The sequence below is a fragment of the Frankia alni ACN14a genome, from assembly GCF_000058485.1.
Lineage (GTDB): Bacteria > Actinomycetota > Actinomycetes > Frankiales > Frankiaceae > Frankia > Frankia alni.
Window position 1 is genome coordinate 5,281,494 of record NC_008278.1, and the last position, 57,671, is coordinate 5,339,164.

43 protein-coding genes and 1 riboswitch (1 of these 44 only partly in view) are annotated in these 57,671 nt (G+C 71.4%); of the genes, 19 read left to right on the plus strand and 24 right to left on the minus strand.

Annotated elements, in window-relative coordinates:
- Positions 1–119, minus strand: the 5' end (the start) of a protein-coding gene (locus FRAAL_RS21285; RefSeq protein ID WP_041939585.1) for an amidohydrolase family protein. 1,009 nt of this gene lie to the left of the window's left edge; 119 of the gene's 1,128 nt are visible here — the first part of the coding sequence; it begins with the start codon at positions 117–119; its stop codon lies off the left edge, out of view.
- A gap of 384 nt (positions 120–503) precedes the next feature.
- Between FRAAL_RS21285 and FRAAL_RS21290 the strand changes: the two genes are divergently transcribed.
- On the plus strand, positions 504–2,126 hold the full coding sequence (locus FRAAL_RS21290; protein ID WP_231861156.1) for a class I adenylate-forming enzyme family protein: 1,623 nt from the start codon (positions 504–506) through the stop codon (positions 2,124–2,126).
- Positions 2,127–2,170: 44 nt separating this feature from the next.
- Here the strand turns inward: FRAAL_RS21290 and FRAAL_RS21295 are convergent, their stop codons facing one another.
- Positions 2,171–2,782, minus strand: a complete 612-nt coding sequence (locus FRAAL_RS21295) for a TetR/AcrR family transcriptional regulator (RefSeq protein ID WP_011605995.1) — start codon at positions 2,780–2,782, stop codon at positions 2,171–2,173.
- A gap of 210 nt (positions 2,783–2,992) precedes the next feature.
- On the opposite strand from FRAAL_RS21295, the gene FRAAL_RS21300 reads away from it, so the two are divergent.
- Both FRAAL_RS21300 and FRAAL_RS21305 read left to right on the plus strand, forming a co-directional pair.
- Complete coding sequence (locus FRAAL_RS21300) at positions 2,993–4,207, plus strand: acyl-CoA dehydrogenase family protein (RefSeq protein ID WP_011605996.1); 1,215 nt, start codon at positions 2,993–2,995, stop codon at positions 4,205–4,207.
- Positions 4,204–5,313, plus strand: coding sequence for a phosphotransferase family protein (locus tag FRAAL_RS21305; protein WP_011605997.1), 1,110 nt, complete (start codon positions 4,204–4,206; stop codon positions 5,311–5,313). The genes FRAAL_RS21300 and FRAAL_RS21305 overlap by 4 nt, the downstream gene beginning before the upstream one ends.
- A gap of 154 nt (positions 5,314–5,467) precedes the next feature.
- Here FRAAL_RS21305 and FRAAL_RS21310 read toward each other — a convergent pair whose 3' ends face one another.
- Entirely contained in the window at positions 5,468–6,814 is a 1,347-nt protein-coding gene (locus tag FRAAL_RS21310; RefSeq protein ID WP_011605998.1) for an NtaA/DmoA family FMN-dependent monooxygenase, read from the minus strand.
- A gap of 90 nt (positions 6,815–6,904) precedes the next feature.
- Complete coding sequence (locus FRAAL_RS21315) at positions 6,905–8,134, minus strand: LLM class flavin-dependent oxidoreductase (protein ID WP_050997207.1); 1,230 nt, start codon at positions 8,132–8,134, stop codon at positions 6,905–6,907.
- Positions 8,135–8,618: 484 nt separating this feature from the next.
- Between FRAAL_RS21315 and FRAAL_RS21320 the strand changes: the two genes are divergently transcribed.
- Both FRAAL_RS21320 and FRAAL_RS21325 read left to right on the plus strand, forming a co-directional pair.
- Entirely contained in the window at positions 8,619–9,398 is a 780-nt protein-coding gene (locus FRAAL_RS21320) for a dienelactone hydrolase family protein (protein WP_041940836.1), read from the plus strand.
- Positions 9,399–9,977: 579 nt separating this feature from the next.
- Positions 9,978–10,469 carry a beta-class carbonic anhydrase gene (locus FRAAL_RS21325; RefSeq protein ID WP_011606003.1) on the plus strand — a complete coding sequence of 164 codons (492 nt, stop codon included), beginning with the start codon at positions 9,978–9,980 and terminating at the stop codon, positions 10,467–10,469.
- 99 nt (positions 10,470–10,568) lie between these two features.
- On the opposite strand, the gene FRAAL_RS21330 is transcribed toward FRAAL_RS21325, so the two are convergent.
- The gene (locus tag FRAAL_RS21330; protein WP_011606004.1) at positions 10,569–11,060 is read right to left on the minus strand and encodes a winged helix-turn-helix transcriptional regulator; all 492 of its coding nucleotides are present in this window, start codon (positions 11,058–11,060) and stop codon (positions 10,569–10,571) included.
- A gap of 121 nt (positions 11,061–11,181) precedes the next feature.
- Between FRAAL_RS21330 and FRAAL_RS21335 the strand changes: the two genes are divergently transcribed.
- Complete coding sequence (locus FRAAL_RS21335; protein WP_011606005.1) at positions 11,182–12,114, plus strand: NADP-dependent oxidoreductase; 933 nt, start codon at positions 11,182–11,184, stop codon at positions 12,112–12,114.
- A 117-nt stretch (positions 12,115–12,231) separates the two neighbouring features.
- Positions 12,232–12,921 (plus strand): class I SAM-dependent methyltransferase, encoded by a 690-nt coding sequence (locus FRAAL_RS21340; RefSeq protein WP_011606006.1) that lies wholly within the window; start codon positions 12,232–12,234, stop codon positions 12,919–12,921.
- 150 nt (positions 12,922–13,071) lie between these two features.
- Here the strand turns inward: FRAAL_RS21340 and FRAAL_RS21345 are convergent, their stop codons facing one another.
- The gene (locus FRAAL_RS21345; protein ID WP_011606007.1) at positions 13,072–14,097 is read right to left on the minus strand and encodes a peptidoglycan recognition protein family protein; all 1,026 of its coding nucleotides are present in this window, start codon (positions 14,095–14,097) and stop codon (positions 13,072–13,074) included.
- Positions 14,098–14,834: 737 nt separating this feature from the next.
- Here FRAAL_RS21345 and FRAAL_RS21350 point away from each other — a divergent pair.
- Positions 14,835–15,287: a ChaB family protein gene (locus FRAAL_RS21350; RefSeq protein ID WP_011606009.1), complete on the plus strand. Its 453-nt coding sequence runs from the start codon at positions 14,835–14,837 to the stop codon at positions 15,285–15,287.
- A 151-nt stretch (positions 15,288–15,438) separates the two neighbouring features.
- Here FRAAL_RS21350 and FRAAL_RS21355 read toward each other — a convergent pair whose 3' ends face one another.
- Positions 15,439–18,279 (minus strand): MMPL family transporter, encoded by a 2,841-nt coding sequence (locus FRAAL_RS21355; RefSeq protein WP_231861157.1) that lies wholly within the window; start codon positions 18,277–18,279, stop codon positions 15,439–15,441.
- A 700-nt stretch (positions 18,280–18,979) separates the two neighbouring features.
- On the opposite strand from FRAAL_RS21355, the gene FRAAL_RS21360 reads away from it, so the two are divergent.
- The gene (locus FRAAL_RS21360) at positions 18,980–19,648 is read left to right on the plus strand and encodes a lysophospholipid acyltransferase family protein (protein WP_011606011.1); all 669 of its coding nucleotides are present in this window, start codon (positions 18,980–18,982) and stop codon (positions 19,646–19,648) included.
- A 1,046-nt stretch (positions 19,649–20,694) separates the two neighbouring features.
- Here the strand turns inward: FRAAL_RS21360 and FRAAL_RS21365 are convergent.
- Both FRAAL_RS21365 and FRAAL_RS21370 read right to left on the minus strand, forming a co-directional pair.
- Positions 20,695–21,591 carry a helix-turn-helix transcriptional regulator gene (locus tag FRAAL_RS21365; protein WP_041939587.1) on the minus strand — a complete coding sequence of 299 codons (897 nt, stop codon included), beginning with the start codon at positions 21,589–21,591 and terminating at the stop codon, positions 20,695–20,697.
- Between the two features lie 155 nt (positions 21,592–21,746).
- The gene (locus FRAAL_RS21370) at positions 21,747–25,760 is read right to left on the minus strand and encodes a TM0106 family RecB-like putative nuclease (protein ID WP_050997208.1); all 4,014 of its coding nucleotides are present in this window, start codon (positions 25,758–25,760) and stop codon (positions 21,747–21,749) included.
- A 476-nt stretch (positions 25,761–26,236) separates the two neighbouring features.
- Between FRAAL_RS21370 and FRAAL_RS21375 the strand changes: the two genes are divergently transcribed.
- From FRAAL_RS21375 to nhaA, 3 genes are all read left to right on the plus strand, one after another.
- Positions 26,237–28,930, plus strand: coding sequence for a bifunctional acetate--CoA ligase family protein/GNAT family N-acetyltransferase (locus tag FRAAL_RS21375; RefSeq protein ID WP_231861160.1), 2,694 nt, complete (start codon positions 26,237–26,239; stop codon positions 28,928–28,930).
- 20 nt (positions 28,931–28,950) lie between these two features.
- Positions 28,951–29,817 carry a prephenate dehydratase gene (locus FRAAL_RS21380; RefSeq protein WP_011606015.1) on the plus strand — a complete coding sequence of 289 codons (867 nt, stop codon included), beginning with the start codon at positions 28,951–28,953 and terminating at the stop codon, positions 29,815–29,817.
- A 256-nt stretch (positions 29,818–30,073) separates the two neighbouring features.
- Positions 30,074–31,465, plus strand: a complete 1,392-nt coding sequence (nhaA, locus tag FRAAL_RS21385) for a Na+/H+ antiporter NhaA (protein ID WP_011606016.1) — start codon at positions 30,074–30,076, stop codon at positions 31,463–31,465.
- Here the strand turns inward: nhaA and FRAAL_RS21390 are convergent.
- Positions 31,424–31,960: a DsbA family protein gene (locus tag FRAAL_RS21390; protein ID WP_256788762.1), complete on the minus strand. Its 537-nt coding sequence runs from the start codon at positions 31,958–31,960 to the stop codon at positions 31,424–31,426. The genes nhaA and FRAAL_RS21390 overlap by 42 nt on opposite strands.
- 401 nt (positions 31,961–32,361) lie before the next feature.
- On the opposite strand from FRAAL_RS21390, the gene FRAAL_RS21395 reads away from it, so the two are divergent.
- Positions 32,362–34,632, plus strand: coding sequence for a vitamin B12-dependent ribonucleotide reductase (locus tag FRAAL_RS21395; protein ID WP_050997209.1), 2,271 nt, complete (start codon positions 32,362–32,364; stop codon positions 34,630–34,632).
- 22 nt (positions 34,633–34,654) lie between these two features.
- Here the strand turns inward: FRAAL_RS21395 and FRAAL_RS21400 are convergent, their stop codons facing one another.
- The gene (locus tag FRAAL_RS21400; RefSeq protein ID WP_011606019.1) at positions 34,655–36,124 is read right to left on the minus strand and encodes a DUF222 domain-containing protein; all 1,470 of its coding nucleotides are present in this window, start codon (positions 36,122–36,124) and stop codon (positions 34,655–34,657) included.
- A 466-nt stretch (positions 36,125–36,590) separates the two neighbouring features.
- Between FRAAL_RS21400 and FRAAL_RS21405 the strand changes: the two genes are divergently transcribed.
- From FRAAL_RS21405 to FRAAL_RS21415, 3 genes are read left to right on the plus strand one after another with little or no spacing between them, the layout of a single operon-like run.
- The gene (locus FRAAL_RS21405) at positions 36,591–37,487 is read left to right on the plus strand and encodes a LamB/YcsF family protein (RefSeq protein ID WP_231861163.1); all 897 of its coding nucleotides are present in this window, start codon (positions 36,591–36,593) and stop codon (positions 37,485–37,487) included.
- A 10-nt stretch (positions 37,488–37,497) separates the two neighbouring features.
- Positions 37,498–38,304: a 5-oxoprolinase subunit B family protein gene (locus tag FRAAL_RS21410; protein ID WP_011606021.1), complete on the plus strand. Its 807-nt coding sequence runs from the start codon at positions 37,498–37,500 to the stop codon at positions 38,302–38,304.
- Complete coding sequence (locus tag FRAAL_RS21415; protein ID WP_083867032.1) at positions 38,301–39,206, plus strand: 5-oxoprolinase subunit C family protein; 906 nt, start codon at positions 38,301–38,303, stop codon at positions 39,204–39,206. Before FRAAL_RS21410 ends, FRAAL_RS21415 begins: the two co-directional genes overlap by 4 nt.
- Before the next feature lie 55 nt (positions 39,207–39,261).
- Here the strand turns inward: FRAAL_RS21415 and FRAAL_RS21420 are convergent, their stop codons facing one another.
- From FRAAL_RS21420 to FRAAL_RS21440, 5 genes are all read right to left on the minus strand, one after another.
- The gene (locus FRAAL_RS21420; protein ID WP_231861166.1) at positions 39,262–39,900 is read right to left on the minus strand and encodes an NUDIX hydrolase; all 639 of its coding nucleotides are present in this window, start codon (positions 39,898–39,900) and stop codon (positions 39,262–39,264) included.
- Between the two features lie 85 nt (positions 39,901–39,985).
- Positions 39,986–40,696: a hypothetical protein gene (locus tag FRAAL_RS21425; protein ID WP_011606024.1), complete on the minus strand. Its 711-nt coding sequence runs from the start codon at positions 40,694–40,696 to the stop codon at positions 39,986–39,988.
- A 119-nt stretch (positions 40,697–40,815) separates the two neighbouring features.
- The gene (locus tag FRAAL_RS21430) at positions 40,816–41,757 is read right to left on the minus strand and encodes a polysaccharide deacetylase family protein (RefSeq protein WP_231861168.1); all 942 of its coding nucleotides are present in this window, start codon (positions 41,755–41,757) and stop codon (positions 40,816–40,818) included.
- Between the two features lie 307 nt (positions 41,758–42,064).
- Complete coding sequence (locus tag FRAAL_RS21435; RefSeq protein WP_011606027.1) at positions 42,065–42,841, minus strand: ferredoxin reductase; 777 nt, start codon at positions 42,839–42,841, stop codon at positions 42,065–42,067.
- A 125-nt stretch (positions 42,842–42,966) separates the two neighbouring features.
- Entirely contained in the window at positions 42,967–43,566 is a 600-nt protein-coding gene (locus FRAAL_RS21440) for a sulfite oxidase-like oxidoreductase (RefSeq protein WP_041939589.1), read from the minus strand.
- 415 nt (positions 43,567–43,981) lie between these two features.
- Between FRAAL_RS21440 and FRAAL_RS21445 the strand changes: the two genes are divergently transcribed.
- Positions 43,982–44,788, plus strand: a complete 807-nt coding sequence (locus FRAAL_RS21445) for a FadR/GntR family transcriptional regulator (protein WP_231861171.1) — start codon at positions 43,982–43,984, stop codon at positions 44,786–44,788.
- On the opposite strand, the gene FRAAL_RS21450 is transcribed toward FRAAL_RS21445, so the two are convergent.
- A complete protein-coding gene (locus FRAAL_RS21450; protein ID WP_050997210.1) occupies positions 44,789–46,273 on the minus strand; it encodes a bifunctional cobalt-precorrin-7 (C(5))-methyltransferase/cobalt-precorrin-6B (C(15))-methyltransferase in 1,485 nt (494 codons plus the stop codon).
- A gap of 50 nt (positions 46,274–46,323) precedes the next feature.
- On the opposite strand from FRAAL_RS21450, the gene FRAAL_RS35165 reads away from it, so the two are divergent.
- Both FRAAL_RS35165 and FRAAL_RS21460 read left to right on the plus strand, forming a co-directional pair.
- Positions 46,324–46,524 carry a hypothetical protein gene (locus tag FRAAL_RS35165; RefSeq protein ID WP_157734037.1) on the plus strand — a complete coding sequence of 67 codons (201 nt, stop codon included), beginning with the start codon at positions 46,324–46,326 and terminating at the stop codon, positions 46,522–46,524.
- Positions 46,525–46,771: 247 nt separating this feature from the next.
- Positions 46,772–48,250, plus strand: a complete 1,479-nt coding sequence (locus FRAAL_RS21460; protein WP_011606032.1) for an acyl-CoA synthetase — start codon at positions 46,772–46,774, stop codon at positions 48,248–48,250.
- A 61-nt stretch (positions 48,251–48,311) separates the two neighbouring features.
- Here FRAAL_RS21460 and FRAAL_RS21465 read toward each other — a convergent pair whose 3' ends face one another.
- From FRAAL_RS21465 to FRAAL_RS21495, 7 genes are all read right to left on the minus strand, one after another.
- Entirely contained in the window at positions 48,312–50,342 is a 2,031-nt protein-coding gene (locus FRAAL_RS21465; RefSeq protein WP_050997211.1) for an ABC transporter ATP-binding protein, read from the minus strand.
- On the minus strand, positions 50,336–50,770 hold the full coding sequence (locus FRAAL_RS21470) for a lasso peptide biosynthesis B2 protein (protein WP_041940848.1): 435 nt from the start codon (positions 50,768–50,770) through the stop codon (positions 50,336–50,338). The genes FRAAL_RS21465 and FRAAL_RS21470 overlap by 7 nt, the downstream gene beginning before the upstream one ends.
- Positions 50,767–51,099: a lasso peptide biosynthesis PqqD family chaperone gene (locus FRAAL_RS21475; protein WP_041940849.1), complete on the minus strand. Its 333-nt coding sequence runs from the start codon at positions 51,097–51,099 to the stop codon at positions 50,767–50,769. The genes FRAAL_RS21470 and FRAAL_RS21475 overlap by 4 nt, the downstream gene beginning before the upstream one ends.
- Positions 51,100–51,185: 86 nt before the next feature.
- Positions 51,186–52,874 (minus strand): asparagine synthase-related protein, encoded by a 1,689-nt coding sequence (locus FRAAL_RS21480; RefSeq protein ID WP_231861173.1) that lies wholly within the window; start codon positions 52,872–52,874, stop codon positions 51,186–51,188.
- 507 nt (positions 52,875–53,381) lie between these two features.
- Positions 53,382–54,236, minus strand: a complete 855-nt coding sequence (locus FRAAL_RS21485; protein WP_231861174.1) for an AfsR/SARP family transcriptional regulator — start codon at positions 54,234–54,236, stop codon at positions 53,382–53,384.
- Between the two features lie 597 nt (positions 54,237–54,833).
- A complete protein-coding gene (locus FRAAL_RS21490; RefSeq protein ID WP_041939590.1) occupies positions 54,834–55,574 on the minus strand; it encodes a peptidoglycan-binding protein in 741 nt (246 codons plus the stop codon).
- Positions 55,575–56,038: 464 nt separating this feature from the next.
- Positions 56,039–56,190, minus strand: a riboswitch (cyclic di-AMP (ydaO/yuaA leader).
- Positions 56,191–56,831: 641 nt separating this feature from the next.
- Positions 56,832–57,371, minus strand: coding sequence for an alpha/beta hydrolase (locus FRAAL_RS21495; RefSeq protein WP_011606040.1), 540 nt, complete (start codon positions 57,369–57,371; stop codon positions 56,832–56,834).
- Positions 57,372–57,671 lie beyond the last annotated feature (300 nt).

Below are 57,671 nucleotides of genomic sequence, written 5' to 3' on the forward strand. Positions count from 1 at the left end.
TCGGGGTCCTTCACCGCCCTCGGCACGAGCTCGGCCAGTCGCGGCGGCAGGTTCGACCGCCACAGGTCGTCGGGCTCCAGGAAGTGTGAGTCGCCGGAGTTCGCCCAGATCTTTGCCATGTCGTCCTGCCTCCGCATGGGTTGCGCCGCGCAGCCGGTCGCCTGCTGCTCGGACCGCGTGCCGTCGCCGGACTCGATGACACGGAACTCGATGGCATCGATGGCGACTCAGTTGACATGGTTACTTTAGATACCTGAAAGAACCGCAGGCAAGTGCCAGCCGCCCGGAGCCCCGACTCCACGGATCCGGTCACCGGATCATGGGCATCGGGCCGGCGCAGGCCGCGCGCCACACCACGACGCCGAGCTGCTCCCGCGACAGCCACCCACTCCTAGTGAACTAGGTATATCTTCCTCGGTGTGGCGGCCGCCATACTCCTGCCGACCCTAGGAGCGCCGGTGAACCTGGAGAACGCGGGACCTGCCCACCCGCCGGTCCGGCCAGTGCCCGAGACTGCGCCGCTTTCGCTCGCCGCGCTGCTGCACCAGGGCGCGGCGGACCAGCCGGGTACCCGGCTGGTCTTCCGCAGTCCGGTTGACACCCTCACCACGGATCTGGCCACGCTGTACGAGCGGGCCGCGCGGGTCGCCGGCGGCCTCGCCGCGCGCGGGATCGGCCCGGCGGACGTCGTCGCGCTCCAGCTGACCAGCCGCGTGGAGAGCGCGATCGCGCACGCCGCGGTGCTGCTACGGGGGGCGGTGCTGCTACCGATCGTGCCCATCTACGGGATCCGCGAGGTCGCCTTCATCCTGCGACAGTCGGGTGCGAGCGCGATCATCCTGCCCGCAGCGCGGGCGGCGGAGATCGCCAACCTGCGCGGGGCACCAGGCGGGCTGCCGGCACTGCGCCACATCGTCACCGTCACCGACAGCACCGACAGCACCGACAGCGGCACGCCACCGGCCGACGCCGTGCCCTGGCAGGAGCTCGAACTGGCCCCGCCGCTGACGCCGTGCGCCCGCCCGCTCGACGAGGTCGCCGTGCTCGTCTACACCTCGGGGACGACTGCGGCACCCAAGGGTGTCACCCACACCCACCGCTCCGTCGCCGCGGAGGTCGCCTCGATGCGCAGCCTGCGCGCGGGCCAACCCGACTTCGGCTACCTCGACCTCTTCCCGCCCGGCCACATCGCCGGGCTGAGCGTGCTGCTACGAACCCTCGTCGACGGGCTGCCGACCGTCTTCCTCGAACGGTTCGACGCGGCGGAGGCGATCGAACTCGTCCACGCGCACGGCGTGACCGCGTCCGCGGGGGTGCCGTTTCACCTGAGCGCGCTACTCGATGCGGCACAGCGCGACGGCCGCGGCCTCGGCCCGCTGCGCGACTTCCTCGTCGGCGGGGCGAGCGTGTCTCCCACGCTCGTCGAGCGAGCCGATCGTGCCGGCGTCAGCGCCTACCGCGCCTACGGTTCCAGCGAACATCCGACGATCAGCTCGGGCAGCGCGGCCGACCCGCTCGACCGGCGGGCCGCCACGGACGGCCGGGTGATGCCGGGCAGCGAGGTACGCATCCTCGACCCCGCCGGCCACGACCTCGGCCCCGGCGAGGAGGGCGAGATCGTCACGCGCGGCCCGGAGCAGTTCGCCGGCTACCGCGATCCGGCGCTCAACGCGACCGCGTTCACCGCCGACGGCTGGCTGCGCACCGGCGACATCGGCCGGGTCGACGGCAACGGCTACCTGACGATCACGGATCGCATCAAGGACATCATCGTCCGCAACGGGGAGAACGTCTCCTCCAAGGAGGTCGAGGACCTGCTCATGACCCACCCGGCCGTGGCGGAGGCGGCCGCCGTGGCCGAACCGGACGACCGCACCGGCGAGCGCGTCTGCGTCTTCGTCCTGCCGCGGCCGGGATCGGTCCTCGACCTTGACGAGGTGCGGGCGCACTTCGCCGCCGCCGGCGCCGCGAGACAGAAGACCCCGGAACGACTCGTGCTCGTCACCGATCTGCCGCGGACCGCGGCGGGCAAGGTCCGCAAGCACGAGCTGCGCGCCGGCCTGCATGCCGGCGGGTCCCACCACCTCGCCGGAACGGGCGGTCCAGACGGATCGGCGGGCGGCTGACGCGTCGCTGGTCGAGCGCCGCGGTCGCCCCCGCGTCGTGGCGGTCAGCCGGCCACGCCGACGAGGGTGAGCGCGAACCGACCGTAGGTGTAGACGATCTCGTCCTCGCTCAGGTCGCCGTCCTCGCGGTACCAGGCGGCGACACCCATCCCGAGGTCGAGCAGAGCGTAGGAGGCGAGCTTGACCGAGGCCACGTGGAATCGGGAGGCGGCGACACCCTCCTCGATCAGCCCTCGGATGAGCCGCTCGTAGCTGCTGCGCCGGGCGACGACCACCGCCCGGTTGGCCTCGTCGAGACTGCGGATCTCCCGGTTGCCGACGAAGGCCTCCAGGCGGTGGCGGGTGTGGAAACGCACGTGGGCCTCCACGGCGCGACGCAGCCGGTCCGCGACGTCGTCGACACCGGCGACGGCGAGGGCGTGGACGTCGTGCAGGGTGTCCATCGCGTCCAGCATGATCGCGGCGAGCAGGTCCTGCTTGGAGCTCACGTGCTTGTACAGGCTCGGACCCCGGATGCCGACCGCCGCGCCGATCTCGGTCGTGGTGGTCGCCTCGTAGCCGCGTTCGGCGAACAGCTTCAGCGCCGCGTCGCGGATCGCCCGCCCGCGCGGGGTGAGCTGCGGTCGCGCCAGCACCGCTCGGTCCGATCCACTCATGCATCCCCGCCCACGACACTCGTCGCGGCTAGGAAACGGTAGCCGCGCGCATGCGGACGACTCCCCGCACCATGTGCATGGTAGCAGGGAGGATTTTCTCTCAACGCTGGCGGATCGCCGCCACCCCTGCTATCAAGGCTACTGAGCATTAGCCCTTCCAGCCGACCCGCCCCCGCGGGGGCCGGCGCTCGCACCGAGGCGGGAGATCGCATGGCCATTGACTTTTCACAGCCGCCAGAGGTCGTCGACCTCGTCGAACGCACGGCTGCCTTCGTCCGCGACGTCGTGATCCCGGAGGAGGAGCGGTACGCCGGCGTGGTCTCCGCCGGTGGAGAGGCGCTGCGCGCGCGGCTGCAGGCGGCGGCCCGCGACGCCGGGCTGTTCGCCCCGCACGTCTCCCAGGAGTACGGCGGCCTCGGGCTCGGCATGACGGCGCGGGCGCCCGTGTTCGAGGCCGCCGGCTACTCCCTGTTCGGGCCGCTGGCGCTGAACCTCTCCGCGCCCGACGAGGGCAACATGCACATGCTCGAGATCATCGCGACCGACGAGCAGAAGGAGCGGTATCTGCGTCCGCTCGCCAGCGGCGAGGTCCGGTCGTTCTTCGCGATGACGGAGCCGGCGCCCGGGGCCGGCTCGGATCCGGCGGCGCTGTCGACGACCGCCGTCCGGGTCGACGACGGCTGGCGCATCGACGGCCACAAGTGGTTCTCCACCGGCGCGGACGGCGCGGCCTACGCGATCTGCTTCGCCCGGACCTCCGGCACGGTCGGCACTGTCGGTGGCGCCACCATGTTCCTCGTCGACGCCGACAATCCCGGGCTGAAGGTCGTCCGGCACATCGACACCCTCGACCAGGCCATGATCGGCGGCCACTGCGAGGTGATCTTCGACAACTGCGTGGTGCCGGACTCGGCGATCCTCGGCGAGCTCGACCAGGGCTTCGCCTACGCACAGGTGCGCCTCGGCCCGGCCCGGATGACGCACTGCATGCGCTGGCTCGGCATCGCCCGCCGCGCCCAGGACATCGCCATCGACCGGATCGCCGAGCGCCGGCTGTTCGGCTCCAAGCTCACCGAGCTCGGCATGGCGCAGCAGATGATTGCCGACTCGGAGATCGACATCGCCGCCTCCCGCAGCCTCATCCTGCAGGCCTGCTGGGAGCTCGACCAGGGACAGCGCGCGGCGCAGTCCACCGCGATGACCAAGACGTTCGTCGCCGAGGCGGTCTGGCGGGTGGTCGACCGGGCCATCCAGCTCTGTGGCGCCGCCGGCGTCTCCGGCGAGCTGCTGCTGGGCCGCTACCTCAACGAGGTCCGCGCCTTCCGCATCTACGACGGAGCGTCGGAGACCCACCGCTGGGCGCTCGCCCGGCGCGCGGTCAAGGAGCGGCTGAAGGCGACCGGCGCCCTGGAGTCGGCATCATGACCCCGCTCGACCCGCCGCCCGCCGCCGTCCCCGGGCCGGTCACGGCCGCCACACCGACCGACGCCGGCGCCGGCGCCGGGCAGGAGGGGCTGGTCTCCCCGCCAGGCCTGGACCTGGCCGCGCTGTCCGCCTTCCTCGATGCCACCGTCCCCGGCCGAGCCGGGCCGCTGCGCGCCACTCTGCTCAGCGGCGGCCGGTCGAACCTGACCTACCGCGTGTGGGATGACGCCGCGCACTGGGCGTTGCGCCGGCCCCCGTTGGGCAACCTGACGCCCTCGGCGCACGACATGCAACGCGAGTACCGGGTGGTGGCCGCGCTGCGTGAGACCCCGATCCCCGTGGCCGAGGCGGTCGCCTACTGCGACGACCTCGCCGTGCTTGGGGTGCCGTTCGCGATGGTCTCCCTGGTCGACGGGGTGGTCCTGCGCAGCCGGGCGGACCTGGCCCCCTACTCCGACGCCGACGTGCGCCGCTGTGCCGAGAACCTGCTGCGCACCCTTGCCCGGCTGCACGCCGTGGACTACCGCGCCGTCGGGCTGGAGCGGTTCGGCCGGCCCGCGGGCTACCTGCGCCGTCAGGTCGACCGCTGGTGGGGTCAGTGGGAGCGGGTGCGGACCCGGTCGCTGCCCGACCTCGACGCGCTGCACGCCCGGCTGGACGCCGCGGTACCGGCGGAGAGTGACGCGTCGATCGTGCACGGCGACGCCCGCATCGACAACTTCGTGTTGGACCCGGACGACATCGGTGCCGTGCGGGCCCTGCTGGACTGGGAGATGGCGACCCTCGGCGACCCGCTGGCCGACCTGGGGCTCACCGTCGTCTACCGCGACCCGGACTTCGATCCCGTCCTCGGCGGCTCGGCGGCCGCGGCCAGCGACCGGATGCCCGGCGGGGACGAGATGATCGAGATCTACGCGCGGGAGTCCGGCCGTGACATCGTGAACATGGACTTCTACCTGGCGCTCGGCTACTTCAAGCTGGTGGTGATCGCCGAGGGCATCCACGCCCGGCATCTCGCCGGCAACACCGTCGGTGAGGGTTTCGACCTTGTCGGCCAGGCCGTGCCAGCGCTCGCCGCGGGCGGGCTGCGCGTACTCGCCGGCTGATCCGATCCGGGCCCGGGGCCGGCCCGGCCCGGGGCTGGCGCGGGTGGGTGCCGGCGCGGGTGGGTGCCGGCGCGGGTGGGTGCCGGCGCGGGTGGGTGCCGGCCCGACCGGAACGGCTTCACCGGAGCCGGTGCTTTCACCGCCCCTCGCCGGCTCAGCCGGGCAGCTCCAGGCCGAGATGCTCGCGCAGGGTCGTGCCGGTGTACTCGGAGCGGAAGACGCCTCGCTCCTGCAGCAGCGGCACGACCTGGTCGGCGAACTCGTCCAGGCCGCCCGGGACGATGTGCGGGACGAGGATGAAGCCGTCGCTGGCGTCCTCCTGGACGAAGTGATTGATGGTTTCGGCGACCGTGGCCGCCGAGCCGATGAAGGACTGCCGCCCGGTGACCTCGATGACCACCTCGCGCAGCGACAGCTTCTTCGCCTCGCCCAGCTCGCGCCAGCGACGCGCCGTGGCCAGCCGGTCGTCGAACATCCGCACGCTGGCGCGCCCCTTGGAGATCGTGTTCTCCCCGGGCAGCGGGTCGACGTCGGGGACCGGCCCGTCCGGGTCGTAGGCCGACAGGTCGCGGTTCCACAACTGCTCGGCGAACAGGATCGCCGTCGCCCCGCTGACCTGCTGGTGGCGGATCAACTCGGCCCGCTCGCGCGCCTCGGCGTCGGTGTCGCCGAGGACGAACGTCGCCGCCGGCAGGACCACCAACTGCTCGGGCCGACGGCCGAACTTGGCGAGCCGGCCCTTGATGTCGGCGTAGAACGCCTGGCCATCCTCGAACGTGCTGTGCCGACTGAAGATCGCATCCGCCGAGGAGGCGGCGAACTCCCGGCCGGCCTCGGAGTCGCCGGCCTGGAAGATCACCGGTCGGCCCTGCGGGCTGCGCGGGACGTTGAACTGTCCGCTGATGTCGAAGAAGTCGTCGTGGTGGGCGAACGTTCCCGGCCGTGGCTCACGCAGGAACTGCCCGGTGTCCTTGTCCGCGACGATCTCGTCGCCGCGCCAGGAGTCGAACAGCTCCCAGGCCGTGTGCAGGAAGCGTCGGGCCCGCTCGTAGCGATCCTGCTCTGCGAGGTAGCCGCCGCGGCGGAAGTTCTCCCCGGTGAAGGCGTCCCAGGACGTGACGACGTTCCACGCGGCCCGCCCCGCGGAGAGGTGGTCGAGGCTGGCGAACTGCCGGGCGACCTCGTAAGGCTCGTTGAAGGTGGAGTTGATGGTGCCGGCGAGCCCCAGACGGTCGGTGACCGCCGCGATCGCGGCCAGCACGGTGAACGTGTCGGGCCGCCCGACGACGTCCAGGTCGTGGATGCGGCCGTTCTGTTCGCGCAGGCGCAGGCCCTCGGCCAGAAAGAAGAAGTCGAACTTGGCGCGCTCGGCCGCTCGGGCGAGGTGGGCGAACGAGCTGAACTCGATCTGGCTGCCCGCCGCGGGGTCGCTCCACACCGTCGTGTTGTTCACCCCGGGGAAGTGCGCCGCCAGGTGGATCTGCTTGGTCGGCCTGCTCATGGAGGTCCTCCGCTGGTGTGTGCAGGGCTGCCGGCTGCCGGCTCTGCCGGCGGCGAACTGGACGGCGGCGGGCTGGACGGCTGCGTCGGGCTAGACGGCGGCGGTGGGGGTGCTGGCGGCGGCCGCGGCGTAGCGGTTGGCGGGTCGGGGCAGGCCGAGCAGGCCCCGCAGCGTGGCGGCCTCGTAGGCGGTGCGGAACGCCCCACGGGACTGGAGCTCGCCGACGAGCCCCCGGGTGATGCCTTCCAGGTCGTGCGGGATGGCCGCCGGACGCAGCCGGAAGCCCGACAGGCCGGCCGGCTGCCAGTCGAGCAGGAGATCGGCGAGTTCGGCGGGGGTACCGGCGACGATGAGCGCATCGCTGCCCTGGGGTGCGCCGGCCCACTCGTCGAGCCGGGCACGGTTGTCGGCGGCCTGCGCCGCCGAGTCGGCGAGGTGGACGACCAGATCGGCGAACACGTGCACGGTCTCGTCGCCCCGGCCGGCCGCGTCCTGCTCGGCCCGGATCTCCTCGACGATCCGGCGGGCGTCGTCGGCGTCGCGAGGCGTCACGTAGACGACGTCGCCCTGGCGCGCTCCGAGCCGGTAGGGCACCGTGGCGTGGCCGAGGACGGTCACCGGCGGCTGGCCCTGCGGCGGGCGGGGCACGATCGAGGGCCCGCGCACGCTGAACCAGCGTCCCTCGAAGTCGATGTAGTGCAGCTTGTCCCGGTCGACGAACCGACCGGTGGCGACATCCCGGATCTCGGCGTCGTCCTCCCAGCTGTCCCACAGCCGGCGCACGACCTCGACATAGTCGGCCGCCTCGTCGAACAGCTCGGTGATCAGCTCGACGACCTCGGGCCGCTCCAGCTCCGTCAGCGCGATCCCGGGAATCGCTCGCCGGCCGAACAGGGCGGCCTCGGCCCCGCCGGTACCGGCCCGCACCCGGACCCCGCCCCGCCCGGAGCTGACGTAGTCCAGCGTCGCGATCGCCTTGGAGATGTGGAAGGGCTCGGTGTGCCCGGCAACGATCGAGGGGACAAGGCCGATCCGAGAGGTCAGAGGAGCGACACGAGCCGCGATGAGCACGGCGTCGAGGCGGCCGCGAACCCGATCGGTCCGGGCGTCCGGACCGTCGAACCGGTCCGACTGCAGGCCGAGGGAGTCCTCGATCGTGACGAAGTCGAGCAGGCCACGCTCGGCCTCCTGGACCAGATCGGTCCAGTACCGGGCATCCAGCAGCTCCGCGGTCCGCGCGCGCGGCTCCCGCCAGGCGGCCGGATGCCAGCCAGCCCCGTCCAGCGCGAGGGCGAGGTGCAGCGGCGGGCGGGGGGTCATCGGGCGCAATCCTGCACGAGACGCAACGGGCACTCCTCGACGATCGAAACCGGCTGGCGAACGGCGGGCGCAGGGCTTTCGAGCTGCAGGCGCAGAACTATCGCGGCGGTCATGGGGCCTCGGACGCCGTCGCTGGGCCCCGGCGGGGTGCCGAGGATCCCGGCCACCCGCACGGACGGATCCCGGTCACGGCGGAACGCCGGTTACCCCCGCATCAACGACAGCGGCTGGATTCGGCGCGTCCAAAATCGATGCAGCGGCGGCACGTCAACAACAGCGAGGTGCGCACCCTTTTCACTCTGAGTAGGTCGGCTTTCCTCGGTCAAGAGCACATACTGTGACGTGCAGCACAGCATGTTCAAGCAGGCGCTCGCCGGGCGATGCGCTTCCGCCGCGACGGCCGGGCCGGGACGACGGACTCCACGCGCGCCGCGCAGCGCGCGACCGTGTCGCCCGCGCGACCGGCGGATGAGGGGTGGGCATCGTGACCACGGTCAATTTGTCCGGATTCGCTGACGTTCTGGATATCTCCCCGGGCCTCAGCGCATACCTGGCCCGACCGACCGCCGTCGGCCCGACCCCGCCCCCCGGTGACGGGCCGTCGGCCAGGGGTCTCCCGCGTCCCGGCGTGATCGTGCTGCACGAGGCGTGGGGTCTGGACGAGACCATCCGCGCGATCGCCGACCGCCTTGCTGGCCTCGGATATCTTGCCCTCGCCCCGGACCTGTTCAGCGCGGGCGGCGCCCGGCGCTGCCTGGTGGCCACGGTGCGGGCGATGTCCTCCGGGCGCGGGCGGGCGTTCGACGACATCGAGGCGGCGCGACGGTGGCTGACCGCCCTGCCGGCGTGCAACGGACGGGTGGGCGTGATCGGCTTCTGCCTCGGCGGCGGCCTCGCCCTGCTCAGCGCGGGCCGAGGCTTCGAGGTCGCGGCGGTCAACTACGGTCCACTGCCCCGTGAGCTCGATGCCTCGTTGCGGGCGGCGTGCCCGGTGGTGGCGAGCTACGGCGGCCGGGACCGCACCCTGCGCGGGGCCGCCGGCCGCCTCTCCGCGGCGTTGGGCCGGGCCGGCGTTCCACACGACGTCAAGGAGTACCCGACGGCCGGGCACGCGTTCCTCAGCGCCCGGCCGGACGGCACTCCAAGCGGCCCGCGCGTCCTGCACCCGGTGCTGCGAGCTGCCGGTATCGGTCCAGAGCCCCTCGCCGCCGCCGATGCCTGGGTCCGGATCGAACGATTCCTGACGGAACATCTCGGCGCCTGACGCCGCGACCGACCGCGAGTTGACTCGCCGCCGACCACTCGGAGGTCAGGACCGGCGAGTTTGTTCAGCTTCGCCATAGAGATGTGACATGCGTCACTGATCCTCACGGTTGGCGGAGCGGTCTCCCCCGTGTTTCGGTTCGTAGATGCCGACGCCGCCTCCGCTGGTGCACAGACGGCACATCGACCTGCTGCTCGTCTCCTCTGCCATCTGTCCCGCCGGCGGGCGCGCCGCGTTCACGGGGCCTTTCGCGCGGACCTCCGCGCTGGGCCGCACTCCGCGCAGAGCCACCTTTTCCGCCGAGTTGACCTTCGCGCGGAGCTGACCTTCACGCAGCGTGGATCCACCGGGACGGTGCAGAGCACATGCGCAGGGGAACGGTCCACTGCGACGGGTGAGCGTCCACGGCCCTGTTCCCGCCGCCGCGATTCCCGTCGTCACCCGGCCGCCGACGCGCCGACCCCCGGCACGCGTCGACGCCTCGGGCCCGGACACGTGCTCCACGCAATCTCGCCCGCCCCCGTCGCGGCTGTCGCATGCCATGCGGCAGGCCGCCCGAACTCCGTCTGGAGCAACGAGATGACCGTCACCGACGACCTACTCGGTAACGCCGTCCAGTACGCCCGCGACTTCACCGCCGGAGAGCTGCCACTGCCCCCGAAGCTGAAGGTTGCGGTCGTGGCGTGCATGGACGCCCGACTGAACGTCTACGGGGTGCTGGGCCTGACCGAGGGTGACGCCCACGTGATCCGCAATGCGGGTGGGGCGGTCACCGACGACGAGATCAGGTCTCTCGCCATCAGTCAGCGGCTGCTGGGAACCCGAGAGATCATCCTCATCCACCACACCGACTGCGGCATGCTCACTTTCACCGACGAGGCGTTCAAGGCTCAGATCACCGCCGAGACGGGCATTCGCCCGCCGTGGGCCGTCGAGACCTTCACGAGCCTGGACGACGACGTCCGGCAGTCGATCGCCCGCATCACGGCCAGCCCCTTCATCCCGCACAAGGACTCGGTCCGCGGGTTCGTCTACTCGGTCGAGAAGGGCACGCTCACCGAAGTGCGCTGAGCGCACCGTCCGCACATCGCGCCGCCCGGCCGCGCGGGCCGAACCCGCCGACCGGGCGGCGCGGTGGGAGGCGCCGGCCTGGACCCGCCGCCCCGGCCGTCACTGCCGAGCCGCCGTCACCCCCATCGCCGCCGTCACCCCGATTACGGCCGACGCACCCGTGGCGGCCGACGCACCCGTCGGCTCCCGCGCGAAGGTACGCAGGTCGTAGGCCTGCTCTGCCGCGCGGATCGCGTCCACGTTCGCCTCGGCCCAGGCCTTGAGGGGCGTGATCAGGGGATAGAGGTCACGGCCCAGCGGCGTCAGCTCGTAGTCGACCCGCACCGGAACCGACGCGGTGACCGTCCGGTCGACCAGCCCGCTGCGCTCCAACGTCCGCAGGGTCTGGGTGAGCATCTTCGGGCTGACCCCGGCGATCTCCGCCTTCAGCTCGCCGTAGCGGCGCGGTCCCGCCGAAACCGCGGCCAGCACCAGGCCGACCCACTTGTCGCTGAGCATCTCGAACACCTTGCGTGACGGGCAGGCCGCCATGAAGGCGTCATAGGCCACCTTCGCCTCGGCCCGCCGCTGCGCGGCCGTCCGGGTAGTCACGAAGCTTCCTCCAGGATACTAGGGAACTCTTGGGTAACTACTACCTAGAAGATACTCACCCCCGTAGCGTTCGGACCACCGCCGCGGCACCCGCCGCGGCACCGGAAGCGGAGGACAACCGATGCGAGCGCTCACGATCCCGGCCTATGGCGAGACCAGCCCGCTGATCCTGACGGAGTTGGCAACGCCGGAGCCCGGCCCGGGGGAGGTCCGGGTCCGGGTCGAGGCCGCAGGAGTGAACCCGGTCGACCCCTTCATCCGCGCAGGCGGCTTCGCCGCACTTGCCACCCAGCAGCCACCCCAGGTGGTGGCCGGATGGGAGCTCGCCGGTGTCGTCGACGCGCTCGGTGCAGGGGTGACGGAATGGCCGGTAGGTACGGCGGTCGTCGCCCTCATCGACTGGATCGGCGCACGGAGCGGGGCCCATGCCGAGCAGGTCGTGCTTCCGGCCGACCACCTTGCCGCCCGCCCGGACGCCGTGGCTTCCACACTGGCTTCGACCGTCCCACTCAACGCACTCACGGCGCACCAGGCTGTAGCGGAGCTGCACCTGGCCGCGGGTGCCACCGTCCTCGTCACCGGGGCGGCGGGGGCCGTGGGTGGCTTCGCCGTCCAGTTCGCCGCCGGCACCGGCGCCCGCGTCGCGGCGCTCGCCGGACCCGAGGACGAGCAGGCGGTCCGTCAGCTGGGCGCGGAGATCTTCGTCGGCCGCACCGAGGAGTCTGCCGCCACTCTGCGTGCGGCGCTTCCCGACGGGGTGGACGGCATCATCGACGCCGCCCTGCTCGGCGAGTCGATCATCGATCTCATCCGGCCCGGCGGGGCCTTCGTCGGGCTCACCCCGCCCTCGACCCCGTCGCCGCGGGTCGGAGTGAGGACCCATGCACTGAACGTGCACGCGGACGGTCGGGCGCTCGCCACGATCATGGACGCGATTGCGCGAGGGGAGGTCACGATCCGCGAGGTGGAGACCTATCCGGCCGCCGAGGGAGCGGCCGCGTACGCCCGCCTGGCCAAGAGCGGCCGGCGAACGGGCATCAGCCTCCTGTTCTGAGCACCGGGCGGCCCTCGCCCGCCGGCACCGGCGCGTGCGCCGGGGCCGGTGAGGGCAGGCACGGTGCCCGCGGAAAACCTGCTGCGGGCGGGTCGGGTCAAGTCGTACGCTTGTCCAATGAGTGAGACAGCAATCTCATATTCCGAGATACCCATCTGGGATCCTGCCACCTACGACGCGGAGCGCCACCGCCTCGTCCCCTCGTTCGATCTGCTGTACGGGGCGGTCGGCGACCTGGTGGCCCAGCTGGGCAGGACCCGGCCGAGGGTGCTCGACCTCGGCGCGGGCACCGGACTGCTGGCCTCCGCCGTGGTCGCCGCGGTGCCGGAGGTACGCCTGCACCTGTTCGACGGTGCCGCCCCCATGCTCGCCAAGGCGCGGGCCCGGCTGGCCGCCGAGAACGTCGAGGCCGTCACCATGGCCGACCTCTCCGCAGCGCTGCCGTCCGGGCCCTTCGACGCCGTCGTCTCCGCGCTCGCCATCCACCATCTCGACGATCCCGGCAAGCGGGACCTGTTCGGGCGGGTGCACACTGCACTGCGTCCGGGCGGTGTCTTCGCGAACCTGGAGCAGGTCGACGGGCCGACCCCGGCCCTGACCCGGCGGTACGAGGAGATGCACGAGCGGCACGCGCGGGCGGCCGGGTCGGACGACGCCGAATGGCAGGCCGCCCTGGGACGGATGGCCTTCGACCGCTGCGCGCCGCTCGCCGACCAGCTCGCCTGGCTGACCGAGGCCGGCTTCGATCCGGTCGACTGCATCGTCAAGAACGGCCGGTTCGCCGTCTACGCCGGATGGCGTTCCTGACCCCTCGACCGGCCGCATGACCCCACCGGCCTGGGCCGACCGGCCTGGGTCGTGCGGCCTGGGTCGTGCGGCCTGGGTCGTGCGGCCCGCTCCGGACCCGACTCTCCGGACCCGACGCGCTCCGGACCCGACACTCCGGACGGGGTCGGCTCACAGGAGCGCTCGAGCGACCTCCAGGCGGACGCTGTCCAACGTCGAGTACAGGACCGCCCCGGGGCACTCGGTCGCCATCCAGTCACGATGCCCGCTGATCGCCGACACCCGGCGTCGGGCGCCGCCGACCGGATTGAGGTAGTCGACACTGCCGACGGGGTTCAGGCTGTGGGCACCGCAGAGCGCCAGCAGCACCAACGCGAGCGAGCGACGCGCGGCTGCCGTCGGGGCGCGGTTCCGGTGGTCGCCGAGCAGCGCGACTCCGACGTTGCCGGCGTTGAATCCGCCGACGTGCGCGCCGGTGACCACCTGGCCGTCCGGACGATGTCCGGGAACCCCGTCGGTCCCGGACCAGCGTCCTTCGTACAGGCTGCCCGCCTCGTCGATGAGGAAGTGGTAACCGATGTCCGCCCAGCCGCGTTCCACGGTGTGGAAGTGGTAGATCGCCCGCACGGTCGCGGCCGGGTCCGGATCGTCGTTCGGCGTCACGGTGTGGTGCACAGTGATCACCTGGCCCGGGTGGTAGGTCGTTGGCCAGGGCTGGCCCGTGGCGGGGTTGAGTCGCAGCGACTCGTCGGCACCCCAGGCCACTCGAGGCAGGTACCGCAGACCGAGTGCCGACGGCGCCGATCCCGTGGGTGCGGCGGTGGGTGCGGTGGATACGGACGGCGGCGCACCACCCTCGCCCGCCGGTGCGGGTCCGGCCGCCGGAGCCGGTCCCGCCGCTGCGGCGAGGGGTGCGTGTCGCGGCCGCGGCACCGATCGGGCCCGCGCCGGGCTCCTCGGCTCGGCCGAGGCGGCTGCGGCGGCCAGTCCGGCCACGGCGGCCGCCGGGCTCCCCGGGCCGGCCACGCCGGCTGCGGCGGCCAGTCCGGCCACGGCGGCGAGGGCGGCCTGGGCGGTCAGGTCCGGGACCATCAGTCGCCGGCACGGGCCGGACGTCGTGTTCAGCGCCGTGACGACCACCCCGGAAGCTCCCTGCGGCACCCGAAGTTCGTAGCCGGTGGCCGTCGTGGCTCCCATCAGGACCGCATGAGCGGAGGAGGCACCGGCCGGCCGGTCGTCCCGCTCCGCAGGGCAGCCGACGGCCAGCGGGCTCCACGAACCGTAGCCACCTTTCACCTGCCGGAGGCGGATCGCGGCGCCTGCGCTCTCCGTCCCTGCCGCCGCCCCGGGGCCCGTACCGCCGCCCGGAGCGCTCCAGCGGACAGCCAGGTAGCCGATGCGAAAAGCCGGGGCCGCCGGGCCCGTTCCCTTCGACGTCGCGCTCAGTGTCTGCGGGATGAGTACCACCCGGGTACCCGCCGGGCCCGCAGTGAACGCGACCGGCACGCCGGCGGTGCTCGCCGCCACCGGAGCGGCAGCGAGTCCCAGAGCCGCCCACCCTCCGACGCCGGCACCGGCCAGGCTGAGAACTCTGCGCCGGGAGGGAGCGGCCGGGTGGTGCGGACGGGGCGGATCGGCGGCGGGCATGGCGTCCTCCGTGTTCACGTGGTCGGGTCAGCGGGCACGCTACGACAGTCAGGGCATCACCCTGTGTATCGAAGCGCCGACCGGCCCGAGCCAGGCCACGTGGTCTGCCGGATCACCCTCGACCGGCGGCCCACCGGGATGCACCCGGATCTGGGTGGACGGGGTGGCGACCCGCTGACGGCGCGGGCGCCGCGACGGCCGAGAAGTCCCCTTCCGTCCGAGTCGTTGAGTCGGCCTGCGGTGGGAAGGCAGTCCCCAGCGGCAGGAGCCGTCGGGAGGAGAACGACATGGCCGTGAGGAAGCGGGAGAACCCCCGCGTGCAGGCCGACCGGATGCGTGCCGATGTGCCGTCGACGATCGCCCGCTCGGCCGACAAGGCCGTCCGGACCTGGAAGAAGACCCACGACTCGGCGGTCGGGACCTACGGCGAGGGCCAGCGGGCCCATCGGGCGGCCTTCGCCGCCCTCAAGCACACCCACGAGAAGGTCGGCGATCACTGGGAGCCGAAGGCACGGCCGGGGCCCTCGGACGCGCAGGCCGCCAGGAAGTCGCCCGACTCTCTGGCGGGCGGGCAGACGGCGGAGGGCGTGGACACGAACGCATCCCTCGCTCATCTGCGTGCTATCGCCCGCGAGCTGAGCATCCCAGGTCGGTCGAAGATGTCGAAGAGTGAGCTCGTCGGCGCGGTGCAGAAGGCCAACCGTCGCGCGACGGCTCGGGCTCGCGGGTCCGGGCACTAGCCTCGACCGGCGCGTTCGCCAGCAGGCCAGCCGGCCCGGTCGGGCGCGGACCGGGTACAGAAGTGCCCGGAACGGCCCGGTACGGCTGGGTGGGAGTGGACGGGGGCGCCGTCCCGGGTCGGTGTTTGGGCCCGGAAGGGCTACGCGCGCGTCAGCGGTGCGCGTCCGCGTCAAGGACCGTGGGGTCGTCCACCTGGATGCCATCGATGACGAACCCGCGTGTCCCGGTCACGACCTGCGGAGCGGTGCCGTCTGCCCGCCATCGGTTACGCAGGAAGTAGTGCCACGTCGGCGCCTGAACGGGCGCAGGCCTGTCCCAGCGGGCGGCCTCCGCACGCCCTCGCTGATACGTGATCTTCGTGGTTGCCCTGGCCCCCGAGTCGGACTGTCCACCCGTGGCCGGGCTGCCGTTGGTCACGTACGCCGCGTAGGACGGCAACGCGGGGAGTCGGCGATCGTCGTCTCCGGGACCGGCGGCTCCGATCGGCCGGTCAGTCGTGCCGACGGGCAGTTGCGCCCCGCCCCGATCCTGCGCCCCGCCTCGCTGCGCCCCGCTCCACCCCTGTGCCCCGCTCCACCCCGAACCTGGCTGTGTCGGCCCCGATGAGCCCGGGCTCGGCAGACCATAGGCCAACACCCCGTACCCGCCCCCGTGACCGGCCGGCGCGGCCATGCCGTTCACCTCAGCCAGACCGGGTTGCCCTGGCATCGCGTGCGGGCCACCAGCCGGACCAGCGCCGACAGCCGTCTCGCCGGAGTCCTCGCGCAGTCCGAAACGGTCATACAGGCGTCGCAGCGGCGCCGGAGCCCACCAGTTGTACCTGCCGGCGAGGGCCATGAATGCCGGAACAAGGATCGCCCGCACGACGGTGACGTCGAGCGTGATCGCGACGGTCAGTCCCACCCCAACAAGTTTGATCATGCTGATGTGGGAGGTGGACAGCGCGACCATGACCACCACCAGGGCGAGTGCAACGCTGGTGATCAGCGGTCCGGTCACTCCCAGGCCGATGGCCACGGATTCCTTGTTGTCGCCGGTGCGCTGGTATTCCTCGCGGATACGGGCAAGCAGGAAGATCTCGTAGTCCATGCTCAGCCCGAACGCGATGAAGAACATCAGTACCGGGCTCGTCATCTCGAGCGTTCCCGAGACCTGGAAGTCGCCGACCAGGCCGCGGAGGTGCCCTTCCTGGAAGACGAAGGCGAGCAGGCCGATCGTCGCGGCGAGGTTGAGCGAGTTCAGGAACATCGCCTTGAGTGGAAGCAGCACGCTGCCGGTGAACAGGAACAACAGGAGGAAGGTGGCGGCCATCACAACCGCGAAGGCGATGGGAAGTCGATGCAGAATGGTGCGCGAGGTGTCCAGAAAATGAGGAGCAAGTCCACCCATGAGGACACCGAAGGGTGCCGGGGTCGCCTTCAGTTCCCGGACCAGGTCTTTCGCCTCACTGGACACCGGAGAAGTGTCGCCCTGCCACACCGACAACCAGGCGCCACCGTGGTTACCCACATATCCCGTGGGCACCTTGGGCACCGCGCCGATCCGTTTTCCCTGCATGAAGCTGCCAGTCACGGTGTCGATGCGAGCAATACCTGGAAGTGCGGACAGTCGAGTCGCGTAGTCGGTCAGTCTGGCAGCGTTGACCGGGTCGCGCGCGTCCACCCCGGGCACGACGATCGGAATCTGGCAGGGCAGGCAGACGATGAAGTCGTCGCGCATCGCATCGTTCACGACGTGCGATTCCGCGGTGGCCGGCAGCACCGTGTCATCGGCCAACGCGAGATTGAGGTGGCGCAGCGGCGCGGCGCAGATCAACAGGATGGCTATGGCCGCGCCGCCGTACAGCAGTGGCCGGTGCATGACCCGGCGGGCCAGTGCCGTCCAACCGCGGCCCGCAGCGGAGGCCTCCCGCGAGCGGTGGCCACCCGCGCGGCGGGTACCGACGGGTCGGCGCCCACCGGCGTCTCGCCGCCGGGACAACGCCGCGCGGATGTCCCCACGATCGAGGCGGTCCCCCAGCACCATCAGCGCCGCGGGCAGCACGAGCAGCGCCGCGACCTCCGAGGTCACGACGACGATGATGCCGGCGAAGGCGAACGAGCGCAGGTAGTACAGCGGAAAGACGAGGGCCGCGGTCAGCGACAGCGCCACGGTCACGCCGGAGAAGAACACTGTGCGCCCGGCCGTCTCCAGCGTGCGACGCAGCGCCGCGCCCGGGAACAGCCCGCGGTCCTGTTCCTCCCGGAACCGTCGGAGAATGAACAGGCTGTAGTCGACGGCGAGGCCGAAGCCCAGCGCGGTGGTCAGGTTCACCGAGAAGACGGAGACGTCGGTGAGCGTCGCGGCCAGCCGCAACAGCGCCAGACTCGACACCACGGACACCACGCCGACCAGTACCGGTAGAAGGGCGGCCGCCACCGTTCCGAAGGCGTAGAGCAGGACGAGGAAAACCAGCGGGGCAGCCGTCGTCTCGCCACGCTCGAGGTCGACCCGGCTGCGTTCGGTGACATCTCGCATGACCGCCGGGGCACCCCCGAAGCGAACCTGCACGCCCGGCCCCACGTGGGAGTATCGCTCGTGCAGCACGCTCAGGCGATCCTGGATGTGATCCTCGGAGCCGGTGAGCCGGAACACGATGAGCGCCGAGCGACCGTCCTTCGCGCGCAGCAGCGGATTGCCCGCCTCGGAGCCGTTCGGCCAGTACGACAGGACGGAGGTCACCCCGTTCTCGGCCGCCAGCTGCCTGGTGAGCTCGCGGCCGAGGTGGACGGGCGTCGGGCCGTCGATCCCGGCGTCCGAGGTGAGCATGACGGCGACGTTCGGGGGCGCGTCGGGAAACTCCGCGTCGAGGAGCTGCTCAGCCTGGGTCGACTTGTCACCCGGCGCGTAGAAGCCGCCGGTGGCGAGCTGGTGGTAGATCCCGGCGTTCCACGGCAGCAGGACCACCACGAGCAGGCAGGCGGCCGCGAGCAGCCGACCACGGTGCAACACGGCGGCGTCCGCCGCGACTGTGAACAGGGAACGCGGAGGTGCGGGAACGCCGGCCATGGAGGCCACCGAGGCCATGACCCGGCGCGACACTCGCGGTGGGCCAGCACCACCGGTTCCTGTTTCCGCAGGTAGATGGCCCACCCATTCATCTTCCTCATCGCGTCCGCGTGGCAACGCGGCATACGCCACCCGATCAGTCCGGGATTCGCGTTGCTGCGCCGAATCGGCGAACGACGGCATGACGCTCCCTTCGAGGATCCCCCGCAACGGTGGATCTCCCGGCAGCCCGGTGATCGCACGACGGCGCCGAGACGACCGCGTGGCCGGACGTGCAGCACGGCGAGGACGTCCCGGGTCGCTACCTCAAAACTAGACCTCCGGGAGGTCCTCGATTCCGAAATACCCCCGTACGGGGGTAGGGAAAGGTGCAGCCGTCGACGGGGCGGCATTCAGTACCCGGAATCCAGATCTGTGGTCGAGCGGATCGGGTGAGGGGGATCGGCTCCGGCGGCGTACCACTGACGGGAGGGAATGCCGGGGGGCCAATCTCGAAGGTGGTACGGCAATGCCTCAGGCTCAGACCATGGTTCGACAGGTCGACACCGCGGTTCCGCAACTCGTGCCCGCACAGCGGGGCAGCACGATCACGGCCCCGGTGACACATCGGGTCGATGCCTGGTCGAGAATCTCCTACGCCTGCATGAAGAAGGTACTGAGTCCGATATGCCAAGCCTTCTGGCATCCACTGGTCGAAGGTCTCGAGAACATTCCGACCGATGGTCCTGCCATTATCGCAGGCAACCATCTTTCGGTGCTCGACGCCGCGTTCCTCGCGATCGCGTCCAACCGGCGGATCACCTTCCTTGCGAAGAGTGAGTACTTCACCACGCCGGGCCTGAAGGGCATGGCCGGGAAGATGTTCGTCGCCGCGACCGGTCAGATCGCCGTGGACCGCGGCAACCGCCGGAAGGCGACGGCCGCGCTGCAGGCCGGCGCTGGTGTGCTGGGCCGGGGCGGCCTGCTGGGGATCTTTCCGGAGGGGACCCGCTCCCCTGACGGTCGGTTGTATCGCGGCAAGCACGGCGTGGCGCGGCTGGCTCTGGAGACCGGGGTGCCGGTCATCCCGGTGGGGCTGGTCGGCACCTTCCAGGTCCTGCCCATGGACCGGCGACTGCCACGCCCCGGACGCGTTCAGGTTCGGTTCGGCACACCGCTGAACTTCCCGCGCATGACAGGCGAACGGACCGGGCTGGCGCAGCGGGCGGCGACCGAGCAGATCATGAGGTCCATCCAGGAACTGTCCGGGCAGCGCCAGGCGGACATCTACGCCGAGCGCTTCAAGGCCTCCCTGGGACTCGTCAGCCGATGACCATCCGATGACCGGCTGACGAAAGGCCGTCCATTCCGCCGCATCTCCCTGGTCGGTGCGGCGGAATGGACGAAGCGGGGCCGGTGCGGCGGAGCGGGCTGCACCGGCCCCGCGCATGCCCGCGTGAACCTCACGGACGGACGCCGACGCTACGGACTTCCGGCAGCCACTTCAACGAGACCGACGGACGGTCGGGCCACCGCCGGCGGCCTTCGGACGCCGCGAAGCCCGCCCGTCCCGGGTTCACCGCCCCGCGGACCTCCCGGTTCGGCGACAGGTGGGTGCACCTGCCAGGTCCACGGCCATGACCGGTCCGATACCGACCGCTGGGCACCTTCGGGCCGCAGGTGGAGACGATCCCGGTGCCAGGTTGATCCCGAGCGGACCAGGCCAGACCACCGAGGCGCGGTCCGGACTCCGCATCCGAATGACGCGTGGGACAGGTCCGGCCATGCTCCCGCCCGCCGCACGACTTCCCTGGCGATGGCCGCGGTGCGCCGCTGGCGGGAACGTGGGCCCCGGGCGCCCCGGGCCACCGGACAGGTCCGACGGTACCGGTCGGCCCATCGACCTCGGGTCCGCGGGACCCGCCGGGCGCCGCCTGCGATCTCGGGGCATCCGGGCAGGCCGCGACGTGGATTGCCCCGGCGCAGGCCGCATGATTATCGCCGCGTGCCGTCGGCACGGTCCGCCGGGCCTGCCATCATGACTGCCCAGGGAGAGCCGACCGGCCCAGGAGGAGCCCCCGGCGCCCGCACGACGACCGGCCCGGCCATCGGGTACGCCGGTGCCTGCCCGCGGGCTCGAAGATCGCTGGTCTGGCTGAGGCCGCAGCGCCGTCCACTCCGTTGCCGGCGGGTCCGACCATCGACCCGTTCCGCGCCGGCGGATTCGGTGACTCCCGGATCCGCCGGCACGGAACGAGACTTCCCAGAACGGGAAGTTGTCCGACTCTCAGCTTTGGCGCAGACCACGCGCCGTATCCGAAGGGAGAGATTCACCCGACCAGCGGACCTCCCGGACGAAGCCCGGAAGCCGCCGCCGTGTCAGGGAAGCATGCCCAGTTGGCGAGCAGCATGCACCGCCGCGGTCCGGTTACGGACCCCGAGTTTGCGCATGATGCTGCGCAGATATGCCTTCACCGTCTCCGGTGAGACGGTGAGGCGCCGCGCGGTCTCGACGTTGGACAGGCCGAGTGCGACCTGTGCCAGCACCTCGAGCTCACGCGGGGTCAACGCCAACCGGCCGCCGACCTTCGCCTCCTGGTCCAGCAAACCGCGCAGCAGCTCCGATACGCCCCCGATCCGGCCACGCAGCAACGGGTCGGCCACATGTTCGGTGACCTCCTGAAGCTCCCGGTAGGCCAGCCGCAGACTCTCCTGTGGCTGGCCGGGCGAACGCGGCAGCGGCACGGCGCCCACCGCTCTGGCAGCCGGCGCGCGATGCCCTGGTGGCATCGACGTCGACAGCGGCTCCGTACGCGCTGCGACTGCGCCCAGCTCGCGTTCCATCAGTCGAGCCGTGGCGATGGCCGCGTGAATCGCGGCCTCGGTGAACGGCGCCTCGGTCCGCATGGCTCCATACAGCACGGCGACCACCACGCTGTCCATGCAGACCGGCACGGCGAGAATCGCTCCCAGCTCACTGCTCTCGATCGTTGGGGCAGTGGAGCGAAGAACCCTTCTCGCCGCGGCCGGGTCGTTGATGACGACCGGGCGGCAATGCCGTACCACCTGCCCGCCGATTCCCGTCCCAGGTGGGACGGAGTGACCGAGCAGTCCGCTCGGTGCGGGTCCGTCCACGTTGGTGACGGTCAATCGACCGGAATGTGGTGTGACCATTCCGCCGAATGTGAGATGGGCTCCCGATGAAGCGCGCAGCCGGGCGATCGCCCGCGGCAGGACTGTCTGCACGCGACTGGGGGCCGACACGTCCACTGTCACGAGCGTCCCCTTCCCCGACCTGTAGAAGACGAAGGGAATCGTAGCACCCGTTTTACGATAAGCACAAATAAGTGCACAAACGGCATGACGCCGAATGTTGTCCGAGAGTCGGGACCCGTTCGCGCGTAACAGCTTTTCCCGACTCGAACCCAACCTCAGGAGAAGGGCAGATGCATCTGCGCGGGCGGCCCAACGGCTACGCGAGCACCCTCGGTCACCGGCTGGGGGACGCCGGCCCCGGAACCGCCGTCCCCCGCGGCGGCCGTCGCCGGCCCGCCGGGACGATGAGCCGGCACCGCGAACAGGTCGGTACGGGCCATGGCCCGCAGTCGGGCGAGCCCGGCGAGCAGGTGGAGCTCCGCGACACTGCGTGGAGAGCTGTCGAGCAACGCCGGCGACATCACCAGGACCGCCGCCACCTGGGCCCGGGACAGCGCGACGTTGAGCCGGTTACGGGAAAGCAGGAAGTCGAGCCCGCGTGGCGCCTCGTCGGCACTGGAGGTCGTCAACGACGTGACCACCACCGCCGCCTCCTGGCCCTGGAACCGGTCCACCGTGCCGACCCGCACGCCCGGCAGGGCGGCGGCCTCGAGCGCACGTTCGATCGCTCGAACCTGGCGGTTGTACGGGGCGACCACAAGCACATCCGCCCCGGTCAGCGGACGGGAACTCGCACCCTCGATGATCAGACGATTCATCAGTTGTCGGATGACTGCCCCCACCGCGGACACCTCCTCGTCGGAGCGGGTGCCGTTGTCGGCGTGGACCACGTCGTGGAGGTACAGCCCGGCAGGCACGCCGGCAAGGGCACGGGTCGCGGCGATCGGGTGAGACCGCAGCAGGCCACGGTAGGCGAGGGCGGACACCGGCGCGCACACCGCCGGATGGAGCCGGCGGGTCCGATCGAGAAAGTAGCCGAGCGCGGGTGGGATCACCTCGGCGTCGCCCAGCAGGTGTGACAGCGCAGAAGCGTCGGCACCCTCGGGGTGGATGCCCGCCACGACCTGCGGCAACTGCTGCGGATCGCCGAGCAGGACCAGGTTGCGGGCCGCTGGGGCCACCGCGAGGGTGTCGGCCAGCGCGAACTGTCCTGCCTCGTCGATGATCAGGACGTCGAACGGCACGGCCGCGAGCGTTGTGTTGGCGAAGGCCCAGGCGGTGTCGCCGACGAGATGGCCGTCCGGATGTGCGTCCCGCCACGCCGCCAGCGCCCGCAGGTCGCGCGGCGTGTCCCAGGGTGGCCGGTGCGCCGGGTCTGCCGGTGCACCGGAGCGCTGCTTCTTGGCCGCGGCGACCAGCGGACGCCACGGCGGGGCACCATCGGCGCCCTCGGCGCCGTTGACCCTGCCGGACTCGCCGTTGACCCTGCCCGGCTCGGCGTCGGCGGTGGACGACGGGGGCTGGCCGGTGGCGGCGAGCATCGCGTTTTCGATCGCCTTGTGGCTGGTTGAGCAGATTCCCACCGACTTGCCCTGAGCGATCAGATCCTGGATCAGCCGCCCGGCCAGATAGGTCTTGCCGGCGCCGGGCGGGCCCTGCACAGCCAGATACGAGCCGTCGAGGGCGCTGACCGCGGCCAGGACGGCGGTGACCTGGTCGTCCCCGTCCTCGGGTACCGGCAGGCCGGGTGTCGAGCTGAGCAGTCGAGGTGGATCGCGACGCAGCAGGTCCGTCGCCGACTCCGCGGGCAGTCGGCCGGGAAGCGCGGCGGCGGCCCGGCGGGCGAGCTCGCGGATGGCAGTGGGTTTGGGTTCGGGCCGTACCGGAGCACCAGGCAGTACGGCTGTCGGCAGCGCGCGGCTGACCGCGTCCGGTGCCACGCTCTCCCTCAGGAGCAGTGCGTGCGGCTCAGCCCGTTCGACCAGAGCGTCGGTGGTCCCACCGGCGGTGCCTGCCGGGCCCGGGTAGAGCAGCCGCACGGACTCGCCGCGGTCGAACGGGTGCGGACGGTTCGAGTCGACGCGCGCCTGCAGCACCCGGCGGCTGCGACGCCGCCGCCCTGACGGCTCCTCCCAGTCCTCGATCACGGCCCACCCGGTCGGCACGGCACAGTCGTCGGCCGCCTCCAGGCTCTCCCGATCGGCGATCAACGCCGCGAAGTAGGTCCACCAGGCCGGCTTGTTCTCCCGTCGGTGATAGCCCACCGCTGCGGCGAGCAGAGCCCGAGCCCGCTGGTCGGCCGACCAGGCCGCCGGCTCGGGAGGCAGCCCCGCAACCAGCGCGTCGACGAGGGCGTCAGGATCGTCGTCGCCGGCCAGCGACGACGGCTCGGTGACGCCCGGAACATCGGTTCCCAGGGTGCCCGGATCCACCGCGACGCTCCCCCGCGCCTCGACCCCCTCGTCCTGGCGCAGCCGGAGCAGCCAGCGGTGCAGCCGGTGGGTCGACACGCAGTCCACCCGGTTGTACTCGGCGATCTCAGCGAGCACCCGGTCGGCCTCGGCGATCTCCCCCGCGGCTCGGTGCGCGAGGAAGGACTCGTACGCCACGATGCTGTCCGCGGCGTTCTTCACCGCCGCCTGCCGCGCGTCCGGGAAGAACAGCGGCTCAAGATACTTGATCGAATAGGAGGGCTGGGAGACTCGGAGGCTGCGCCGGACCACCGCGTAGAGGTCGATCAGCCGGTTGCCGGCGAGCAGCTCGTCGACCTGCCGCTCCCGTGTGCCGTGCCGTGCCGCCAGCCGCCGCAGCGCGTTGAGCTCGTAGGGTGCGTAGTGGTAGATGTGGGCGCCCGGATGTTCGTGTAACCGCGCCACGGCCCAGTCGACGAAGGACTCGAACGCCAGCCGCTCGCCGTGCCGGTCATGTGCCCAGAACGCCTGGAAGGCCTCCGCCGCGGCCTCGGCCGGGCCACCCCCGCTCGGGGGCCCGGTCAGCGTGACGGCCCCGAAGAGGTACTCCAGACCGGCGGCGTCCAACGCATACGGATCACCCTCCATGTCGAAGTAGATGTCGGCCGGGTCCGCCACCGGGAGTGATGCGAGGCCCGCCGGATCCACCATCCGCACGGTCACCGTCCCCAGCGGGTCATCCGCGCTGCGGGTCGCATCCTGCGCCGCCTGTAGTTCGGCCTGGAGGCGCAGTCCAGCGAACACCGCGGCGGACATCGGCGTCGGCCGTTGCTCGTCGCGCGCAGCGGCGAGCTCCTCGACGGACGTGATGCCCGCCCCGCGCAGCACGCGCCGCTGCCCGGTCCGAAGCCCCGCGACCAGGGACAGATCGCGGGCCGCCGCCCGACCCTCGGCGCAATGCTCGGAGAAGGCACAGCTTGCGCACTCCGGACGGGGCTGCGCCCACGACGGGGCAGGAACAACCGCCGGCTCGACAAGCCGGGCATCGAGGCGGCTGCGTATGTGGCGAACCATCGGCGCGACGTCATCGACGCTGAACGAACGCACCACGGCGACGCCGCCCCGCCGCTCATCAGGTCCGCCACGCCCGTCGCCCACGCAACCCGGTTCCGTCGGCGCGACGGTGCCGGCAGTGCCGGCAGTGCCGGATTCTCGCGCGGGATGCAGGAGGTGCATCATGCTCGGCACTGCCACGCCGACCGACGGCAACGCCAGGGCGTAGGCGGCGAGCTGCAGGACAGCCCCGGGCCGGGCCTGCCGGGCGAGCTTGGCATCGTAGGGCTCGTAGTGGCCCGGCTGAACGGGACCGCTGTGCGCACCGGTTCCGGGGTCACGGTGCGCCGCGATCAGGAAGTCCGGCCGACCGTGGAAGGAACCGTCGAACAGCACACCCTGGTAGACCACCGGGGCGCCGTCGGCGAGCGCGCGACGAGTCCGCTCGTTGGCCTCGGCGAGGGCGTCGGGAGTCGGCGCCGGGCGAGGGATCTCCACCACCCCGTCGGGGCCGAAGCATCGCCGGAGATGTGCCAGCACGCGTCGCTCGTGGGCCTCACCGTGCCGGACCGCGGTCGGATCCGGGGCACTGACCCGCAGCCGTCCCGTCGGGCCACCCGTCGGATCCTCGGGCATCACCTGCGCCATGGGCGTGACGGCGGCAGGCCCCCCTGGGCTGCCGGCATCGGGGCCGCCGGCACTGTCGCCCCCGGCGGACAGCAGGCCGGTGGCGAGCGCGTGCGCAAGCCCGACCCGGTGCCCGCACTCGAGGTCGTCAACAAGATCGCCTGCGGAGACGACCCAGCGATCGTCGAACCTCTGCACGTCACCATCCCGTCCGGACCACCCATCCGGTCCGGTCGCATATTGTCCCGCGCCCCCCCTTCGGCATTCGGCCGGGTCCGAACTCGCGATACGGCGGGACAGACGATTCCGGGTCACCGAGTTCCGCAGCTCACCCTCGTGGCACGGCCCGTCCGTTCGGGCCACCTCGTTCAGGTGCACCATGTCCGCGCGGGTGGATGGAGACGAGTCCAGGCGAACTGTCGCGTTCGTCACATCAACAACCCAGGTGCGATCCGGGTCCGTCTGAGCGGGCGTCCCTGCGATCGCCTCCACCCGAACCGACCAGGGCCGCCTTCACCACCAGGTATTACGATGGAACACGAAGAGGATCATGAAATGGAACGGGTGGCCGCGGTTACTCCTCGCGGTCCGGCCCGCCGACATGGGGTCGCTGCCGCGCACGGCCGGACGTGGGCGGCGGCGACGAGCGGATTCGAGCCTCGGGAGGACGCAAGGTGGCAGCTTCCCGGGCAGCGAACGCGGAGCAGACACGCTGGGTCGAGGACGTTGTGCTCGCCGACGGCGGGTCGGTCGCGGTGCGACCGCTGGGCCCCGATGACGTCGGCCGGCTGAGTGCCTTCCATCTGCGCCTGAGCGAGGCCAATCCCCACGACCCGGATCTCGCCGGCGCCGCGGGGGATCCCGCGCTGCTGGCCGGGCGAGTCGTCTCGCCCGGCAGCCGGGCATCCGCGGTGCTCGGCGCCCTCGTCGGCGACCAGATCGTCGGGTTGGTCGAGTACAGCACGATCGGCGACGAGGGCGACGCCCGGTTCGGGATTCTCGTCGAGAGCCCTCATCAGGGACGAGGGCTCGGCACACTGCTCATCGACATCCTCATCGACACCGCTGGTGAGGCCGGTGTGCGTCGGCTTGTCGCGGATGTGCCGGCGAGTAGTCGACGGGTCCTGGAGGTTCTGCGATCGGTCGGGTTCGACCTCACGCCCATGGACGACACCCAGATCCGCGTGAGCTACCCGGTGGAAACCGGTGACGGCCCCGGGAGCAGTACCCGGTCGCGCCGGGGGCGGGTCGGCGGAGGTCTGGACCATCCGGACGGTTCCCGAAGCATCGACCGGCTGCTGCACCCTCGTGCGGTTGCCGTCATCGGGGCAAGTCGCCAGCCTGGAGCAGTCGGTCACGAGGTCTTCCGCCGCCTGCTCCGCAGCGGCTTCACCGGAGCGGTCTATCCGGTCAACGCCGCGGCAACCCATGTCGCCTCGGTCTACGCCTACCAGGATCTGCACGCAGTGCCCGCCGAGATCGACCTGGCCGTCGTGGCGGTGCCGGCGCAGCGGGTGACCGAGGTTCTGCGCACCTGTGCGCAGAAGCGGGTCCGCGGTGTCATCGTCGTGTCGGCCGGCTTCGCGGACGGCGGGGACGAGGGCCGGGCCCTGCTCGCGGACGCCATCCGCATCGCCCGCGACGGCGGCATGCGCCTGATCGGCCCGAACGCGATGGGGGTCATCAACACCGCGCCGACCACCCGGCTGCATGCCACCTTCGCCGTCGGGGAACCCCCGGCCGGACGGGTCGGCGTGTTCACCCAGTCCGGCGCCCTGGCTGGCACGTTCCTCACCGACGCCGCCCGCCGTGCGGTCGGATTTTCCACCTTCGTCTCCGCCGGAGACCGATCCGACGTCTCGACGAACGACTTTCTGGAGTACTGGCAGTCAGATCCGCGAACCGACGTGATCATGCTGCACCTGCAGAGCTTCGGCAATCCGAGGCGCTTCGCGCGGATTGCTCGCCAGCTCGGTCGACACAAGCCCGTCGTGGCGTTGAAGAGCGGCCAGGAGTCCGCGGACACCGGGGTGAACGCGCTTTTCACCAGCGCCGGAGTGGTTCGCGCGGACACCCTGAACCAGCTCTTCGACGCCGTGCAGCTGCTGGCCCATCAGCCCCTGCCCGCCGGACGACGGGTCGGCATCGTGGGAACAAGCAGCGCGCTCGCGGCGCTTGCCACGGACGCCTGCCGTACCTATGGACTCGAGGTCCCCGCGCTGTCCGAGGAGACCTGGTCCGAACTCGCCGCTCTCGTCGGCCACCGGTACGCCACCAATCCGGTCGACCTCGGTCCGCTGGCCGATCCCGAGCGGTTCGACGCCGCGTTGCGGCTGGTCGCGGCCTCGGGCGACGTCGACGCGATCATCGCGCTGGTGACTCCACACGCCCAGGTCGACCGGCTCGGAGCCGCGGTGCGGGAGGTTGCGGCCGACAGCGGTCTGCCGGTGCTTGCCTCCTATCTCGGTCAGGACGGCATCCCCGCCGCGCTCGCGGTAGCGGACCCGAGCGGCTCCGCCGGCCGAGGATCGGTGCCGTCCTACTCCTCACCGGAATCGGCCGCACTGGCGCTCTCACGCGCCGCCGACCACGCTGCCTGGCGCGCGCGGGATCACGGCCGGGTGCCCGCACTGGACCGCATCGACCTGGACGGCGCCCGCGCGGAAGTCGAACGCCATCCGAAGAACGGCACCTGGCTGCCGGAACCGGCCGTGGCCACCCTGCTGGCCGGGGTCGGGCTGCGAGCATGGCCCAGTATTCGCGTCGCCGACGAGGCGCAGGCGCGGGCGGCGGCCGAGGCACTCGGCTGGCCGGTGGCCCTCAAGATCTCCGACGAGCGCTTCCGTAGCAGGCTCGACGTCGGAGCAGTCCAACTCGGACTGGGTGATCCGGATGAACTCGGGGGTGCCTGGCGGGCCGTGCGCGCCGCGGTCGGCCCCGGCGACATGCTCGTGCAGCCGATGGCGCCGGCCGGGGTGTCCACCGTCGTCCGGTTGCGTCAGGACCCGACTGTCGGCCCGCTGCTCTCACTCCGGCTGGGCGGCGCCGTCGCGGACCTGCTCGTCGATCCGCTGGCTCGCACCCTGCCCCTGACGGACCGGGACGCCGAGGACCTGATCCATGAGATCCGGGGCAGCGTGCTGCTGGTCGGGGGGTCCGGCGCGCCCGCCGCCGATACCGATGCGCTGGCAGATCTCCTGCACCGGGTGGCCCGGCTCGCGGAGGAGCTTCCCGCCATCGGCGAGATCCTGCTCGATCCGGTCCTCGTCGGGCGTCGCGGCGTGGTGCTGCTCCACGCGGGGATCCGCCTGCTACCGCCCGAGACGGAGTCACGCACGCTCCTGCGCGCGCTTGCCGTCCCGACCTGACCGACCGGTACGGTCTACGCATGACCGCACGACAGAGGATCGCGTTCCAGGGCGAGCGGGGAGCCAACTCGCACATCGCCTGCCGGGATGTCTATCCCGACTACGACGCGGTCCCGTACCAGACCTTCGACGAGTGCTTCGGCGCGCTGGAGGACGGTGCGGTGGACCTTGCGATGATTCCGGTCGAGAACTCCACCGCGGGTCGAGTCGCCGACATCCATCACCTGCTGCCCAGGCCGGCGGTGCACATCATCGGCGAGTACTTTCTTCCCGTCCGCCACCAGCTGCTCGGGATACCCGGCGCGTCCCTCGACGACGTGAAGACGGTGCACAGCCATCCGCAGGCACTCGCCCAGTGTCGCGTGGCGCTGCGCGAGCTGGGACTTGTCGCCGTCGCCGCCGCCGACACCGCGGGCTCCGCGCGGGAGATCAGCGAAGCGGGCGATCCCTCCCGGGCGGCGATCGCCTCCCGGCTGGCAGCCGAGGCGTACGGGCTGCAGATCCTCCGTGCGGATCTTGAGGACGAGGAGCACAACACGACGCGCTTCCTCATCCTCTCCAGCGAGAACCTGCGCGCCGCAGCCGGGATCGGGCCGATTGTGACCACGTTCGTCTTCAAGGTCCACAATCGGCCGGCCGCCCTGTACAAGGCACTCGGTGGGTTCGCCACGAACGGCGTCAACATGACGAAGCTGGAAAGCTACATGGTGGGTGGTGAGTTTGTGGCCACCCAGTTCCTCGCCGACATCGAAGGCAGTCCCGAGGACTCCACCGTCGCCAGCGCGTTCGAGGAACTGTCGTTCTACGCGGACCACCGCATCCTCGGGGTCTACCGCGCGAGCCGGTATCGGGAACGCGAACGTATCGGCGCACGCACCGGGCTCTGATCCCGACGACGTCACCTGCTTCGACGGGCGGGGCGGCCCCGGGGTACCGGAAGAGAGGCATTTCACCCACTCGGCCGACCACCTGGTCTACCCAGCGGCAAGCTGGCAGGCTCACCGGAATGGGGCGCGCGACGGTCAACGCACAGGCGGGCGGCAGCGGGCATCCATGCCCTGATCATCGCTCGGGCGGCCACGACGACGTGCGGGCTCCAACCGAAGATCGACAACGCTCGCGGAGCGGTCGGCCGGACAGGGGATGCGCACGGTGACCGCGCCGCCGCGGCCAGGCCCAGGGCTTCGGGTGCGGCTACCGCAGGTCGCCCCGTCGGTGCGGGAGTTCCTCGCGACCGAAGCCGGCGGCGCCGTGCTCCTCCTCCTCGCCGCGGTCGCCGCCCTCCTCTGGGCAAACTCGCCATGGTCGGGCAGCTACGACAGGTTCTGGAGCACCACGGCGGAGCTTCGCCTCGGGAGCGCCGGATTCGACATGACGCTGCATCACTGGGTGAACGACGGCGCCATGGCGATCTTCTTCGCCGTCGTGGGCCTGGAGATCAGCCGCGAGTTCACGACGGGCGAGCTGCGCGACCGGCGCACGATCGCCGTGCCCGCTCTCGGCGCGATCGGTGGGCTGATCCTACCGGCAGCGATCTACTTCGTCGTCAACCGATCGGGGCCGGAATCGAACGGGTGGGGCATCCCGATGTCCACCGACACGGCGTTCGTGATCGGAATCCTCGCCCTGTTCGGCCCCCGTTGTCCGGATCGGCTTCGACTGTTCCTGCTCACCCTCGCGATCGTCGACGACATCGGCGCGATCACCGTGGTAGGAATCTTCTACACGGATCACCTGAACCCTGTCGGTCTTGCCGTCGCGGGAGCGACGGTGCTGGCGATCCTCGGGTTGCGCTGGCTGCGAGTCTGGCAGCTTCCCCCGTACATCCTCGCCTCGCTGGTGCTCTGGGGTGCGATCCACGTCTCCGGCGTGCACGCGACGCTGGCGGGCGTTCTCGTGGGCCTTCTCGTTCCCGCCGTCCCGCCCCGCCCCGACCAGGTCGAGGAGGTACCCGTCTACGTCCGGGCACTGCAGGAGGACTCCAACGCCACCCGAGTCGGCCTCGCGGTGGCGGCGGCGAAGGCGACGGTGCCGGCCAACGACCGCCTGCAGCGCGTGCTCCACCCCATCAGCGCGTTTGTCGTCGTTCCCGTGTTCGGACTGGCGAATGCGGGCGTTCACCTGGACGGCTCGGCCCTGCGGACGGCCGCGACATCATCGGTGACGCTGGGGGTGGCGGCCGCTCTGATCGCCGGCAATGCCTGCGGGATCTCGGTGGCGGGCGTGGCGGCGATCCGGACCGGTCTTGGTCAGCTGCCCGGTCGAGTGCGATACGGGCACCTGCTCGGCGCGGCCACTCTGGCAGGCATCGGCTTCACCATCTCGCTGTTCATCACGGAACTGGCCTTCACCGACGAGGCCCTGCAGGAACAAGCCAAGATCGGAATTCTCGCCGGTTCACTCGTGGCCGCCCTCGCCGGAACCGTCATCCTTCGGGTGCTCGGCGAGCGGATGCCGCTGTGCTCACCGATGACCGACGAACCCGTGCCCCGTCTACCCCCGCGACCATGGCGCGCGCCGGTGCCGGCGAAGTGAGAGACTCGCCGCCTTGCGCAGCGGGGCGATCTCCGTGCGCCCCCGATAGGGCTCGCCGTTGATGAAGATCGTCGGCGTGCCACGCACGCCCTGCTCGATCCCGCGTGCGTAGTCGGCCTCCACGGCATCCCCGTAGGGCTGCGCGGCATCCCCGACGACCCGGTCGGCGTCAATGCCAAGTGACACAGCGTAGCTGTGCAGAAACTTGTCGGCCAGTCGATCCTGGCGGGCGAAGAGCAGGTCGTGCATCTCCCAGAACCGATGCTGCAGGCCGGCGGCCTCCGCGGCAAGCGCCGCGGTGAGGGCGTAGGGATGGATGTCGAAGACGGGGAAGTGTCGAAAGACGAGCCGAACCTGGCCTTCCGAGGTCTCGGCGAACTCGTGCAGGACGGGCGCCGCCCGAGCGCAGTAGGGACACTGGAAGTCGGCGTACTCCACGACCACGATGGGAGCGTCCGCAGGCCCTCGGGAGTGCCGGAACGGATCGATCGGCACCGCGGCCGTCGCTCGGCGCCCGTCCCGGCCGGCCGGCGACCGCAACCGGCTCCACCTCCCGGCCTCGCCCAGCGAGCAGGATTCGGCTGTACCCGTGGGCTCGGTGCGCTCGGACGACCGCGACGGGCTCCCCGATCCGGACCAAGTTCCCACCGACGTCGGCGCGTCCTCCATGGTGCGATTATCCCCGCGGCCTGGCGGAAGGCGATGCCGAGCCAGGAACCGGACACCGAGTTTTGTGTCGCGGGTCACATTCATTCGCGGGCCCCTGCTCGACCCGCTGCGGTGTATGTGACCATCGCCCCGTTGCCTGGCGTCGTCGAGGCCGCCGTCCACAGGCGCGGCTCGCCGGTGAGACGAACCGACTCGCACCAGCGTGCCCATCAGACGCGAGGAGCACCATGCTCGACACGCCGGCCGGACTCCACGCCGATCCACAGCCCCGCCCGACCCTCGATCTGGTCGCTGACCCCGAAAAGCACGGTGCCGGTGACCCCGGGTCGCCGGTCGACAGGAAGCCGCACGCCGCAGCCGGGTTGCGCATCAACCGCATCCACACGAAACCCGGCGTTCATCCCTTCGACGAGGTCCGGTGGGATCGGCGGGACGTCGTCACGACCAACTGGCGAGACGGTTCGGCCAACTTCCGGCAGCGCGGGGTTGAGTTTCCCTCGTTCTGGTCGTCCGCGGCGGCGACCATCGTTGCCAGCAGGTACTTCCACGGCGCACTCGGCCACAGGGAACGAGAGTGGTCCCTACGGCAGCTCATCGAGAGGGTGGTACGCCCCTACGTGCACGCCGGCCGTGAGCACGGATACTTCGCGTCCGACGACGACGCGGAGATTTTCGAACACGAGCTGATCTGGCTGCTGCTCCACCAGGCATTCAGCTTCAACAGCCCGGTGTGGTTCAACGTGGGCACCGACCTGCCCCAGCAGGTCGCCTCGTGCTTCATCCTCGCCGCCGACGACAGTCTTGACTCCGTCCTGGACTGGTACCGCGACGAGGCGTTGCTCTTCCGGGGCGGTGCCGGCTCGGGGGTGAACCTCTCCCGGATGCGCTCCACGGCCGAACTGCTGCCCTCGGGGCGGCCCGCGCCGGGTCCGGTGAGCATCATGCGCGGGGCTGATGCATCGGCGGGGAGCATCCGCACGGGCGGAGCCCCTCGGCCAGCCACGAAGATCGTCATTCTCGACGTGGATCATCCCGACATCGCCGACTTCATCGAGTGCAAGGCACGCGAGGAGCGGAAGATCCGCGCCCTGCACGACGCCGGATTCGACATGGACGTCGGCGGCCGGGACATCGATTCCGTCCAGTTCCAGAACGCCAACAACGCGGTGCGGGTCAGCGACGCCTTCATGCGCGCCGTTGCAGCGGACCAGAGCATCGAGCTGCGCGCCCGAGGCGACGGCCAGACCGTCAGAACCGTCCCCGCCCGCAAGATCTTCCGCATGATTGCGCAGGCCGCCTGGGAGTGCGCCGATCCGGGGCTGCACTTCGACGACACGATCAACAGCTGGCACACCTGTCCCGCGAGTGGCCGGATCAGTGCCAGCAACTCCTGCAGCGAGTACATGCATCTGGACAATTCCTCGTGCACCCTGGGATCGCTGAACCTACTGCGGTTCCTGGGCAGGGATCGCCGCTTCGACGCGACGAGTTTTGCCGCCGCCGTCGAACTGGTGGTGCTCGCCATGGACATCTCGCTGTGCTTCGCCGAGGTGCCGTCCCGGCAGATCGGAGATGCCACCCGTTCCTTTCGTCAGCTCGGTGTCGGCCACGCGAACCTCGGTGCGCTGCTCATGGCCACCGGTCAGGCGTACGACAGCGAGGAGGGTCGGGCCACCGCCGCCGCGATCACCTCGCTGATGTCGGCGACGGCGTACCGACGCTCAGCGGAGATCGCCGCGGTACTCGGGCCCTATCCCGGTTTCACCGCGAACGCTGCCGCCCACCGCCGGGTGGTAGCCCGCCATTCCGCCGCGCACGCCGCTATCCGTCACCCGCCGGCGGCCCGGCGATCGATGGAGAAGAGCATCCACGAACAGGTCCTCCCCCGGGCGGGTCTGGAGTGGGAACGAGCCCTACTGCTCGGCGAGCGACACGGCTGGCGCAACGCCCATCTGACGCTGATCGCACCCACCGGCACGACCGGCCTCGCGATGGACTGCGCCACCATGGGCATCGAACCCGATCTCGCGCTCGTCAAGGTCAGGAAAAGCGCAACGGGCTCGGCGATGCGGCTCGTGAACACGACGGTGCCGACGGCACTGCACGCCCTTGGGTATCCGCGGGCCGCAGTGGCCCGTATCGTGAGCTTCATCGCGGCGCACGGTCATGCCGTGGATGCGCCCGGGCTGCGCCCGGAACATCAGGCGGTCTTCGACTGCGCCCTCGGTCCACGTGCCATCGATCCGATGGGCCACGTCCGGATGATGGCCGCCGTACAGCCGTTCCTGTCCGGGGGTATCTCGAAGACGGTCAACCTCCAGGCGTCGGCCACGGTCGACGACGTCGCTGCCCTGTTGTACGCCGGATGGCGCAGGGGGCTGAAGGCATTGGCCGTGTACCGGGACTCCGCCAAGGTCGGCCAACCAATTTCCGGTGTCACCCTCCCGGTCGCGCCGGCGGGCCCTTCAGACGAGTACCTGGGCCAGCTGTCGGGGTAGTCCACGATGCTCGGACGTGGCGTCAGGCCCGCAGCAGATGCCCGTCGCACCATCTGGCCGAGCCGTCGCATCCCGGCGCGGCACACAGTCTGTCACCTGTGCCCGTTGCACGGCGAAGCTGCCGACGGGCGCTGCGGCGCCACTTCTCGACATCGGGGTGGACGGCGGTCAGCTGCGGCCCGACCTGCCCGCTCCGAAACACCATGGCCAGCTTCGGCGGCACGACCGGTATCGGATGACCGTCGGTTCCCGAGTCCGACGGCAGGTTCCCGCCCGCCCTCAGAACGGCCCACGAGACGGCATCGGCCAGGTCGACGGTCGCCCCTCCGGTCACTGTCAACATCGCGGTCATCTGCGCACGCCGGACGATCTCAAGCAGGGCATCGACCCGTCGAGGTGCGGCAGCGCGGTCGTCCGCGGCCGTGTCCGCTCCAGTGAGCTGCTCCAACGCCGAACGGAGCGTGGCGGCGGACTGGGCGTCGAGCTCGCCGTCGAGCCGGGTCATGCCCTCGGGTAGATCCGTCAGCCACAAGCCGCGGCGGGCGCGTGTGTGCTCCGGCGGGGCCGTTGTCGTGATGCCGGTCGCGGACCGACCGTGGTCACTGTCCCGGACCGGCGACACGCCGTCTTCGGCCACGCCGTCCGAGGCACTCCGATGGGCCGGGCCCACCATCACGTCCTCGTTCACCACGTCGCCGTTCACCACGTCGCCATCGGCACAACCGTCGGTCTCGGAGGCGTCACCGTTCTTCCGGGCGTCACCGTCCTCTCGGGCGTCATCGGCCTCGGGCGCGTTGCCGTGGCTTCCGGCGGGCGGGGAAGAGGCACCCGAGGCAGCCCCATCAGAGCCGCGGCCGGTCGTGGACGTGGGACCCTCCGCCTCGGGAGGATCGACCTTGGGGGGATCAGCCCCAGGTGGATCCGCCCCAGGTGGATCGGCCTCCTTCGATCCGGCGGGGGACTGTGAGACCCGCTGGTGAATGCGCTGACCGATTCTGGTCAGCTCGGCGGGATCGAACATCGCCGCCTGTTCGATCAGGCAGGACTCCGCATCCGCGACGACGTCGGCGGTCGTCAGAGCCGGCATCGAGCGCGTCACTCGGAATATCACCAGGGCCTGCTCGACGGTGATTCTGCCCTCTGCCAACGCAGAGCCCGTCGCTGTCAACGGACCGTCCAGGGCGGCAGCGAGTTCGAGCAGGTGGCGCGCGTCGATCGGACGGACCCGCAACCGCTCCCGCAGCCACTCCTGTGTGCTCTCCGCTCCGACCCGCAGAGCCATGCCCCGTCCCTGTACCTCCCGGACGAGCTGGAGGCGCAGGGCGGCCAACCGGGAGAGCGCGGCGGCGCTCTCATCCACGGCAAGCGCCAGCTCCGCGTCAGACAACGGCCACATCGGCGCGTCCAGAACGCCGTCGACAGAGGTGTGGACGGCAGCCATCCCGGCGACGAGGCCGAGCGGCGATACAAACGAGTCGGCGATCAACGTCATGTGGCCGACTGTAATTCACGTACATACCCGCGTCGATCGCGTGTCAGCAATTTGGCGTTCCGGTCGTCAAACTTTCCAAGAAGAGCGCCAGATCATGGCGGTACTGACCACCACCATGATTCGATCGGACCCGACTCCCGCGCGAGAGGCAGGACGAGGTATCGTGACTGTGATGGCTGACCTGCAACAAAGAGAAAAGGGGAGATCCAGATATCCCCTCGGCTGCTACCGATCCGACGGCTCGCGCGGTGCAACGAATCTCCCGTCTTCTTCCGCCGAGCGCCGCGAGATTCAAGGGCGGACAAAGGAAGCCGTCCTTTGTCCGTACGCCGCATCGGGGCGGTGTCCCGCTGTCCTCCGGTTGTTCCGAGCCTCTGCTGCGGGGGCCGGCCACCGGATCCGAGCTTCCGTCCAGGACCGCTGATCAGCGCGGGACCACAGGCCGGCATGGTGAACAATCGAGGGCATGGCCGACGTAGGAGCTGTCCACCAACGCGAGGAAGGCCCACGGGACCGGACGCCGCTCGCCGTCGGTGTGGCGGGCGCCGCGACGGCGCCGGCCACCGAGATGCCGTCCGGCGGCCGGCCAGCACCTGGTTCCGAGGGGCGCGTCCTGGACCTCAACGCCGACCTCGGTGAGGGCTTCGGGATCTGGCGCCTCACCGACGACGAGGCGCTGCTGGGCCTGGTGACAAGCGCCAACGTGGCATGCGGCTTCCACGCCGGGGATCCGGCGACCATGCGACGCACCTGCGATCATGCTGTCCGGCTGGGGGTACGTATCGGTGCTCAGGTCGGCTATCGCGACCTCGCCGGATTCGGCCGGCGACGCATCGACATGGATCCGGCCGACCTCCGTGACGATGTCACCTACCAGCTCGGCGCGCTCGACGCCTTCGCCCGGGCCGCCGGTGATCGAGTGCGCTACGTCAAGCCGCACGGGGCGCTCTACAACACGATCGTCGCCGACGAGGACCAGGCGCAGGCGGTGGTCGACGCGGTCCGCGGGTATGACACGGCGCTGCCGGTACTCGGCCTACCCGGCTCGGTCTGGTTGCGGCAGGCCGCCGCTGCCGGCCTGGTGACAGTCGGCGAGGCGTTTGCCGATCGCGCCTACACCCCGGCGGGCACGCTCGTCTCCCGCCGTAGCCCTGGCGCCGTGCTGCACGATCCGGACGCCGTGGTGGCGCGAGGCGTACGGATGGCCACCGAGGGAACTGTGCTCAGCGAACAGGGCACACCGGTACGGATACTCGCCCGATCCCTCTGCGTCCACGGCGACACCCCGGGCGCCGTGGAGGTGGTCAGGCGGCTGCGCGATGCTCTGCGCCACGCCGGTGTCGCGCTGTCGCCGTTCTGCTGAAGGGACCGTGATGCGCATCCTGCCCTGCGGGGACGAAGCACTGCTCGTCGAGGTTGCGAACCTGCGGGAGGCCGAGGCCCTCTACGGACGGCTACGGCGGGATCCCCCGCCGGGGGTCATCGACATGGTGCCGGCAGCGCGTACCGTCCTCATCGCCTTCGACCCGGCGGCCACCGGACCAGCCCGACTCCGGGCCCTGCTGCACGGGATGTCAGCCGCGCCGCTCGACCGGGAGCAGCAGTCCGACGGTGCGCCCGGTCTCGACACGCCCCGTTCCGACACACCCCGTTCCGACACGCCCGGTCCCGACACACCCGGTCACACGGCCGCCGCTTCACACGCGGTGGTACCCGGTAGCGACCCTCGCTGCCCCGCCGGTGCCGATCCGATCGGCACGAAGGCGAAGGACTCACCGGCAACCGTGACCATTCCCGTGCGTTACGACGGTCCCGACCTGGTCGACGTCGCGCGGCTCACAGGGCTGACACCGGCGCAGATCGTCGAACGGCACCTGCGCGGGCGGCACAGGGTGGCGTTCTGCGGTTTCGCGCCGGGTTTCGCGTACATCGCCGGTCTGGATCCTGCCCTGCGGGTACCCCGCCGGGACAGCCCGCGCACGCGGGTGCCGGCAGGTGCCGTGGCGATCGCCGACGAGTTCTCCGGCGTGTACCCCCGTGCCTCGCCCGGTGGATGGCATCTGATCGGCCAGACCGATCTGGCCGTCTTCGACCTCACGCACGATCCGCCCGCGCTGCTCGCGCCAGGCACTCTGGTGCGCTTCGTCGCGGTGGGCGCCGCCCGGGCGGTGTGGGCGTGACGGGACCAGCGGAACCGTCCGGCGAGATCGCGATTGTGGCCTCGGGCCCGCTTGCCACCGTGCAGGATCTTGGCCGCCCCGGACTCGCGCACCTGGGAATCACCCGATCCGGCGCCGTCGATCGTCCCAGCCTGCTCCTGGCGAACCGGCTGGTGGGCAACCTGACCAGCGCGGCAGCCATCGAAATCACCTATGGCGGCCTGATCGTCCGATTCACCCACCCCGGACTGATCGCCCTCACCGGCGCGCCCTGCCCGCTCGAGCTCTCGGGCCGTGAGATCGGGATGTACGCGCCGGTTGACGTGCAGGCGGGCGCGCTGCTTCGGGTCGGCGCCCCCACCCGGGGCGTGCGTACGTATCTGGGAATCCGCGGTGGGGTGGACGTACCGGCCGTGCTGGGCTCCAGGTCCCGAGACACCCTCGCCGGCATCGGACCCGAACCGCTGGTGGCCGGTGCACGCCTTGCACTCGGCCGGGAGAGGTCCGATCCACCGACGGTCGATCTCGCGCCCCATGCCCGCTATGCCGACGAGCCCGAGCTTCATGTGCTGGCCGGTCCGCGTGCAGACTGGTTTGCCACGGACGCGATTCTGGCGTTGTGGGCGAAGACCTACGAGGTCACGACCGACAGTGATCGCGTCGGTGTCCGACTACGCGGTCCCGCGATGCGTCGGCACATCACCGCCGAGCTGCCCTCCGAGGCGGTCGTCGCCGGCGGCATCCAGATCCCCCCGAGCGGCCAACCGGTGATCTTTCTCGCCGATCATCCCGTCACGGGCGGCTATCCCGTCCTGGGCGTCGTCGCGGTCGAGGATCTTCCCTTGGCCGCGCAGTGCCGGCCCGGTCAGCGACTTCGATTCCGACCCGCCCGCAGGGCCGTGAACGGCCTGCCGGACCGATGACCGAGTCGACCCTCCCGCCGATGTGCGTCGTCCGGACCGGAGGCTCACCGGAAGGTCATCGCCAGGCGAAGACGGGCTGTTCGAACTCGGCGACGCGGGTGTGCCGGCCGTGCAGCACGAGCTCGGCGAACTGGTGGAGGATGGCGCCCGTCGGGGCGTGGATGAGGCTGCCGAGCAACGGAAGCTGGATGACGGGCCGGTCGGACTCGGGAATGGCGAGAAAGCGTGGCGGCGCGCCCAGCTCGTCGAGCGGTACGACGTGGACCGAGGCGACCTCTCGAGCCTCCGGACTGGTGCTCTGCAGCCTCGAACCCGCCCAGAGCACCACCGGGGTCATCACGAAACCGGATCGGGTCGCGTAGTCGTCGAGGCTGCCGAGGACCTCCTCCGCCGACAGCTCGATTCCGACCTCCTCGGCAAGCTCGCGGCGCGCGGCGGTCGCGGCGTCCTCGCCAGGCTCCGCCCGACCGCCCGGCAACGCCCACTGCCCCGCGTGCGTCCGCAAACGGGCGGCCCGGCGGGTGAGCAGAAAACTGGGCCGGCCCTGCGCGTCCTCACCGAGAGCCACCGCCACGGCGGCGAGACGACGCCCCTCGGCAGGCAGTTCCTGCCGAGGGAAGCCGGCCACGGCCGCCGTCACCCTGGTTCGCAGGTCGACCATGTCCTCGGGAGTCACCTTGCCGTCAGAGGTCACCCTGACATGCATACCAGCACGCGCGCCGACGTGGCGCCGGACGACCCTCACGCGGCGGCGCAAGCGCCGCCGCGTTCCGCTCGCCTCAGCTGTGGCTGCGACGTCGATGGCGTCCCAGGGCAGTGCGTCCGTCCGCAGGCTGGGCCGACCCCGCCGAGTCGACTCCGGCCGGTGTGCCCTCCCCGGTCGCGGGAGCTGACGGACGGTCACTCGGGTACACCTGCGGCTCGGACACGGGTGGCGCCAGCGTCTCCTCACGGGCGCCACGCGAGCGCAGGGTGGCGCGCTCGCGGCGCCGGCGGGCCGCGGCGACATCACGAACTCCGCGGACACTCAACCTGCCCCATGCCGTCGAGCCCAGGAAGAGGACCACGGCGCCCAGACCGTAGAAGAAGCTGATCCACTCGACGGCCTGACGCGCGGACCCGCCGAGAGGCGCCCCGATCGAACCGAGATGCCACGGTCCGGCGAGGGTGGGACCGATGATGAACCAGGCCCCGGCGGCGATCGCCAACCAGGCCCCCAGCGCAGCGGTTCCCCTGTTGGTACTCGCCAGCAGCAGCAGACCACCGACGAATGCCGCGATGCCCGGCAGGACCTCGAGCCAGAACCGCGCGGAGGTCCAGGTCCAGGGGTCGTCCGGGGTGAACGCGAAATCGAAGTAGGGGCCGACAAAGGGAATGAGCGCCCCCCAGATACCCAGGAGCATCAGCAGCAGGCCAGAGACAGCGCCACGGCTACGGGGGATGTGCCAGGCGCCCAGTCCGCGGGCGTCCGCGTTGACGACGTCAGCCATCGGTTGCTCCCTCTCCTCGGCCTACAGCAGGGAGGGTGCCCCGCGAGATGGTCAGCGAACCACCTGGTCAGGGCCCTGCGGAGCACTAGCCGACCGGGCGGGGGACGGCCGACGACCGGTCAGAGCGGGACGAAGGAGAGCCCCCTCGCCCGCAGCAGGGGCAGGACCCGTTGCAGGGCCGCCACGGTCTGCGCCCGGTTTCCGCCGCCGTCATGGCAGAGCAGGATGTCGCCGGGACGGGCGCCGCCCAGGGACTGCCGGATGGACGCGGTTCCCGGACGCGCCCAGTCCCGGGGATCCACATCCCAGCCCAGGGAGGTCATGCCCAGACCGGCCGCAGCCGCAAGGACGGCCGGAGACCAGTCTCCACCCGGCGCGCGGAACAGTCGCGGTGGCTCGGCACCCGCGTCCACTACCGCCGACTGGGCACGGGTCATCTCGGCACGGATCTGCTCCGGTGTACGGGCACCGAACGGCTGCGGATGGGTCATCGTGTGGTTACACAGCGAATGGCCTTCCGCAACGATGCGACGCACCAGCTCCGGGTTTGCCACCGCCTGCGCGCCCACCACCGAGAAGGTGGCCGAGACCCGGTTGACGCGCAGGACATCGAGGATCCGAGGAGTCCACACCGGATGCGGACCATCGTCGATCGTCAACGCGACCGAGTCCCTCGGCGCATCGGGCCGCAGGTCGTGGATGCGGTAGGCGGGTGCCTTGGGAGCCGCCACCGTCGTCGTGGTGACCCCCGTGCTCGCAGCCACCCCCGATCCGCGTGCGGCGCCGGAGCGGGCGGCGGTCTGCTGGCCTGCGGAGCGGACGGCATTGTGGCCCGCCCGGGATGCCTCCCCGATCGCCTGCGCCGGCTCGGCCGCGGTAAGCAGCACAATGCCCGCCGCGCTCGAAGCCGACCAGGCGAACAGTCGTCGGCGGGAGACCTGCGGCGCCGAGCGGTCGACTCCCATCCGGCCGCTCGCCGTCGGGTCGCCGTCAGCCGACCCGGACCCCTCAGGTGATCCGGACCCCACCGACGACCCGGTAAGATCGTCGCCGCTACTCATCCGGTGTCCCGCCACCGCACCTGGCCCTGCCGCTCATGTCACCGCTCCCCCGATCTGCCCCGGTGCCCACGCATCCGCCCGGCGGGGGCACTGGCGCAGGCCGGAGCTGCCGACGCCGCCAACCGGCCATCCCCGACGAGGCCAAGTGGATGCCGGTAGACCATACGACGGCTTTGCGCACCGAAAGCAAGAACGACCCCACAATCAGGCAGATATCCGACAGCTTTCTCGAATACCGGCGCGCAGGGTCATGAATGTGCTGCGCGCGGACACACCCGCACCGCACCCGTGTCTGTTGACGGCTGTCTCAGCGCCCGCTCGGCCCGAAACGTTCGGTCCTGACCCGGCCGGGGTCATGGCCGAGCGCGACGAGCGTGTCCGCGACGGACTCGACGAAGCCGTTCGGCCCGCAGACGTAGCACGTCGGCGCGAACGCGGCGGGCCACGCGACCGCGGACAGCTCGGCGAGACCGAGGCGATGCGGCGGGCTGGGCCAGCCCGGCGGCGTCGCCCTCGTGTAGACCCGCGTGAGGTCGAAGCCCGGGTCGGCTCGAGCGCGGTGGCGCAGCTCCTCGGTGTAGTAGGCGTCGCCCGGTGTGCGGACCGAGTACGCCAGCCGGAACGGTGCCCGGCTCGCTGCGACGGCCCGAGCCCGCACCATGGCCATCAGAGGAACGATGCCCGAGCCGCCGGCGACGAGGAGCACCGGATCTCGGTCCTGCGGACGCCAGACGAACCAGCCGCCGACCGGGCCGCGGATCTCCACCGGGTCACCGACGGCGAAGACCTGAGTGAGGTATGGCGAGACCTCGCCATCCGCGACCCGCTGCACCGTGAGGACCACGCGCGAACCGTCGGTGGGAGCCGCCAGCGAGTAGCTGCGGCGCGCGGTGTAGCCGTCCTCGGCGGTGAGGCGCAGATCAACCCGTTGACCGGCGAGATGCCCCGGCCACTGCGGCACCTCGAGCACGAGAGTCCGCGCGCTCGGCGTTTCGTCGCGTATCTCGGCCAGACGGGCGACGCGCCAGGGTATCCGGCCGGCCGCCGTCGACCGGGCCGCCGACTCCCGCGGCGGCACTGTCATCTCCGCATCCCGACCCTTCTGACCCTTCTGACCTGCCCGGCTCCGGTTCTCCCCGGAACGACTCTGGTTCTCTCCCAGACGATCCCGGTCGAGCGGTGCCGGGAGGGCCGATCCTCGCGCAGCCGTCAGTCGCCGCGGTACCTCTGTTCGAGCCAGGGATCACCGCGCTCGTGATATCCGGCGGCCTCCCAGAAACCCGGCTCGTCCTCTGGCAGCAGGCGGAGGCCGCGGACCCACTTGGCGGATTTCCAGAAGTACAGGTGAGGCACGAGCAGGCGCGCCGGGCCGCCGTGCTCGGGGTCCAGGTCGCCGCCGTCACAGCGATGGACGACCCAGGCCCGCCCGTCCAGCAGGTCGTCGAGCGGCAGATTGGTGGTGTAGCCACCGTAGGAGTAGGCGACAGCGAAGTCCGCCGAGGTCTCGACACCGGCGAGCAACACGTCCAGCGAGACGCCCTGCCACACCGTGTCCAGCTTGGACCACTGAGTGACACAGTGGATGTCGACGGTCGGCGTCTCACTCGGCAGGGCCAGAAACTCCGACCAGCTCCAGCGATACCGGCGCCCAGCCTCGTTGGTGATCACGAACTCCCACTGGTCGCGCGTCACCCGCGGGGTCGGCCCCGCGGAGAGGACCGGGAACCCTTTTTCCAGGTACTGACCTGGTGGAAGACGGGGAGGACCAGACCGTCGGCGGCCGTGAAAGCCCGGCGAGACGATGCCCATGGACCACACGTACCACAGCCGGACCCATCGGGGCGCTCGGTGTATTCACTGCCGCGGGAGAGGGATATCACCTTCGAGTATCCGGACAACCGGCTCCAGACCGAAACGGGACACGCCCCGCCGACCGTCACGGCCGCGCCGGCGATCGCCTCGCAATCCGGGCGAAAGGCGTCTGTTAACATAAACAGCTCGCACAGTCCACTGATACTCGACGATCACCGATCGGCGACCGACGCGCGCCTTTGCAGGAGGACCGCTCATGGCCCGGCCAGCCGCCCCGGCGGCATCCCGCCCAGGCTCATCGCAGGCACCATCCGCACCGGCCGGCGGCCGGGCGGCGGCCGAGCCATCGGGCCCGCGCCCGGCCGACCACGATCCGATCGCACGAGTTCCTCCGCCCGCCGGTTCTCTCCCGGTGAGCGCGGCACCGGTGGGCCGACGGGTCCGTGTCCCCAAGACGGCGGAGCTCGTCGCCAGCCAACTGCGGCGGAGGATCATCCGTGGCGAACTCACCGAGGGTGACGCTCTTCCTCCCGAACCCACCCTGATGGCGCAGTTCGGCGTCTCCCGGCCTACCCTGCGCGAGGCCTTTCGGGTCCTCGAGGCGGAGGCGCTGATCTCGGTGCGCCGCGGGGCCCACGGCGGGGCGCGCGTCCACCTCCCGAGTCCAGCGGTCGCCGCCCGCTATGCCGGGCTCGTCCTCGAACATCGCGGCGCCACCCTGGGCGACGTCCATCAGGCCAGCGCCGTCATCGAGCCACCATGCGCGGCGCTCCTCGCCGAGCGGCGCAGTCCGGCAGACGTGTCGGCTCTGCGCGCCATCCTCGCCGAGGCCGACGAGGTCGCCGAGGATCCCGCCGCACTCGCGGCCGCGCAGGCCTCCTTTCACCTGGCCGTGGTCGAGCTCACCGGCAACAAGTCCCTGTCGGTGGTGACCGGCATGTTGCAGCATCTCGTCGAGCTGACCAACTCCCAGCACGGGCATGCCACCGTCGGCGCGGTGCCCGACGCGTCGCCCGCGTCGACGGCGGCGGACGACCGGGCGACCGACGTCCGGCTGAGCGCCGGTGCCACCCGGCAGATCCACGCCGCCCTTGTCGACCTCGTCGAGATCGGCGATGCGGCGGGCGCCGACCGCCACTGGCGGCAGCACCTGGCCGCACCCGATCACGCGATTCCAGGAGGGCCGGCCGACCGCTGCGTCCTGGATCTGCTCGGCTGATCAGCGGTCACCTTCGGCGACATGGTCGCCGGGCCGGACCGCGTCACCGAGCCAGACCGAGTCACCGGGCCAGACCGTCCACTGAGTGACAGGCATGGCCGAGCGCCACCCGGTGAAGCCACCGACCGGTGACGCTCGGCTTACCGCCAGGCGGATCAGGTCCCCGCCCCGGCGTGCGTACCAGGCCGCGAGCACCGCCTCGGACTCGACGGTCACCGCGTTGACGATGAGCCGACCGCGGCCTCGCAGCGCCGCCCAGCAGGCTTCGAGCAGCCCGACGGCCGTGGCGCCGCCACCGACGAAGATCGCATCTGGTGCCGGCAGGCCCGCCAGGACCTGCGGGGCGCGGCCCGCGACGACCCGCAGCCCTGGTACGCCGAGGTTCATGGCGTTACGACGGATACGCTCCACTCGGTCGGCGCGGGACTCGACGGCGATCGCCCGACAGGTGGGATGGGCGCGCATCCACTCGATGGCAATGCTGCCGGAGCCCGCCCCCACGTCCCACAACAACTCGCCAGGAGCAGGGCCGAGCCCGGCCAGGGTGACCGCTCGGATCTCGCGCTTGGTGATCTGACCATCGTGCTCGAAGGCATCGTCAGGCAGCCCGGGTATGCGCGGCCGGTGGGCGACCCCGGGTCCGGGCCACGGCTCGACGGCGGCAACATTGAGGTCGGCCGGGGGGCGCAGGGCGCGCACCGCCGGCGCACCACTCGACCCCGGCAGGCCGTTTTCCCTGCTGCCCACCCCTCCCGTGCCTTCCGCCACGCTGCCCTGCTGATGGGAAGAGGCGGCGTCGCGCCAGCGGGCAGACGCGGCCGCCCATTCGTGGGCGGCCGCCCGCTGCTGAGCCTCGTCGACCCCGCCGAGCCGCTCCAGCACCGTTATCGGACTCGCACCGTAACCGCGGTCGACAAGCAGATCAGCGAGCGCCAGGGGTGTGGTCCCGTCGGCGCTGAGAACGAGTAGCCGACGATGCGGCGCTAGTGCGGCGTGCACCTGAGCCAGCGGGCGGCCCACCGCGTTCACGACGTCGACCCCGTCCACGGCCCAACCGAGCCGAGCGCAGGCCAGGGACACCGACGAGGGATGGGTGAACACCCGTACCCGCTCCGCCCCGAGCAGGCGAACGAGCGTCGTGCCGATCCCGTGGAACATCGGATCGCCGCTGGCAAGGACGCAGACGTCACGGCGAGGATTCGAGCCCTGCACGGCCGGGGGAACGCCGCCGGACTCCACGTCCGCGTCGGCGCCGTTCGTCCCGGCCACCGGTATGCCGTGCTCCGCGAGCAGGCCGGCGAGGGCCGGCAGCAGCGGCGACGGCCAGGGGACCCTGCGGGCGGTGAGTCGGCTCCCCTCGCCCCCTGCCGGAATGAGATCAAGTTGTCGCTGTGCCCCCAGCAGTACGTCGGCGCGGCGAACGGCGTCACGAGCTGCTGTGGACAGGCCGGTCCAGCCATCCGCGCCCACACCGACGACGGTCACCCACGCTGACGCACGCGGCTCCGCGGCCGTCGGATCGGACGGGGGCTCGGATGCTGACAGTGGACCCGGTACAGATGCCGGATCCGGCACAACAACGGGATCCGGCACAGCAGCAGGATCCGGCACAGCAGCAGGATCCGGCACAGCAGCAGGATCTGGCGATGACGCTGGATCTGGCACAGCACGGCAGCGTAGTCCCGCGCCGGACCACAGGCCCTCTGGCCGACCGGCCCAGGAAGCCGACTGCGTAGGGCCGGATCGGCACCGGCTGCTGCCCACCCGCCGGGTCTGACGAACCGGGGGCTCCCCGACCGCGACAGCCGTACCGTCGTGAGGGGCCGTCACGGTAAGCCTCCGGGAGCACGCCTCCGGTCCCACAGATCTCGACAGCCCCTGAGCCATCACAGCCATCAGAGCCCCTGAGCCATCACAGCCCCTGAATGTCCCCAGCCCCTGGGATGCGGACCGCGATTCCCCACGCGGCGAGAGGATCCGGACGTGACGCTGTTGTTCCCATCTCTGGACGTCGATCACGAAGCTCCCGCCGTGCAGGTGGGAGATGTGGTTCTCTCCCGGACCGAGCTGTTGGAGGCCGCGGCGACCGTCGCCGGTCGCGTAGCGGGAGCCCGGACCGTCGCCGTGCACGCCGAGGCGTCCATGGCCACGGTCGTGTCCATCGTCGGATGCCTGCTGGCAGGGGTGCCCGTGGTCCCGGTGCCGCCGGATTCCGGGCCGCGGGAGCGCGGCCACCTTCTGCGGGATTCGCGCGCCGAGCTGCTGCTCGGCAGCCCAGGCTGGGAGGACCTTGCGATCCCGGCGGTGCCCGTCGATCCCACCGTCCGCACGGCATTGCCGTCCGCCGACAACACCGCGACCGCGACTTCGGCGGGCGTCGGTGAACCGGTCGGGGTGACGGCCGGCCCGCCCGCGCTCATCCTGTACACCTCCGGCACGACCGGAGCACCCAAGGGCGTCATGGTGCCCGCCGCGGCGATCGCCGCCGACCTCGACGCCCTCGCCGAGGCATGGGCCTGGACCCCGGAAGACACCCTCGTGCACGGGCTGCCGCTGTTTCACGTGCACGGCCTCGTCCTGGGTGTTCTCGGCGCGCTGCGGGTGGGCAGCCGCCTGGTCCACACCGTCCGGCCGACGCCGACTGCCTATGCGGCCGCCGGCGGCAGCCTGTACTTCGGCGTGCCGACCGTCTGGTCCCGGGTCTGCGACGACCCGGTCAGCGCCCGGGCTCTGGCCTCGGCTCGGCTGCTCGTCTCCGGCAGCGCGCCCCTGCCGGCACCGATCCTGCATCGGCTCGCTACGCTCACCGGCCTGCCGCCGATAGAGCGATACGGGATGACCGAGACGCTGATCACGACGAGCAGCCGGGTCGACGGCGAGCGCCGCGCCGGCTGGGTCGGGCCGCCGCTGAAGGACATACGCACCAGGCTCGTCGACGACGAGACCGGCGCCCCGCTGCCGTCCGACGGGCAGAGCATCGGCGAGCTGCAGGTCCAGGGGCCAACCCTGTACGGGGGCTACCTGGGCAGCCCGGAGGTCACCGCCGACACCTTCACCGCCGACGGCTGGTTCCGTACCGGTGACGCCGCGGTGATCGCGCCGGATGGGCACCACCGGATCGTCGGCCGACGGTCGACCGACCTCATCAAGTCCGGGGGATATCGAGTAGGCGCGGGTGAGGTGGAGGCGGCGATCCTGGCGCATCCGCAGGTGCGGGAGGCCGCCGTCGTCGGCCTTCCCGACGACGATCTCGGCCAACGGATCACCGCCTTCGTCGTCGCCCCCGACCTGATCGGCGGTGGCAGGAACACCGGGTCGGCAGCCGGAGACCTCACCGACTTCGTGGCCCGGGAACTATCCGTCCACAAGCGACCTCGGGAGATCCACTTCGTCGCCGAGCTACCGCGCAATCCCATGGGCAAGGTCCGCAAGTCCGCCCTGGCCCCTCCGGTCACGCGCTGACGGCGCCGGGAGGAGGGGCCGGTTGGAGCAGGGGGAAGGCGAGAACGGCTACTCGGGTCCTTCACCCCACGGCAGCACGACGCCCGGCTCGACGGCGCCCCAGCGGGCCGAGCGACCCCGAGTGGCTGTCGCCTCCTCCCGTCGGCGGCGGTCCGAGCGGACCTGCCGGCGGGCGCTCCTCGTCGCGCGTGGCCCGCTCCCCCGCCGCTTGCGCAGGCCGCGCCGGCGGGGCGGTGGCGAGTCCCCGGTAGAACGCGCTGGTCGCCATCAGCTCGTCGTGGGTGCCCTCCGCGATCACGCGGCCCTCGTCCAGCACGATGATGCGGTCAGCTGCCCGGACCGTGGAGATGCGGTGCGCGATGACGAGCAGAGCGCGCTCGGCGGCGATCCGGCGCATCGCCTGGGTGAGAGCACGCTCGTTGACGGCGTCGAGCTGCGAGGTCGGCTCGTCCAGCAGCAGCACGGCGGGGCTCGGCAGCAGCGCACGGGCGATCGCCACCCGCTGCCGCTCTCCGCCGGAGAGCAGCACGCCGTGATCGCCTACGGGAGTGTGCAGCCCATCCGGCAGCCGACTGACGAGATCTTTCAGCCCTGCCGTCGCCACCACCTGAGCAATCTCCTCCTCGCCCGCCTCCGGCATCGCGTAAACGATGTTGTCTCGCAGGGTGCCGTGCAGCACCGGTGTGTTCTGTTCGACCAGGTTCACCCAGGTCCGGGCACTGCTGCGGGAGAGGGAACGGACATCTCGACCGGCGAAGAGGATCTGTCCCTCGTCCGGATCGTAGAACCGCTCCACGAGTTCGAGGACGGTCGACTTGCCGGCCCCCGAGGCTCCGACCAGTGCGACGTGGCCCCGCCGGGGCACCCGGAAGGACACTCCCCGCAGCACCGGCGTTGTGGTGTAGGCAAAACGCACCTCGCGCAGCTCGATCGCCGCCGGTCCGTCGCCGTCACCCGCCGTCTTCCGCGCCGCGACCATCGCGGGCCGTTCCCCTCCGCCCGTCCGCTCCGGTGAGGGGCAGCACGCCACCTGACCCTGCCTCGGCGCCGCCCGCGCGAGCAGGCGGGCGGGGGGCCGTGTCACCCCGGCGGGCCAGGCGGTCGCGATCGTGCGCAGCGGACCGCGCAGCACGGTGTCGTCGTCCTCTCGCGGCAGCGCGAACACGGCGTTGACCCGCGTGAGCGCCCCCAGACCGCGCTGGATCGTGGCGGCGGACTCGATGAGCTGAGACAGGGGCATGACCAGGTAGGTCGCGTAGAGGAGAAAGGCGACGAGGCTGCCGAGCGAGACCGAACCCCGAGCCACCAGCACCCCACCGGCCAGCAGGACGGCGAGGACGCTGCCCTGCACGGCCAACTGCATGGCGGGCGCGATGACCGAGTCCAGCTTCGCCATGCGGATGCCTGCCTGGTAGGCGGCGGCGGCGTGATCGCCTATGCGTTCGGCCTCGCGCGCCTCGGCCCGGTTCGCCCGTACGGTGCGGATCGCGACCAGGGCCCGTTCCAGATCCGCGGTCATGCCTCCCACGCTGGCCTGCCCGCGCTCGGACACCGCGCGGATGCGGGACAGCGCGCTGAGGACCACAACCCCGGCCACCGCGACCACCGCGACCACGAGCAGGAACAGCCACGGATTGAGCCACACCATCAGGGCGACGGCGCCGGCCACCCCGATCAGGCTGGTGACGAGGGAGGTGAAGCTGTAGGCCACCGCCTCGCGTACCACGGTGGTGTCCGTGTTCGCCCGCGAGATCAGGTCCCCGATCCGGCGGGTGTCGAAGACCTGCACCCGCAACGCAAGCAGATGGCCGATCAACCGTCGGCGCAGGCCGAGCAGGATCCCCTGACCGGCACGTTCCAGCAGGTAGTGCCCGGTGGTATCGATGATCGCCTGGCAGACGAACAGGCCAAGAAGCGCCCCGACCAGCCACAACGGGATACCGCCGGCCTGCGCGGTGTCGATCACCCTCATCACGAGCAGTGGTTGGAGCACCCCGACGCCGGTGCCGATCACGGTCAGGACCGTGGCGATCATCACGGGCCGTCCGTGCCCCCGCAACAACGCCCAGAGCTCGGCCAGCCCCCTCACCACGGCTCCGTCCCCGGCCCGACGGCAAGAAGCGCCCGCAGGTACCCGGGTGGCACCGGCTCCCCGACGATCGCGCCATCCGCCTCGACCCACGCATGCGCGGCGAAGGGCGCGACGGTCCGCACCCCGACGCACCAGGTCGGCACGCTGCCTGTCATCCGGCACAGCAGGGTGGTGGCGATCGAGCGGGGAACGCAACCGCGCTCCTCTCGGCAGGTGGGGCTCACGGCCATCACCGCCTGGCGCGCGGCGAGCGCGGTGGCGTAATCCGCCGGCCGAGCACCGCCGCCGAGCCTGGCCAGCACCCGCCGGATGCGTGCCGGCGACTGGGTGGCCAGCAGCCGTGCCGCCCCGACGGCGGCCATCGCCTCCAGCCGACGCCCGGCACGCGGCACGACGCCCGACCGGTCGACCACCATCGGCGCCGTCACCGCCGTGCCTCCGGCCGCCCCGCACCGTCCCGCGGCCATCCGGCCTCGACCTCGGGCGACCACCGTGTCTCGGACTCCGGCTCGATCAGTCCGACGTCGGCGAGCTGGGCCAGCAGACCCTCGACATCGTGGCGCGCGACCTGCGGATCGACCTCCACGGTCGTGCACAGCTCCCGCACGGCTGCGGCGACGTCTCCCCCGTCCAGCAGAACGCGCAGAACCAGGTCACCCGAGCGGTTGAGCGTCCAGTACCGCCCATCGTCGGTGTGCAGCAGCACGGCGCCGTACTCGGTCGGCGCCCGCACCACATCGGATCGCAACATCACCATGTCCACTCCCGCTGGTCCGTCACTCTTCGGCAGATCTGCCAGACCCGTCCGTGCCGGCGCCGGACGCCCGCGACCCGACCGGCCGCTCAGCCCCGACGGCCGGTGAGGGTGCGTAGCCACGCGTCGGCCGCGAAGGTCGGTCGGAGGGGCTGGGGCCGGCGGTCCGCCGCGGCCCCCTCACGGCACGCCTCCCGGAGCATCTCCGGCTCGATGAGTCCGAGGTCGGCCAACGGCGAGTCGTCGCACAGCCCGACCAGGGCGCCACGATTGGCGTGCAGCCCTCGGATCTGCTCGGCATCGGCATCGGCGCCACCCGAGATTTCCCCACGCAGGCAGTTCGCCGGTACCACCTGCTGCATCGCCTCCTTGAGCAGCGGCCCGTCCTCCCAGGGGGAGGCGCGCTCCTCCGCCCGGACGGCGAGCGCGGCGCGGACTACCCGGTCGTCGAGGAACGGCGCGCTCAACGGCGGGCCGACCGGGCTGGCCATCTGGTCGAACAGCCGGAAGGCGGACGCGGTGGTCCGAATCGCGAACAGGTCGGCGTGGCCGTCCCGCGTCGGCGCGAGGGGACCGTCTCGGTGAGCCGCGTCGGCGACGGCCTCGACGATGAGCCTCAGGGCGGCAGGGGTCAGCCAGTCCGGGACGACCGGCGCCGGCGTCCAGTCCAGGGCCGCCGTCGGGTCGGGTGGCCGCGGCCGTGCGGGGCGTCCCCCGAGCGGAGCCTGGTCGAGCGCCCGGGCGAGGTCGCCCATGCAGTCGCGGTAGCTCCGACGGCGCATCATCCGCAGGCCCGCGGCCCACGGCCAACCTGCCTGGGTGTGCAGGCCGCTCAGGTGCCGCAACGCGGTCCAGGGCCGCCGGCGGGCGAGTCGAGGCAGGTAGTTCAGTGCGCCCTGTGTCACCTCCACGCCTCCGAGGCCGGTCAGGTGTAGCCGAGGTCCGTAGAGTGCGACGCGGTCGAGTCCCGCCCGCAGCGTCGCCCGATCCACGAGGCCGACGAAGGGATGGTCGAGCGCCTCGTCGGCGGAGGTGATGCCGTCGAAGGCTGGCGGAAGCTCACCTGCGGACAGAATCTCCCGGACAACTCCGGGCAACGAGACCGCCGCGTCGGCTGCCCAGCATGAATCGGGACCATCGGAGTCCCGGGCGACCCCCGTGACCGCAACGATGTCGGCGGGGCCGCGGGCCGCCAGGCAGCACACAGCGGCCGAAGCCAGCCCGCCGGGCAGATCGGCGCTGACGGCGCGCCCCGCAGCCACCCGAACGGACACCGCCTCGGCGAGGGCCGCTCGTAGGATCGGCGCGCCCTCGGCGCGCGAGCGCACCGGCGCCGGCTGCCGCCACCAGCGCATCCGCTCGACCCGTCCGTCACGATCGAGAAACAGGTAGTGGTCGGGTGGCACGGTCTCGACCGACGCCCAGGGGACAAGGTCGTCGAGCGGGTACGGCGGGCATGGATCCAGCAGCGACAGGGCCAGCGCCGTGCGGTCCAGTGCACCGCCGGCCAGCTCGGCCAGGATGTCGGCGCGGTCGGCGGCGACGTGCTGACCCCTGGACATCGCGGTGAAGATCCGACGCGTGCCGGTTGGGCTCCCCTGCAGCCTGCGCTGCCCGTTGATCTCGGCAATGACGTGGTAGTCCCCGGCCACGGCGTGCGCGACGTCGAGGGAGTGCACGTCCCGCGCGGCGATCAGCAGGCGCAGGAGCTGGCTGGAACTCGCCGCGACTCGGCCGACCAGGGCCATCCGGGCGCGACTGGTCTCCGCACTGATCATCGCTTCGTCCGGCCAGTCGCCCACGACCCACGGCCGCCCCGAGGGGTATCGCAGCACTCGCCGGACCCCCGCGGGCAGCACGACCGGATCCCGATCCGCCAGAACGACAAACCAGCAGCTCGGCCGACAGGACGCCAGCCGCGTGTCGGGGCCCGGCAGCCGCACTGTGATGGGCGTGGTCACCGCAGCCTCACGGATGGTGAGGAGGAGGCTGCCGCCGAACTCGTCATGGTCGCGGTCGCGTCCCCGGCCCAGCGCCGCCGCCGCAGAGAGACCGGTCGCCGCCGGTCGCCGGGAAAGGTCGCCGCCATGCGTGCCCTCCCTGTTCGCGTTCCTCCGCGTGACGGACTGTAGGCACAGCCCGCGGCGCGACGGTCGGCATCCGAAAGAAGTCCCGCCTGCCGGCGGATGGGCCGGCCCCCGCTCCTGCACGCGCCAACTCGGATCAGCGGACCGGATGGACGGTCCCATGCCTGACGGGATTCCCAGGCGCGGTTCAGTGAAGGTTCAGCGGTGCGGCGTGCCCATCGGCTCCGAGGAGGACCGCGACCAGCCGCGCGCCGGGTCCAGAACCTCCTGATGAATCCTGCGTAGCTCAGCACCGGGTTCGATCCCGAGCTCAGTGACCATCCGTCGGTACAGGCCGCGGTACTCACGCAGCGCCTCGGCCCGGCGACCGCTGCGCTCCAGGGCGACGAGCAGCTGCGCCCAGAGACGCTCGCGGGTCGGGTACTCCACGGCAAGCGCGCGCAACGCCGGAAGAACCTGATCGTGCTCACCGAGCGCAAGGCGCGCGTCTATCAGCGCCTCGCGGGCCGACCACCGGGCCTCTTCAAGGCGGAGGCTCTCGGCCCCACCGACCTCGGCCGGCAACTCGTCAAAGGCGTTTCCGCGCCACCAGCCGAGCGCCTGCTCCAGCGACTCGGCGGCTCGGGCGGGCGCGCCGGCGCGGGCCGCGACCCGGCCATGTTCGACCGCCTGCTCGAAGCGGACGACGTCGATCTCGTCGGGGACGACGAGCAGGCGGTACTCCCCCGGACGGCTTTCGATGCGTCCCGGGCCGGCCGGTCGACGAAGGATCGCGGACCGGGGGCCCACCGCCCTGATCGACGCCGGCACGGCCGGGTCCCCGATCGGCGGGGGCAGCGTGTGCCGTAGCTCGGAGAGGTAGGTCTTGATGTTGCCGAGGGCAGACCTGGGCGCGTCGTCCTGCCAGAGCGCCAGGCGCATCTCCTCCACCGAGGTCCACCGTCCAGCGTGTAGCAGCAGCGTGAGCAGCAGAGCGCGCTTCTTGCGCTGGTCGATACGGACGCGCTCGCCCGGCCCGCGCCAGACCTCAAGCGGGCCCAGCACCGCGAACACGACACCTACCTCGGGCCCGCGCGCCGCCACTGCGGGGCCGGACCACCGGGAGCCGTGACCTGGTTCGCCGGGAGTCCGGACGCCGGGGCGGGCGATCGGGCCCGCAACGGTTCCGAGCTCGTCGACCATGATGATCCTCGTCGGTTCGGAGATCCTCGCTGATCGGCCCCCGTTGCACACCCTCGCCCGGGGACCGGCGGCCCCGTCCGGGCCGGTGCGAGCAATACCCCGTCCGACCGGCGGATAGTCCTCTCACCCGGCGATATGCGTCCTCCCGGTGGGTCTGTGTCCCCGCCCGCGCGCGTCCTGCGCCAGGATGCAACCCACGGCGGGTAGGCGTCCCGCGAGGGAGGCGTTCAACCCAGCGATGGGTTCCCACGGCGGGATGGGCGCCGAGCGACGTGGATGGCGCCGGCGGGATGAGTCCCTCCGGCGGGATGAGTCCCTCCGGCGGGATGAGTCCCTCCGGCGGGATCGGTTCCTCCGGCGGGATCGGTTCCTCGGCGAGACGCCACGGCGCCCGGCTGCCGCACATGCCAGCGCCGCCGGATGAGGCTGGGAGCGTCACCCGGCGGCGCCACGACGCCCTGCGACCCGTCAGATACCGAGGCTGGCGCGGGTCTGGGGCCCGACCACGCCATCCACGAGCAGACCATGCTTGAGCTGGTAGTCCTTGACCATGTGGTTCGTCTGGTAGCCGAACTGGCCGTCGACCTGGATCGGGTAACCGAGGTTGGCCAGCTTCTGCTGAATCTGCTGGACGTCCTGCCGGTAGCCGATGCCGGAGGCGAGCGAGGGATACGCGGTCGGGAACGCCGGCGCAGGCGCTGCGGGTGCGGTGTAGGAGACGGTGCGGACGCTGATGCCGCCCGAGACTGCGGCCGCCGCGGCCTGGCCACGACCCAGGAACCGGCTGTACATGCCGCGGGTGTACGCGCTCCAGGCCGTGATGCCCTGGCTGTCGCAGACTCGCTTCGCCGCCCAGGCGTTGGTGGCGGGGTCGTAGAGGTTGCGGCTGCCCACCCAACCGGCGTGTGCGCGCATGTTGATCTGCCAGAGTCCGCGCGAGTCCTCACCGACCGTGGCGTGGGCGAAGGTGTTACCGCCGGACTCGCCGAGCGCAACCGCCACCCAGGTGGACAGCGGAACGCCGCGGCAGCCGGCGAGGCCCGCATTCGCCGCCGCACTGGCGATCGTCACGTCCGAGACGGTGCCGGTGGCGGCGCTCGCCGGGCTCGCGGTGACAAGCATGCTGGCTCCGGCACCGATCACGCCGGCGGCGGCGATGACGGCGCCGCGATGCCGGGTGGAACGCTTCCGATGCTTTCCCTTAGCCATTCTTTGACATCTCATTTCGGTGTCGTCGAACATGGGTGTGGAATCGGTGGTGACTTCCGCTCGATGGAGGGGAGCGGTTCTCACTCATCAGATAAGGGCAGCACGGACTATCTGATTTCGAAACAGCACCCGACCAACAGATGAAGGGAAAAGGCGGGAGCGAGCTTCGAGATTGGTGAGAGATCCGGCCCGATCAGCGCGACGGCCGCGTCACGCCTGGCCACCCGCTACAGGCGGTCCGGGGATCGCGGCCGCCCGCCGACGGCGACCCGTGCGGTCCGTCAGGTGGGCCGGTGATGTCGTGCGCGCAGGTCCGGCCGGCGAGCGCCGGCGTTGGCACGTTCTCGCGACTGAATCAGGGCGAGAACGGCGCCCGTCGTGGCGAGGGCGCGTCGCAGAAAGCGCAGGTCGCCAGGGCGGTCATCGAGACCGCGGCCGAGCGTTCCCGGTACACAGGCAACGTCGAATCCTTCCCGTACGCCTGCGAGGTTAGCTGTCGGGTTCGGGCCGGGAAGCCCGGTCGTCTCCGTGGAGGCGACTTAACCCCGAGGGCGGCCGTGACGGGGCCGCCCGGAGGAACCTGGTTCCCCCGCTTCTGCCCAAGCTGTCTTGGAGGGACCCCGGACCGTGGGCAGAACTCGGCGTCGGCCCGGAGCAACTAGTGCCCGGCAACCGTAGCGAACTACGTACCGTAGTGACAAGTACTAGTTCTGCCCGAATTTCGGCGCGCGCCTGTCACCGTGCGTGCATAGTGCTGCGAGACCGCAACACTGGGACATCAACCGAACCTTCGGACGTCGAGAAGGATCACGGGATGTCGGGCGTACGCCCCGGTTTGCCCGGGGTCCACGGTGAGACCCGATCGACGGGGGAGGCTCGGACCGCGGATCGGAAGAACCACACGCGGCGCCAACCCCGCCGGGCGGGGGCGCATCGCGGTGGCAGCGCTGGAACACGCGACGCCGGGCCGACAGCGCCGGATGCGGGGCTCACGGCGGCGGGCAACGAAGTACGACACGACGTCGGCGTGCGGAAACGGCAGCCCGCGAGGGGACTGGAGGTCTCCGGGCGACGAGGAGACTCCGAGTCGCAGGGGCGAGGAGACTCCGAGGGTCGCCAGGCGAGGAGACTCCGAGAGTCGCAGGGCGACGAGGAGACTCCGAGAGTCGCCCAGCGTCGAGGGACTGAGGGCCCGCCGGGCGACGAGGGAACCAGCGCGTCGCGCCCGGCGAGTAGGAGCCGCGGGGTGCGATGTGGTCAGGCTGGCGAGGCGGAGCGCGGCACAGGGGTGAGCCGCCGCGTTCGCAGGCTCTCCAGGAAGAGCAGGATGTGCGCGCCGGCGGCGCGGCGGCCCGGGCCGCGCAACACGCCCCGGCCACCGGGCAGGGAGGCGAGCCGGGCGCCCCGGGCGGTCCGCGTCGCCATGCGAACGAGCGGAAACGGAGTCACCCGGTCGTCCTCGCCATGCAGCAGCAGGATGGGCAGGTCCGGAAGCGACCGTGGGATCGGCTGGTCCGGAGGCTCGCCGGCGACCGCGCGGTGCAGCAGCGGCAGGTCCACCAGGATGAGCGCGTCCGGGCGAACGGCGGGCGACGCGGCGCCGACCAGCGCACGCAGGGCGCCGCTGTCGGAACCGAGCAGAACGAACGGCAGTCCCGGTTCGCGCGCCTCCCCAAGGGCGAGGACGCTGTCCCTCCCATGGTCGAGAAACGTCACCTGGTAGCCGTCGAGTGCCAGCCGAAAGGCCAGGTTCTCGAAGATTTCTGCGGATTCCCCGCGGCCGGGAAGGAGGACCACGTTCGCCCCCGCACGCCGGGTCGGATCGCCGCTTGGCCAGTAGCGGGAACCGGGACCGCCGACGTAACCACGTGGACGCGGATGGGAGGGAGGCGACGAGAGGGGAATGGGCACGACATCTCCGATCAGTGCCGTCCAGATGCGGATGGCAGTGCGCTCCGGCACGGCAAAAAAGCGCGTGCGAGGCTGCGGAAGCCCGACCGGTGCAGCCGGGCCGCGTGGCTGCGGATGCAGCGGCGACGGGCGTGACGGCGAAGCACCGGAAAGGCGCCGGAAAACGCCGACGGCGCGCCGGCAAGG

Coding starts and splice junctions, on each gene's coding strand:
- FRAAL_RS21300 (WP_011605996.1), top strand. CDS start 2,993: ATGGCCATTGACTTTTCACAGCCGCCAGAGGTCGTCGACCTCGTCGAA.
- FRAAL_RS21475 (WP_041940849.1), bottom strand. CDS start 51,099: ATGGTGATGTTGCGATCCGATGTGGTGCGGGCGCCGACCGAGTACGGC.
- FRAAL_RS21425 (WP_011606024.1), bottom strand. CDS start 40,696: ATGGCTGACGTCGTCAACGCGGACGCCCGCGGACTGGGCGCCTGGCAC.
- FRAAL_RS21295 (WP_011605995.1), bottom strand. CDS start 2,782: ATGAGTGGATCGGACCGAGCGGTGCTGGCGCGACCGCAGCTCACCCCG.
- FRAAL_RS21340 (WP_011606006.1), top strand. CDS start 12,232: ATGAGTGAGACAGCAATCTCATATTCCGAGATACCCATCTGGGATCCT.
- FRAAL_RS21405 (WP_231861163.1), top strand. CDS start 36,591: ATGGCCGACGTAGGAGCTGTCCACCAACGCGAGGAAGGCCCACGGGAC.
- FRAAL_RS21305 (WP_011605997.1), top strand. CDS start 4,204: ATGACCCCGCTCGACCCGCCGCCCGCCGCCGTCCCCGGGCCGGTCACG.
- FRAAL_RS21315 (WP_050997207.1), bottom strand. CDS start 8,134: ATGACCCCCCGCCCGCCGCTGCACCTCGCCCTCGCGCTGGACGGGGCT.
- FRAAL_RS21430 (WP_231861168.1), bottom strand. CDS start 41,757: ATGAGTAGCGGCGACGATCTTACCGGGTCGTCGGTGGGGTCCGGATCA.
- FRAAL_RS21310 (WP_011605998.1), bottom strand. CDS start 6,814: ATGAGCAGGCCGACCAAGCAGATCCACCTGGCGGCGCACTTCCCCGGG.
- FRAAL_RS21360 (WP_011606011.1), top strand. CDS start 18,980: ATGAAGAAGGTACTGAGTCCGATATGCCAAGCCTTCTGGCATCCACTG.
- FRAAL_RS21380 (WP_011606015.1), top strand. CDS start 28,951: ATGACCGCACGACAGAGGATCGCGTTCCAGGGCGAGCGGGGAGCCAAC.
- FRAAL_RS21395 (WP_050997209.1), top strand. CDS start 32,362: ATGCTCGACACGCCGGCCGGACTCCACGCCGATCCACAGCCCCGCCCG.
- FRAAL_RS21325 (WP_011606003.1), top strand. CDS start 9,978: ATGACCGTCACCGACGACCTACTCGGTAACGCCGTCCAGTACGCCCGC.
- FRAAL_RS21480 (WP_231861173.1), bottom strand. CDS start 52,874: ATGATCAGTGCGGAGACCAGTCGCGCCCGGATGGCCCTGGTCGGCCGA.
- FRAAL_RS21345 (WP_011606007.1), bottom strand. CDS start 14,097: ATGGGAGCCACGACGGCCACCGGCTACGAACTTCGGGTGCCGCAGGGA.
- nhaA (WP_011606016.1), top strand. CDS start 30,074: ATGCGCACGGTGACCGCGCCGCCGCGGCCAGGCCCAGGGCTTCGGGTG.
- FRAAL_RS21410 (WP_011606021.1), top strand. CDS start 37,498: ATGCGCATCCTGCCCTGCGGGGACGAAGCACTGCTCGTCGAGGTTGCG.
- FRAAL_RS21435 (WP_011606027.1), bottom strand. CDS start 42,841: ATGACAGTGCCGCCGCGGGAGTCGGCGGCCCGGTCGACGGCGGCCGGC.
- FRAAL_RS21335 (WP_011606005.1), top strand. CDS start 11,182: ATGCGAGCGCTCACGATCCCGGCCTATGGCGAGACCAGCCCGCTGATC.
- FRAAL_RS21400 (WP_011606019.1), bottom strand. CDS start 36,124: ATGACGTTGATCGCCGACTCGTTTGTATCGCCGCTCGGCCTCGTCGCC.
- FRAAL_RS21350 (WP_011606009.1), top strand. CDS start 14,835: ATGGCCGTGAGGAAGCGGGAGAACCCCCGCGTGCAGGCCGACCGGATG.
- FRAAL_RS21490 (WP_041939590.1), bottom strand. CDS start 55,574: ATGGCTAAGGGAAAGCATCGGAAGCGTTCCACCCGGCATCGCGGCGCC.
- FRAAL_RS21440 (WP_041939589.1), bottom strand. CDS start 43,566: ATGGGCATCGTCTCGCCGGGCTTTCACGGCCGCCGACGGTCTGGTCCT.
- FRAAL_RS35165 (WP_157734037.1), top strand. CDS start 46,324: ATGCTGACAGTGGACCCGGTACAGATGCCGGATCCGGCACAACAACGG.